The organism is Brassicibacter thermophilus (assembly GCF_055378355.1).
Genome location: NZ_AP042446.1, coordinates 980,413 through 1,038,083, shown reverse-complemented (window position 1 = coordinate 1,038,083; position 57,671 = coordinate 980,413). Strand labels below are relative to the sequence as shown.

At 29.0% G+C, this 57,671-nt stretch carries 46 protein-coding genes (2 of these 46 only partly in view); 5 read left to right on the top strand and 41 right to left on the bottom strand.

Annotated features, from left to right (window positions below; translation table 11 throughout):
- The 7 genes from ACZ41D_RS04915 to ACZ41D_RS04885 all read right to left on the bottom strand — a co-directional run.
- Positions 1-978, bottom strand: partial view of a GmrSD restriction endonuclease domain-containing protein gene (locus tag ACZ41D_RS04915; protein WP_464152812.1) — the 5' portion only. It extends 822 nt beyond the left edge of the window; only the first 978 of its 1,800 coding nucleotides appear in the window; the start codon lies at positions 976-978; its stop codon lies off the left edge, out of view.
- Between the two features lie 217 nt (positions 979-1,195).
- Complete coding sequence (locus ACZ41D_RS04910; protein WP_464152811.1) at positions 1,196-4,234, bottom strand: type III restriction-modification system endonuclease; 3,039 nt, start codon at positions 4,232-4,234, stop codon at positions 1,196-1,198.
- A 12-nt stretch (positions 4,235-4,246) separates the two neighbouring features.
- Positions 4,247-6,139: a site-specific DNA-methyltransferase gene (locus ACZ41D_RS04905; RefSeq protein ID WP_464152810.1), complete on the bottom strand. Its 1,893-nt coding sequence runs from the start codon at positions 6,137-6,139 to the stop codon at positions 4,247-4,249.
- A 12-nt stretch (positions 6,140-6,151) separates the two neighbouring features.
- The gene (locus tag ACZ41D_RS04900) at positions 6,152-6,817 is read right to left on the bottom strand and encodes a DUF4391 domain-containing protein (RefSeq protein ID WP_464152809.1); all 666 of its coding nucleotides are present in this window, start codon (positions 6,815-6,817) and stop codon (positions 6,152-6,154) included.
- A gap of 8 nt (positions 6,818-6,825) precedes the next feature.
- Entirely contained in the window at positions 6,826-9,852 is a 3,027-nt protein-coding gene (locus tag ACZ41D_RS04895) for a helicase-related protein (protein ID WP_464153116.1), read from the bottom strand.
- Positions 9,853-10,053: 201 nt separating this feature from the next.
- On the bottom strand, positions 10,054-10,338 hold the full coding sequence (locus ACZ41D_RS04890) for a hypothetical protein (protein ID WP_464152808.1): 285 nt from the start codon (positions 10,336-10,338) through the stop codon (positions 10,054-10,056).
- A 24-nt stretch (positions 10,339-10,362) separates the two neighbouring features.
- A complete protein-coding gene (locus tag ACZ41D_RS04885) occupies positions 10,363-10,869 on the bottom strand; it encodes a hypothetical protein (protein ID WP_464152807.1) in 507 nt (168 codons plus the stop codon).
- A gap of 342 nt (positions 10,870-11,211) precedes the next feature.
- Here ACZ41D_RS04885 and ACZ41D_RS04880 point away from each other — a divergent pair, with 342 nt between their 5' ends.
- Both ACZ41D_RS04880 and ACZ41D_RS04875 read left to right on the top strand, forming a co-directional pair.
- Positions 11,212-12,390, top strand: a complete 1,179-nt coding sequence (locus ACZ41D_RS04880) for a transposase (RefSeq protein WP_464153115.1) — start codon at positions 11,212-11,214, stop codon at positions 12,388-12,390.
- Positions 12,391-12,715: 325 nt separating this feature from the next.
- Complete coding sequence (locus ACZ41D_RS04875) at positions 12,716-13,918, top strand: transposase (protein WP_464152806.1); 1,203 nt, start codon at positions 12,716-12,718, stop codon at positions 13,916-13,918.
- 124 nt (positions 13,919-14,042) lie between these two features.
- On the opposite strand, the gene ACZ41D_RS04870 is transcribed toward ACZ41D_RS04875, so the two are convergent.
- From ACZ41D_RS04870 to uvrB, 8 genes are all read right to left on the bottom strand, one after another.
- Positions 14,043-14,237 carry a hypothetical protein gene (locus ACZ41D_RS04870; protein ID WP_464152805.1) on the bottom strand — a complete coding sequence of 65 codons (195 nt, stop codon included), beginning with the start codon at positions 14,235-14,237 and terminating at the stop codon, positions 14,043-14,045.
- 737 nt (positions 14,238-14,974) lie between these two features.
- The gene (locus ACZ41D_RS04865) at positions 14,975-15,517 is read right to left on the bottom strand and encodes a stalk domain-containing protein (RefSeq protein WP_464152804.1); all 543 of its coding nucleotides are present in this window, start codon (positions 15,515-15,517) and stop codon (positions 14,975-14,977) included.
- A gap of 146 nt (positions 15,518-15,663) precedes the next feature.
- Positions 15,664-16,692: a GIY-YIG nuclease family protein gene (locus ACZ41D_RS04860; protein ID WP_464152803.1), complete on the bottom strand. Its 1,029-nt coding sequence runs from the start codon at positions 16,690-16,692 to the stop codon at positions 15,664-15,666.
- An 868-nt stretch (positions 16,693-17,560) separates the two neighbouring features.
- Entirely contained in the window at positions 17,561-18,970 is a 1,410-nt protein-coding gene (gene pepV / locus ACZ41D_RS04855; RefSeq protein ID WP_464152802.1) for a dipeptidase PepV, read from the bottom strand.
- 238 nt (positions 18,971-19,208) lie between these two features.
- Positions 19,209-19,397: a ferredoxin gene (locus tag ACZ41D_RS04850; RefSeq protein WP_464152801.1), complete on the bottom strand. Its 189-nt coding sequence runs from the start codon at positions 19,395-19,397 to the stop codon at positions 19,209-19,211.
- Positions 19,398-19,417: 20 nt separating this feature from the next.
- Positions 19,418-20,641: a DUF438 domain-containing protein gene (locus tag ACZ41D_RS04845; RefSeq protein WP_464152800.1), complete on the bottom strand. Its 1,224-nt coding sequence runs from the start codon at positions 20,639-20,641 to the stop codon at positions 19,418-19,420.
- Positions 20,642-20,803: 162 nt separating this feature from the next.
- Positions 20,804-23,629, bottom strand: a complete 2,826-nt coding sequence (uvrA, locus tag ACZ41D_RS04840; RefSeq protein WP_464152799.1) for an excinuclease ABC subunit UvrA — start codon at positions 23,627-23,629, stop codon at positions 20,804-20,806.
- Between the two features lie 17 nt (positions 23,630-23,646).
- Positions 23,647-25,626 carry an excinuclease ABC subunit UvrB gene (uvrB, locus tag ACZ41D_RS04835; protein ID WP_464152798.1) on the bottom strand — a complete coding sequence of 660 codons (1,980 nt, stop codon included), beginning with the start codon at positions 25,624-25,626 and terminating at the stop codon, positions 23,647-23,649.
- Between the two features lie 194 nt (positions 25,627-25,820).
- Here uvrB and ACZ41D_RS04830 point away from each other — a divergent pair, with 194 nt between their 5' ends.
- Complete coding sequence (locus tag ACZ41D_RS04830; RefSeq protein ID WP_464152797.1) at positions 25,821-27,422, top strand: hypothetical protein; 1,602 nt, start codon at positions 25,821-25,823, stop codon at positions 27,420-27,422.
- Here ACZ41D_RS04830 and ACZ41D_RS04825 read toward each other — a convergent pair.
- The 11 genes from ACZ41D_RS04825 to ftsE form a co-directional block, all read right to left on the bottom strand.
- Positions 27,419-28,573: a PDZ domain-containing protein gene (locus ACZ41D_RS04825; protein WP_464152796.1), complete on the bottom strand. Its 1,155-nt coding sequence runs from the start codon at positions 28,571-28,573 to the stop codon at positions 27,419-27,421. The genes ACZ41D_RS04830 and ACZ41D_RS04825 overlap by 4 nt on opposite strands.
- Before the next feature lie 81 nt (positions 28,574-28,654).
- Positions 28,655-29,839, bottom strand: coding sequence for a S41 family peptidase (locus ACZ41D_RS04820; protein ID WP_464152795.1), 1,185 nt, complete (start codon positions 29,837-29,839; stop codon positions 28,655-28,657).
- 164 nt (positions 29,840-30,003) lie between these two features.
- Positions 30,004-31,101: a histidinol-phosphate transaminase gene (gene hisC, locus ACZ41D_RS04815; RefSeq protein ID WP_464152794.1), complete on the bottom strand. Its 1,098-nt coding sequence runs from the start codon at positions 31,099-31,101 to the stop codon at positions 30,004-30,006.
- A gap of 38 nt (positions 31,102-31,139) precedes the next feature.
- Complete coding sequence (locus ACZ41D_RS04810) at positions 31,140-32,042, bottom strand: bifunctional enoyl-CoA hydratase/phosphate acetyltransferase (protein WP_464152793.1); 903 nt, start codon at positions 32,040-32,042, stop codon at positions 31,140-31,142.
- Between the two features lie 83 nt (positions 32,043-32,125).
- Entirely contained in the window at positions 32,126-32,701 is a 576-nt protein-coding gene (locus ACZ41D_RS04805) for an indolepyruvate oxidoreductase subunit beta (protein ID WP_464152792.1), read from the bottom strand.
- Between the two features lies 1 nt (position 32,702).
- Positions 32,703-34,481: an indolepyruvate ferredoxin oxidoreductase subunit alpha gene (gene iorA, locus ACZ41D_RS04800; RefSeq protein ID WP_464152791.1), complete on the bottom strand. Its 1,779-nt coding sequence runs from the start codon at positions 34,479-34,481 to the stop codon at positions 32,703-32,705.
- 325 nt (positions 34,482-34,806) lie between these two features.
- On the bottom strand, positions 34,807-36,867 hold the full coding sequence (locus ACZ41D_RS04795) for a sigma-54 interaction domain-containing protein (protein ID WP_464152790.1): 2,061 nt from the start codon (positions 36,865-36,867) through the stop codon (positions 34,807-34,809).
- A gap of 443 nt (positions 36,868-37,310) precedes the next feature.
- A complete protein-coding gene (locus tag ACZ41D_RS04790; protein ID WP_464150702.1) occupies positions 37,311-38,792 on the bottom strand; it encodes an ISLre2 family transposase in 1,482 nt (493 codons plus the stop codon).
- 156 nt (positions 38,793-38,948) lie between these two features.
- On the bottom strand, positions 38,949-40,073 hold the full coding sequence (locus tag ACZ41D_RS04785) for a murein hydrolase activator EnvC family protein (protein WP_464152789.1): 1,125 nt from the start codon (positions 40,071-40,073) through the stop codon (positions 38,949-38,951).
- A 24-nt stretch (positions 40,074-40,097) separates the two neighbouring features.
- A complete protein-coding gene (gene ftsX / locus ACZ41D_RS04780) occupies positions 40,098-40,994 on the bottom strand; it encodes a permease-like cell division protein FtsX (RefSeq protein WP_464152788.1) in 897 nt (298 codons plus the stop codon).
- On the bottom strand, positions 40,984-41,670 hold the full coding sequence (gene ftsE, locus ACZ41D_RS04775) for a cell division ATP-binding protein FtsE (protein ID WP_464152787.1): 687 nt from the start codon (positions 41,668-41,670) through the stop codon (positions 40,984-40,986). The genes ftsX and ftsE overlap by 11 nt, the downstream gene beginning before the upstream one ends.
- A 250-nt stretch (positions 41,671-41,920) precedes the next feature.
- Between ftsE and ACZ41D_RS04770 the strand changes: the two genes are divergently transcribed.
- Positions 41,921-42,505, top strand: coding sequence for a 5-formyltetrahydrofolate cyclo-ligase (locus ACZ41D_RS04770; RefSeq protein WP_464152786.1), 585 nt, complete (start codon positions 41,921-41,923; stop codon positions 42,503-42,505).
- A 147-nt stretch (positions 42,506-42,652) separates the two neighbouring features.
- On the opposite strand, the gene ACZ41D_RS04765 is transcribed toward ACZ41D_RS04770, so the two are convergent.
- From ACZ41D_RS04765 to ACZ41D_RS04745, 5 genes are all read right to left on the bottom strand, one after another.
- On the bottom strand, positions 42,653-43,576 hold the full coding sequence (locus ACZ41D_RS04765) for a radical SAM protein (protein ID WP_464152785.1): 924 nt from the start codon (positions 43,574-43,576) through the stop codon (positions 42,653-42,655).
- Between the two features lie 15 nt (positions 43,577-43,591).
- On the bottom strand, positions 43,592-44,008 hold the full coding sequence (locus tag ACZ41D_RS04760; protein WP_464152784.1) for a hypothetical protein: 417 nt from the start codon (positions 44,006-44,008) through the stop codon (positions 43,592-43,594).
- Positions 44,009-44,064: 56 nt separating this feature from the next.
- Positions 44,065-44,772 carry an arginase family protein gene (locus tag ACZ41D_RS04755; protein WP_464152783.1) on the bottom strand — a complete coding sequence of 236 codons (708 nt, stop codon included), beginning with the start codon at positions 44,770-44,772 and terminating at the stop codon, positions 44,065-44,067.
- Between the two features lie 85 nt (positions 44,773-44,857).
- Positions 44,858-47,242: a Lon protease family protein gene (locus ACZ41D_RS04750; protein WP_464152782.1), complete on the bottom strand. Its 2,385-nt coding sequence runs from the start codon at positions 47,240-47,242 to the stop codon at positions 44,858-44,860.
- A 300-nt stretch (positions 47,243-47,542) separates the two neighbouring features.
- Complete coding sequence (locus ACZ41D_RS04745) at positions 47,543-47,983, bottom strand: protease complex subunit PrcB family protein (RefSeq protein ID WP_464152781.1); 441 nt, start codon at positions 47,981-47,983, stop codon at positions 47,543-47,545.
- Positions 47,984-48,141: 158 nt separating this feature from the next.
- Between ACZ41D_RS04745 and ACZ41D_RS04740 the strand changes: the two genes are divergently transcribed.
- The gene (locus tag ACZ41D_RS04740) at positions 48,142-49,575 is read left to right on the top strand and encodes a transposase (protein WP_464152780.1); all 1,434 of its coding nucleotides are present in this window, start codon (positions 48,142-48,144) and stop codon (positions 49,573-49,575) included.
- Positions 49,576-49,880: 305 nt separating this feature from the next.
- Here the strand turns inward: ACZ41D_RS04740 and ACZ41D_RS04735 are convergent, their stop codons facing one another.
- The 10 genes in view from ACZ41D_RS04735 to ACZ41D_RS04690 are tightly spaced (at most 50 nt apart) and all read right to left on the bottom strand, a layout consistent with a single transcriptional unit that may run on beyond the window.
- Positions 49,881-50,825 carry a transketolase family protein gene (locus ACZ41D_RS04735; RefSeq protein WP_464152779.1) on the bottom strand — a complete coding sequence of 315 codons (945 nt, stop codon included), beginning with the start codon at positions 50,823-50,825 and terminating at the stop codon, positions 49,881-49,883.
- Positions 50,825-51,646, bottom strand: a complete 822-nt coding sequence (locus ACZ41D_RS04730) for a transketolase (RefSeq protein ID WP_464152778.1) — start codon at positions 51,644-51,646, stop codon at positions 50,825-50,827. Before ACZ41D_RS04730 ends, ACZ41D_RS04735 begins: the two co-directional genes overlap by 1 nt.
- A gap of 24 nt (positions 51,647-51,670) precedes the next feature.
- The gene (locus tag ACZ41D_RS04725; protein ID WP_464152777.1) at positions 51,671-52,531 is read right to left on the bottom strand and encodes a YitT family protein; all 861 of its coding nucleotides are present in this window, start codon (positions 52,529-52,531) and stop codon (positions 51,671-51,673) included.
- A 27-nt stretch (positions 52,532-52,558) separates the two neighbouring features.
- Positions 52,559-53,284 carry a WecB/TagA/CpsF family glycosyltransferase gene (locus ACZ41D_RS04720; RefSeq protein ID WP_464152776.1) on the bottom strand — a complete coding sequence of 242 codons (726 nt, stop codon included), beginning with the start codon at positions 53,282-53,284 and terminating at the stop codon, positions 52,559-52,561.
- Between the two features lie 35 nt (positions 53,285-53,319).
- The gene (gene csaB / locus ACZ41D_RS04715) at positions 53,320-54,417 is read right to left on the bottom strand and encodes a polysaccharide pyruvyl transferase CsaB (RefSeq protein WP_464152775.1); all 1,098 of its coding nucleotides are present in this window, start codon (positions 54,415-54,417) and stop codon (positions 53,320-53,322) included.
- 50 nt (positions 54,418-54,467) lie between these two features.
- Positions 54,468-55,811, bottom strand: coding sequence for an O-antigen ligase family protein (locus ACZ41D_RS04710; RefSeq protein WP_464152774.1), 1,344 nt, complete (start codon positions 55,809-55,811; stop codon positions 54,468-54,470).
- 32 nt (positions 55,812-55,843) lie between these two features.
- Positions 55,844-56,386: a hypothetical protein gene (locus tag ACZ41D_RS04705; protein WP_464152773.1), complete on the bottom strand. Its 543-nt coding sequence runs from the start codon at positions 56,384-56,386 to the stop codon at positions 55,844-55,846.
- 12 nt (positions 56,387-56,398) lie between these two features.
- Complete coding sequence (locus ACZ41D_RS04700) at positions 56,399-56,893, bottom strand: DUF4330 domain-containing protein (RefSeq protein ID WP_464152772.1); 495 nt, start codon at positions 56,891-56,893, stop codon at positions 56,399-56,401.
- Positions 56,894-56,910: 17 nt separating this feature from the next.
- On the bottom strand, positions 56,911-57,375 hold the full coding sequence (locus tag ACZ41D_RS04695) for a DUF4330 domain-containing protein (RefSeq protein WP_464152771.1): 465 nt from the start codon (positions 57,373-57,375) through the stop codon (positions 56,911-56,913).
- On the bottom strand, positions 57,375-57,671 hold the 3' portion of the coding sequence (locus ACZ41D_RS04690) for a glycosyltransferase (RefSeq protein ID WP_464152770.1). It continues 834 nt past the right edge of the window; 297 of the gene's 1,131 nt are visible here — the last part of the coding sequence; its start codon lies beyond the right edge, outside the window; the stop codon is at positions 57,375-57,377. Before ACZ41D_RS04690 ends, ACZ41D_RS04695 begins: the two co-directional genes overlap by 1 nt.

Sequence of the window (57,671 nt, the reverse complement as noted above, 5' to 3'; positions counted from 1 at the left end):
TTTAAGTGTCAATTTTAGTACATCTTTTCTTTTGCAACTAACTGCAGAACCATTATTAATATAGCTTTTAAATGAAGCAAGAAGTGTAATTGATGTCAAAAAAGCACTTTCATCTATTTCTCTTAAAACATTATATTCATTAAGCAATGCTTTTCTTTTTTCCCAGTCTTGCCTTAATTGAAAATCATCTGCTGCAAAAGTAGCTGTAACAAGCTCAAATACCGTTAATGAAATTCCCCCTGTATTAACATTCTCAAATACTTGACACACTGCTTCTTTTGGTGTTTCCTTTGTCAATCTAATAACTGGCACTTTATATTGCTGGAATACAAGAAAAATATCTTGAGCAAATTTGGATAAAAATATTGAAATTTCTTGTGAATGGTTATAATATTCTCTATATTTATCCATCCAATCATAATATTTTGGTAAATCATATATAATATTAAGAGGAAACATATTATTTTTAAACTCTAATTCAGAAGTACTTAAATCCAGCTCTATCTTTCTACCAAAATTACTTGTTATTTTCTTGTTCTCAGGGACAGAAATTATGGCATCTAATCTGTCTGCCTTAGTATCTAAACATTTTTTCATATCTAAATAATAATATCTTTTTATATTCTCCTTCTTAGCTGTCACTGTAGAAACTGGATCTTTATTCACTAACGTTAAATATAATGAAGTTAAACGTTGTTGACCATCTAATACTAATTCTTTAGGTTCAATATTTAATTGACCCTTAACACCTTCAATAGGTCTTGTTTTAAATCTAACATTATCTCCACCTGTTTCTAAAATCATTAACGCTCCAATAGGATATGATAATGTTATACTTGCTAAAAGACTTCTAATATGATTATCATCCCAAACCCAGCCTCTTTGAAAATCAGGCAATTGAATCTCTCCACTTTGTATTCTTAATAATAAATCTCTCAATGTTGGTTCTTGAGTTTCAAATGTACTAAAAGCACCCATACTATCACCCCTATGTAGTTATTGTTTATCCATGACTACATTACTCCATTTATAATAACTCATTATCATTTTGGTCATCATCTTCTTTTAAACCTAAAAATTTAGTGCAATCCACAGGACATCTTATATATTCACTTTCCTTAAATCCAACTCCATAGCAAGAAAACTCACGTTCTGAACCAATTAATTATTATGATTTAACTAAGCATTCCTCATTTTATCTCCCTATAACAATTTCCATCAGCTTTTCATAACTTCCAACAGCTTCATATTTTACTGTGTCATTACTTATTTTCTTAAAATGTTCTTTTGCACAATGAATTTTTGCTTTTTCAATATCATCTGTACGAAGTTTTAAAGAATCAAGCATTCCTTTTGTTTCTGCAATAAAATAAATATGCCTTACCTTTCCTTCGTTAAATACTATTGCCCAGTCTGGATTGTAATTTCCAACAGGAGTTGGTATAAAAAACCCATTTGGTAATTTAGCATATACACAAACCTCTTTACTAGCATCAAGTGCTTCAGCAAATTCCTTTTCTACATTAGAATCAGTAATTACATAATCATAAATATGCTTCTTTACTTCTATAGCGTCTACTCCTAAAGTACCTCTTAAATTGTTATTGGTAAATATATTTTCATTAAATACCTCATCAATAGGATTATAAGCAATATGTTCAATTATCATGCTAGCTTTTTGTTCATTTATTATCCTTGAAGATTTCAATATAAATTCTTCTGGATTCTTTCTAAACAAATAGAATGTACTTGGTTTTATTGTCTTTAATATTTGTACTATAGTATTTCTTGTAAGATTAGTATCATCAACTAACTTTCCTATCAAGTCATACTTTATAGTAGTTGTAATTTTTGAATAATCTTTATCTGTTTCAGATTCTTTTATCTTAAATGACTCTCCTTTTTCTAATTCTTCTTTAGAAGATATAGACTCTAGCTCTCCAACCTTTATTTGATAAGTTAAATCAGATACTTTTAAATCTTTATCTAATGCAGTAGCACAGTTTTTAATTAGTTCATCAGTATCAAAGTCTACATAATATGTAGTTTTAATATTAATCCTTTTCCATAGCTCTTGAAACTCTTTCTTCTTAAAGTTCTTATTAATCTCTAACACATTGATATTTTGTTTGTTTCCATTTTCTACAAGTGGAGTAGCCACTTCACTATAAATTTTCCCCACTAATTGAATTACCCCTTCTTTAAAGTCCTTAAATTCATCTGGTAATTCTAGATTACCTTTTTCTAAGCCATCATAATATTTATCAGTTAAATTATCATTATCATCTACATAATAATTTCTTATAAATGAGCGATGAAGAGTATTTGCTAAGTTTTTATCTATAAATAACTCTTCTCCTCTAGCATTTTTAATAACATTGTTTATGAAAAACTCTACATTTGCTTTTCTAGGTCTGTCTGATAAAGTCTCAGCAATTTCTGATTGTAGTTTTTTAGCAAAGGATTCATAAGATTCAGAAGCTACTACTGTTAAAACGTTTATATTGTGAACATCTATTCCAGGTGTTTCTGAATCTATTCTGTTTCCATTTTGATCTACACAAAGTCTAAGTCCTCTACCAACTTCTTGTCTTTTTCTAACTGTAGAATCGCTATGCTTTAATGTACAAATTTGAAATACATTAGGGTTATCCCAACCTTCTCTTAACGCAGAATGCGAAAAAATAAACCTAACAGGTTCATTAAAGCTTAATAATCTTTCCTTATTTTTCATTATTAAATCATAAGCTGATTCGTCATCAGATATCTTTTCCTTTCCTTTAACTTTAGGATCTACCATTCTGCCTTTTTTATCTACAGAAAAATATCCATCATGAGTATCTTTAACATTTATACTTTTTAAGTATTTTACATAAGGTTCATCAAATAAAGTTATGTATTCATTAAGTACATTTATATATTCTTCTTCAAATATCTTTCCATACTCACCATTAATTTGATTGCCATCTTCATCATACTGTCTATACTTTGCTACTTCATCTATGAAAAATAAAGACAATACCTTTATGCCTTTATTATATAAAGCCTTCTCCTTTTCAAAATGGGATTTAATTGTCTCTCTTATTTGTATTCTTCGCAAATTTATCTCACTAACATCTCCCTGTACCTCTCCTGCATATAAAGTAACTCCATTAGTGAAACTTATAGAATTTTTATAACCATTGATCTCTGATACTCTATATCCTTTGTATTGTTCCATATAATTTGAATGTGTATATAAATCAAATCCTTCGTCAACATTTCTCACTATTCTTTTTATAGCTGATTTTTGCTTTACTTCGAACTCTATTCTAGCAACTGGTTTATTCTTTTCACTTAAATCTATACCTTCAAAATAAATGTACTCACTTGTCCCAGTAGAGCCTTTTGTTGTTATACCTTTTACCCTGATTTTCTTTACTAGTTTTTTATTATAAGCATCTAATGCATCTAGCCTGTAGATTTTATTGAATTCTTCTTTATGTGTAGCTGAATACCTCAATGTAAATAAAGGTTTAAATAATTTTAAGGCTTCTTTAGTCTTTTTACCTTCCACAGATTGGGGTTCATCAATAATAAGTATAGGATTGGTTTGTGCTATAACATCAATAGGTTTCCTTGTCCCAAAATCATCTAACTCCATGTATATCCTTCTAGCATCTTTTCCTCTAGCATTAAAAGCTTGAGAATTGATTATCATAACATTGATACCTGAGTCAGATGCAAATTGGTCAATTTTATGCAGCTGTTTAGAATTATATATAAAATATCTAACTTTACTTCCATATAAATTCATAAAATGCTCTTCTGTCATTTGAAAGGATTTATACACTCCTTCTCTGATAGCAATAGAAGGTACTACTATAATATATTTACTCCATCCATATGTTTTATATAGCTCATACATAGTCCTTATATATGTATAAGTTTTCCCAGTTCCAGTTTCCATTTCTATGGTCAAATTATATTTTCCTTCTAATTTTTGAGATGGTTTTAATCCATTTCTCAGCTGAACTTGCTTAATGTTTTCAAGTATATCTTCTTCAGCTATTCCTATTGGTTTATTTCTAAAACCTTTCTCAATTAATAAATAAGTTTGACCTTCTAAATCATTTTTTGTTCTTCCTCTATCTAAGTTAAATTTAGATGATTGGTTTACTTGTCCTTTAAAGCAATCTACTACAGACTGAACTGCATCTAATTGAAATTTTTGTTCTTTAAATTTTATTTTCATCTAAATCACCTCTTATAAAACCTTAATGTCTGTACTTGGAGAAATGCTTTTGAATATTTCCTCTAAATTTATTCTATCAGGGCATGATTTAAAGGAACTATCTCTAAATACTACCTTCAAAGGTTTTAATTTAGCTATTTTTTTAATAAAATTCTCATCTACATTTTTGTCAAAACAAGCTATCAAAGAATTTCCTGCTACAAAATGAACTTCCTTTCCATCAACATCTTTTGTTTCAATTGGTAAAGATAATTCTAAGCCTGCTTCAAGGATTACTTGGGTAAGCAAGTCTAATCCATTTCTATCTTCTTTTATATTTGATTCTAACCTTTCTATTAAATCCTGGTCTAACTCATCTGGTAGATAATATACATCTTTCATATTGGATTCATCTACTTTAAAAACTCTAAAGCCATAATCTATATCTGCTCCCGTTTCTTCTTTAATTTTCTTCCCTGCTCTCCTAATACGTTCTTTGCCTATTTCACATATATTTTTATATCCAGCTTTATATGCCTCGGATTTCTTATCTGTAGGTTCTGGAAGCTGAACCATGATATATTTTCTATTACCTCCATCTTCTGCATTAAGCTTCATAACAGCATGGGCAGTAGTAGCTGAACCGGAGAAGAAGTCGAGGATGATGTCATTATGATTACTTACAATTTGTAATATATATGATATTAAATCAGTAGGTTTTATATTTTCAAATACTCTGTATCCTTCAAATAAATCTTGTACGCATCTAGTCCCAGCATTATAAATATTGGCCATTTCTTTCGGAATTAAAGTTGATGGTGCTCCTGTAGCATCCCCTAAATATTTTTTAATATAAATATTCCATCTAGCTTGATTACCTTTTTCATCTACAAGAGGACCATTTGATGTTTGTTTAAATACAACCATATCATCTTTTAATGCTCTTTTAAATGTATTAAAAATAAAACGATAAATATACCCATCTTTTGGGCGTACTTTTTGCCCATCTGGGCATTGTATAATATATTTTTGATTAATGTTAGTTGATGAATTCTTAAAAACAAAATCTTTCTCTCTATATCTACCTCTATAATCCTTTTTATTATATTGTTTTATAGCTTCAGATGATAACGGAGCATCAAATTTATTGACATATTCAATATTTTTAGCATAACACAATAAATATTCATGAGTTTTACTAGCAAATTTAGGCCGTATACCACCAGCAGTTGAACAATTCCAAATAAAACAATTTATCAAATTCCTCTCCCCAAAAACTTCATCGCATATCTTCCTTAGATTATGCACTTCATTATCGTCTATACTTATAAATATTACTCCATCTTCACTTAACAAGTTTCTTGCTAATTTTAGTCTTGGGTACATCATAGTAAGCCAATCGCTGTGGTATCTTCCGTTGTATTCTGTGTTTTGAAATAATCTATTTCCTTCTTCGTCTACTTGTCCAGACTCTTCTGCGTATTCATCCTTATCCTGAGCAAAATTATCCCTATATATAAAATCATTACCAGTATTATATGGAGGGTCTATATATATGCACTTCACTTTATTCAAATAAGATTCTTGAAGCAATTTTAAAACCTCTAAATTATCGCCTTCTATGTACAGATTTTCTGTGTTTTCCCAATTTAGGCTATCTTCCTTTACTGGTCTTAAAGTCTTATTTATAGGAGTATTGGCCGTAATTATTGCTTCTTTTTTCCCTGGCCATGTTAATTGGTATCTTTCTTTACTATCATCAACTATTTTATCACTTAGTTCTTGCTTTAATAATTCAAAATCTATAGTTTTTATTATATTTCCATTTTCGCCTCTTGATTCTGTGATTACATTAGGAAAAAGCTCACCTATTTTTTCTATGTTCTCATTAGTTAAATCCTTTGATTTCATTTTCAACTTGTCCATATTCTAACCTCCTTAATTTTCCATGAGTTTAGCTAATTCTTTTTTCTTCTTTTGAAGTTTTATATTTAACTCTACTTTTTTATTAAATTGCTTTTCTCTTTTAATTTTCCCTTCTAGTTTTAATATCTCCTTTTTTAACTTTTTTTGTATTTCATTTAATTCTATTAAATCTTCTATATTATCATCATTATCATCTGATGAACTTTTACTAGGTATTAATTGCTTCAATATATTTTCGTACACATATTTTAAGTTTAAACCTTCTAATATATTTAATTTTACATCATCTTCATTTTTCCATTCTGATTGATAATATGAGTGAACGACCATTTTATTTTCATCGGTTTTATTTCTCTCTTTATACGCTATGGCAAATTTTACATCATTTTTATATTTTAAAATATACAGTATAGGGTAAGGAATTACTCTGTCAATATTTTTCAGTATCTCCATAGAAATATCTCTTACTTTTAATCTTACTTCAAATATTTGAATCTCTTCTACTTCTTTGGTTGGATCTAAGTTTATTGTATCCTTAGATAGTTTATATTTCCATAAAACTTTATCTATTTCTTCTTTAAATTTATTTTTTAGCTTTGAATTAGCACCTATCTTTTCATAAAATTTATTTTTAGGTATCCGTTTATCATATAAAGCCCTACTTGGAATATTAAGCATATCCCCACCTACCTAATTACTACAAAAGAAATTAGTTCAAAATCATCTAAGCCTTTTATAGATTTTGACAATGCAGTAGTACCTCCTGCACTAAATAAGCTGTCTATGTCTGATTCTATATTTACATCAATTATAGCCCTTATAGAATCTTCTAATAATCTAGAATATTTGTCCATTTTTCTGCCATCTTTTGTTTCTTTATTAAATTCTCTATATACTTCTTTGATAGGCTTATCTTTTCCTTTACATCCTGCTCTCAGTATATCTAAAATCTTTTTTACTTTTAAATGGTTGACAATTACTTCTCCAGCATAATTCATATATACTAAATAAAATGGATATAATACATTTTGCTTGTTAATATCAATATCATTATTTATGTTCTTGAGAATAAATACAACACCTGGGTATATTCCTTTTTCTACATCTGATTTAATAACTGTGTGCATACCAAAAGGAACATTGTCTAAATCTCCATTTTCCTTTACATAATTAACTAAATCCATTCTAAAATCATTAAGCCCTAAGTCTGTAATAGATACTCCTGTATTGATATCTTCAAAATCTAGCACCTCTTCTTGTAGCTTTTTTAATTGTTCCTTTCTATATTCTAAATCTGTAGATTTGTTTGATAGAACATCGTCATCTCCTGTAGTTGTTAAATTAACTATTACCATTCTATTCTCTACTCTTTCTCTTAAATTAATATACTCATCTAATGTCATATTAGGCCAAAAATTAACTAATTGTATAATATCGTTCTTAGACCCAATCCTATCAATTCTACCAAATCTTTGAGTTATCCTCACAGGATTCCAGTGAATGTCATAATTAATTAAAAAATCACAGTCTTGAAGATTTTGTCCTTCTGAAATACAATCTGTCGCTATCAAAATATCAATTTCTCCTTTGATATCAGGCATAGTTAAATCTTTCTCCTTAGATATAGGAGAAAAGCAAGTTAGTATTGTATGTAGATCATTCTTTATTTTCATAGTGTTTTTATTTGCATCGCTTCCTACTACTTTTGCAGAATGAAGATTAAATTCATCCATCGCATATTGAGAAATTTCATTATATAGATAATCTGCTGTATCAGAAAAAGCAGTAAATATAATTATTTTTTTATTATCTCCATTTATAGGATGGGTTACTTTTTCTTTTATTATATTTTTCAATGTAAACAGCTTTTGGTCATACTCAGGAGTTACCTTATTCATTTCGCTAAGTAAATAGCGTATTATATCTCTGTCATCAGATAATTCTTCACGCCATGAAGTTCTATCTATATCTGATAAATTAATTTTAACTTTATTTCCTATACTGAATTCCTCATCTAACCAATCATCTTCATCCAGATTAATATTATTTATTTCTTGATAAGATGCAAACTGATTAGAAACATAAGTATCAAATCTATCTATTTCATCTATAGTTTTATCAATTTTATTTAACATTTTAGATAAAGTAACTCTAAAAGCATCAACAGAACTTTCTAATCTTTTTAATAAGTTTATTCTCATTAATGTTTGTAGACTTCGTTCCCTATCTGATTGCTTCAAACTACCTAATCCACCCTTTACAACAGTATCATAAATGCTTTCATAATAGGTTATTTTGCTAGGTAAGATATAATTAAAAGGTGCATATAATGCTAATTTTAATTTTGATAGCTCCTTAAATATACCATTATAACTAATCACATCTATACGTTCAGTTAAATTACAAAAGTAAGATTTAGGTTTTAACCTCTTAGGAAATTTCCCTATTTCTTCTATATCGTAATATTTCTGAATATGCTTTCTAGAACGTGCTATAGTTAAACTATCCAGAAGTTCAAAAAAATCAAAGTTAAGCATTCCTAATAGTTTTTCTGTAGTTCGGTCATTATTAGGCATCCTTGACCAGTTATTAAAAACTGCTTGTGACCTTTTAAATATATCGTCAATTACTAGTAAATCATAATTAGACCAGTTAATCCTTTCAAGATTATTGCCATTACTATATCCTCCATCACGAGACAAATCTGTATGGTAAAGAACATCATAGTTAAATCTGTCTTTTACTAGAATATTGTTTGAATAGTTTTTGGTATAGGTGTTCCAGTTTTCTGATAACTTTTTTGGGCATAAAACCAATACATTTTTATTTCTTAGCTCATAGTATTTAATAACACCAAGTGCAGTAAAAGTTTTACCTAATCCCACACTATCTGCTAATATACATCCATTGTATTTTTGTAGCTTGTTTATTATCCCTATTACTGCGTCTTTTTGAAAGCTATATAATCTCTTCCAAATTTCAGTTTCTTTAAATCCAGTATCTTCATTAGGTAGCAAATCTTCATTTATATCTTCTAAAAATTCATTGAAAATATTATATAATATAACAAAATATATAAATTCTGGTGGGTTTTCTTTATAAACTGTAGAAATGTATTCTGCTACTTCTGATGTTATATCTTCCATTTTGTCATCATCATTCCATACCTGTTCAAATAGGTCAAAATATTTCTTTGTAAATGAGTATTCATCAAATTTGTTTACCATATTTGATAAATTATTTCCTCTTTCAAAACCAAGGTCTACTGTTGTAAACCCTTGTATAGGCATATATGTTATTTTTTCTTCGCTACTATTGATGTTCATAAAACCTTGAAAAAAAGCATTAGTTTTATTTGACTTAAAGGTAACTTTTTTATTTATCCAATTACTACATTCCTTTGCTATAGCCTTCTGAGTGAGCTCATTTTTCAGTCTTATCTCAAATTCTGTCCCATAAAGACTTCTTTCTCTATTGAGCTTAGGTATGTAAAATTCTCTTTTCTCTTTTTCTATTTTATCTTTTATGAAAGTGGGAGAATTAAAAATAAATCTTAATTCGTCTATCTGCTCTAACTCTTTTTTTAAAGATTCATAAGCATACATTGAAAAACAAGAAGCTGCTATCGATACTTTAGAACCTCTTTTAAGTGTGGACTTTAAGTCATCTCCCAACAGTTTTTGAACATTGTCGATTATCTCCAATATATGCACACCCCTTTTTATTAACAAAAAATATCATAATATTTATTTCTACAATTATTTACATTTCCCTTCAAATTAAAACTTGTGTTTTTAAATACAAAACTTCATTTTAAAATAAAAGATCATAGGGGAAAGAGTTATTAAGAAGTTATTAATAAAAAAATATATGTTATATTGTAGCAGCAAAATTAATGAGTTAAACTTGTTCATCTAAAATTCACTCAAATACATTTTGTTATTATTTATAATATAATTTAAATCATGCTTCCAAATTCTTAATGCTCGTGAATATCTTTTTAAACCATTTTTCTGATTTGACCTGTCGTTTATCAAATATTCAATATGTCTTGCTACCCTTGTTAGTCCAAATAACATAACGGCATAGTCGAGAATTTTAAGACGTTCTTTATTAGTCAGTTTTTCATCACTAACATTGTATCCTAAAATATGTAAAAATGATTCTTTGTTTAATTGTTCATATTTTGAATTACACAAATAATAAAATCTTTCAACTGATATTTATTCTTTAGGTTTAAAAAATCTTATTCTTGCTCCAATAATATATTTATTGTCTTTATATTCTGAATTAGTAATATAATACTGATTACATTTTTTACAATGCAATACATTATAATTAAAATAAGAATTATAATTAGTTTTATTTCTAATTGAAATAGCTTGTCTTACTAAATCGTTACCACAAAAACACTTTTTTTGGCACTCAAAAATTATATATATATTATTTATCACTTTATGTGCTGCAGGTTTGCATATATCTTTAGTAGTATTTCCTGTAAAATATTTCGATACAGGTCTAACGATATTATTTATATAAGCACTTTTAAATTTATTAAAATCTCTAACGTCGATCACTTGCCCCATATGTTCTTTCTTTACCTCTTTATAATTTTTTACATCCATAAAATATTCTTCACAATTAGAACAATATAATGTATTTGCATCTATATATCCTAATAAATTTTCTGTGCAAGGTTTAGATATATAATATGGCAAGGATACTTTCATATTTTTAAATTTAGTTCTGCATATTGGACATTTATCAAAATATTTATCTAATAATAATACTTTCTGTATTTTTCTTATTGTCTCTACATTATTTTTTAATTCACTTACTTGTAACTTGTTTTTATTTAATAATATTGGTTTTCCTTTTTTGTCTACAATGAATTTATTAGATGAGTAAATTTCATAATTTTAAAACGTTGATTTTACTAATTTCTACAATAACAAAAAAGGATTTCACCCCATTAATATCGAATATGTTAAGTGATACCAAAACAAAAAACGATGGGGGTGAAATCACTTAACATGTATATTTGACAAACATCTCTTTTTTCCTTTGAAGAAATTATTAAATTTCAGCAACAATCTAGATTAGAATTAATTTTATCTAATATTGATGTCTCTAAACTTGCTAACGAACTCAGAAAAACTTCTAATTCCAAGGGTCCTAAAGGTTATGAGCCTGAGGTTTTAATTTATTCATTAATCGCAATGCAGGTTGAAAAAATTGATACTATTAAGGATTTAGTTGTCAAGCTTAAAGAAAATCCTGTACTTCGATATTGCTGTGGTTTTGATGTACTTGGTAAGGTGCCATCTGAATCCACTTTTAGTAGATTTCTTGAAAAACTATCAAACTCAGAATCTCTTGAACAGATTTTTCATGACTTAGTTATTAAAACTAAAGAACTTGATATCATTGACGGAGAGCATATCTCCATAGATTCAACTAAATTGGATTCTTTTGAAGCTGCTAAGCCAAAGAAAAACATTGTTCATGACGGTACTAATCCTAACTGGGGAATGAAAAAAGATACCAATTGCAACAACATACGATGGTTTGGTTGGAAACTCCATATTCTTTGTGATTCCAAAAGTGAGTTGCCACTAGATCTGCTAATCTCCCCAGCTAGCAATTATGATGGTACCATGGCTTTGCCTTTGATAAAGCAATTCTTTGAAAACTATAAAGATACCTTTAAACCTAAATATTATGCTATGGATTCTGCCTATGATCTTGATTATGTCTACAAGGCCATAATCAACGAATATCAAGGCATTCCAATAATAGCTTACAATCCAAGGGGTAGCTATGCTCCACCTGAAGGATTAGATGAAGATTTTAATCCTATTTGTTCAGGAGGTTACAAGTTAGTTTACTGGGGCAAAGATGGAAATTATTTAAAATTTAGATGCCCTCATGCCCTAGGACGGTGTGATTGTCCACACGGGATGAACTGGTGCTCAAGCTCTAATTACGGCTATACCCTTAAAGTAAACTATAAAGAAAATCCAAGGTATTATGGTTATCCTTTACGATACACAGATGCTTGGAAAAAGCAATATGATAAAAGAACCTCCGTAGAAAGGTGTTTTAGTAGATTAAAATGCTACCTAAACCTCGATAATGTAAGGTCTAAAGGTATTAAAAAAGTCAAGGTCCACGCAATATTAAATTGCATAGCACTAATATCAGGTACCATAGCAATAAACACAATGAAATCTTTAAGTAAAGTATCTTAACAAACTATATAAATATACTAAGAATTGAGGATTTTACTGTCGAAAATATTAATAATAATTTCAAAATCTCATTTATTAATGAGTTAATGCTTTATACTCTTTTTTAACCTTGATTAAAAAAGTTAATTATGCAATTTCCTCAATTATATATGGGTAAAAATAATATTTTAAATTATAAAATGAGGAAATTGCATAATTTTAAATTGTTGATTTTTCTAAATTTCACTGAACGCAAAAAGGAGTTTCACCCCTAAATGTCGAATATATTAAGTAAGCAAACTCTATACCCGAAGGGAGTGAAACTTCTTAAATGTATATTCGACAAATGTGCTTAATTTCCTTTGAGGAAATTATGGAATTTCAACAAAAAACTAAATTAGAGATGATTTTATCTCAAATTGACGTTTCTAATTTAGCTTGTAAACTAAGAAAATCTCATAATTCTAAAGGCCCGAAGGGCTATGAACCTGAAACTTTAATTTATGCTTTGATTGCTATGCAAGTTGAAAAAATTCAAACTATAAAAGATTTAGTTCTTAATCTTAAGCAAAATCCTGTTTTAAGATATTGTTGTGGTTTTGGTGTCCTTGGCAAAGTACCATCTGAATCAACTTTTAGCAGATTCTTAGATAAATTAACTCAAACAGATGAACTTGAGCAATTGTTCCATTCTTTAGTTGTTAAAGCAAAAGAACTTAATATAATTGATGGAGAACATATCTCTATTGATTCAACAAAATTTAGTTCTTATGAAGCTGCTAAACCTAAAAAATATATCGTAGATGATGACTACAACCCTAACTGGGGGATTAAAAAGGATACTAATGGTAACACTGTAAAGTGGTTTGGTTGGAAACTTCATATATTATGTGATTCTAAAAGCGAACTGCCATTAGATATTTTAGTAACCCCAGCAAATACTTATGATGGCACTGTAGCTATACCTTTAATAAAGCAATTTTTTAATAATTATAAAGATATTTTTAAGCCTAAATATTATGCTATGGATTCTGGGTATGACTTTGAGTATGTTTATAAAGATATAATAAACGAATTTAATGGTATTCCAATAATAGCTTACAATCCTAGACGAAGCTATGCCCCACCTGCTGGATTAGATGAAGATTTTAATCCTATCTGCTCCGCAGGATATAAATTAGTATATTGGGGCAAAGATGGAAAATATCTTAAATTCCGTTGCCCTCACGCTTTAGGTAAGTGTAATTGTCCTTATGGAATGAATTGGTGTTCTTCTTCTACCTACGGATATACTTTTAAAGTCAATTATAAAGAAAACCCAAGGCATTATGGATATCCTTTAAGGCCTTCTACTAGTTGGAAAAAGTTATATGATAAAAGGACATCAGTTGAAAGATGTAATAGTAGACTTAAAGAATATCTAAATTTAGATAACATAAGGTCTAAAGGTATTAAAAAAGCCAAGGTTCACTCATTATTAAATTGCATAGCACTTATAGCTGGAACAATATCATTAAATTCAAGTAAAGTTGTTAATAAAGCTGCCTAACGGCATAAAATTACCTTTATTTAGGAGGTTCTTTGCATTATTCTAAAATAAATATCAAATTTAAAATCTCATTTTCAATGAGCTATCGCTCTATGCTCTTTTTTTCTACTGTGAAAAAGATGAATTATGCAATTTCCTCAGATAAATATTTTTCTATTACTTGAATTATTTCTTGTTGTTCTACTTTTATATTATAGTGTTTTCTTAAATACTTTTTTAAAGTATTTATTTTAATTCTTATCTTTTTATTTGTTTTTGCGGAAATACAAGGATGTTTTAGAATAGCATCAACAATTTGATTTTCCATTAAGCTTATCATAAAATACCCTCCTATTTATGCTTAAACTTCAGAATTTTACAAATAGATGCATTAGGTTTTGATAAGTATGTATCTTTTATTACTTCTAATTTAATCTCCTTATACTTTATTTCCTTTATTTTACAAACTATATCACTTAAATAATTGTTGAAATCTTTGTTGTCAAATCCTAGACTTACTTCAAAGTATTCTATACAAAATTCTAAAAATGCTAACTCATTAATATATTCTTCTTTTTCGTCTAAAGCTAAATTTAATTTTAATTTTAATTCATTTACTTTATTTTCAATTTCCTTGTACTTTTCTTGTGCTTTTTTTCAAGATTTAAAATAAATATATTATCCACTTGCAAAAGCCTCCTTTCCTAAAAAATAATATTCAGTATAAAAAATTTAGTAAGGTATGAAATTAATTATTATCGGAAACTAAAAGTATTAAAATATTTGAAATTCTATGAATAGTATCTCAAACAAAGATTTGACATCATAAATAAGTTTAATTAGAATAAAAACCCTTTATTAAACCTTTCTATTATTATATAGGCCAAAAAATCTAAATAGGTGGGTTATATTACAAAAATTTAATAATTTAATCATTTTATACAATCAGTTATTCAAAAATTCTACAATTATTTACATTTCCCTTCTTTTACCTATAAATAATAAATATCCCCATCAGTAGTAAACCTTAACTACCGACAGGGATTTGCATAAAAGGCATATAAAATCATCTGCCTCTTAATCATTAATTATAATACCTCTTATTTTTCCTTCGTTATTTAATACCATTCCTACATCTTCTCCACATTTTAAATCTTTAAAATCAAGGTTCATCTTCTTGTCATTTCTTTGGAAAATAATCACTAAATCATTATCAGCTTCTAACAATGGGGTTACTTCTATACTATTGTCATCAAAATGCTGTTCAATTTGAATCATTTTCTTTTCATAATCAATTTGTTTAATTAGTCCATAAACAAATATTTCTCCATTCAAATAATCACATTCTGGAAAATCGATATAGTTATTTATGATTGCAGTATTATTCTCTTGATCCCAAATCACTGCTCCACCCATAGCTTCGCATACAGACCTAACTGGAGCATAGGTTTTATCTCTATATATAAAAACATCATCTTCATTTAATTTGTAATCATTAATTTCTACTGCTGCATGTCCAAACAATACCTTAATCTCTTTCCAATAACCTTCTGATAATACAATGCTAGATGTAAAACAGAAAATAAGTATGATTAAAATAAAACAAGTTTTCTTTTTCACTTAATGTATACCCCCCTGTAACATACTAGTTTTTTCATTTTGATTATAACCACTATTTGAAGTTTTATACATTAAGTGAGGTTTTTGCCTAGTGTTTTTTACAGTTGAGAAAATTCATAATTATTACAGAGTCAAAATTTTTTAAGTTATAAATTTTCTAGCTCCGGTTTTTGTGTTAGTTTCTGTATAAATTTATCTAAATCATAATCATCACCTAAAAACAAAACTGATTTTGTGCTTTCATCTTGAATTTCAGCTTTAATTATGGTGCTAAAATCTAAATCTCTTTTTTCATTTTTTATCTTTAATAAATTATCTTCTAACTCTTTAGCTCTTCTTAAAAATTCTTTTATATCCTTTCTTGTCACAATCTGATATTTTTTCTTATATATTATTTTATGATTTGATATATAAAAAATCTTAAATCCATTTTCTATCTTTTCACCAATTAAAATTTTCTTAGATTTTAAATCATTAAATTGATTTTCTAATCTTTTATATATGTATCTCATATAATTATACATATCTCTGTAAAATGAAGCCGTCTCAAATTTAAACTGTGAAGATGCTAGGTTCATCTTTTTTTCAATTTGAGATATAAATTCTAACATACATTCTTTTTTAGTAAATATTTCAATTAAGCAATCCCTATTCTGTTTAAACATATCCATGTTCATAGACTTAGGTAATATATTGTATGTAAATTTATATGAACTCTCGCATTTTGATATGGGAAAGATGTTTTCAAAGGATTTGATTATTTCAATTAACTTACCTTTACTTCTATATGGTCCAAAACTATTTTCATCTTCTCTTTCATCAACTACTATTAATGGTTTGTTTTTATATTTATTCTCCACCTTTAAATACTTATATTTTCTATCATTCTTAAATTGAGAATTGTATATTGGTTGCAATTTTTTTATAAGAACACATTCTAATATCTGTGCTTCTAAATGTGTGTCTGTAACAATGTAATCTATATCATTAATATTAAACACCATTCTTTCTATTTTGTTAAATTCATGGTGTCCGTAAAAATATGATTTTACTCTAGTATTAAGTGTTTTACTCTTACCAATATATATAATATTTCCATCCTTATCTTTCATTTTATATATTCCTGGTTTTGAGGGTATGGATTTAACTTTATCTACTAAATGCTTAGGAATCATCTATATTAAGCCACCTTTTCTATTGTCAAACTCATTTTTGATAAAATAAATAATTTCTTTTTTAAAAGATTTATCCATTATTAGAGGATATAACTCTTCTTTTACTATATCATCTTCTATTTTTTGACTATGTCAGGTAAACTATTTATTGCATTTTAATTCACGAAATAATAATAACACTAAACATGGAATGCCCTAAAACAGCTTTCTCGGTATTCTAGGTGTCTGACTCCATCTAATTTGATACCTTAGTTGCTCAATTTTAATAGCAATTCATATGATTTTTGTTCGGTAATAAATAATTGAATTCCTTTTAAATTAATAAAGTCTTTTATATCGGTATTTAATTCTTTATCTAGTTTATACATATCTTGAGTATAAGGGTTTATTTGTTTAATTATATTAAATTCTCTTAATGTTGAGTATTTATGTGTTGCTCTTAATATTATAAAATTAATGTTATCAAGATTTTCTTTTTTTCTTCATATATATGTCAAACATCAATAATAACTTTTTATCGTCTATTAAAAGTTCATATTGATTAACCACCCATTTCCTCAATCATATATATTTTTATAAATACCTTAAATAGTTTTTAATAGTTCACCATTATTTATTTTTCATGATTTTTGTTAAATTTACCAATTGTAATACTATCAAGATAATTGTCTAATATATTTTTAAAATACTCTGTTAACATTGACTCACCTTCCTCAAGATTGTCTTCACGCACTAATATATTTCAACAATTATTTACATTTCCCTTCTTATTCCTATAAATAAAAATATCCCCATTAGTAGTTAAGTATATAAACTTCAACTACTAATGAGGAGTATATCAAAACACTTCAATCAAAACATCTTTGTTTTATTTTGCTAGTTCATATAATGCTCTTGCGTAAATTTTGGTCATTTTTATTAAGTTGTCTATAGATATATACTCGTCTTTTTGATGAGCAAGCTCTTCTTCTCCTGGAAACAGTGCACCAAAAGCTACTGCATTATCCATGGCTCTTGCATATGTTCCACCACCTATAGTTATTGGTTCACTTTCTACATCTCCAGTTACTTCTCTATATACCTTCATTAGCTTTTCTACTAGTGGGTGGTCTTTAGGTAGATATATTGGATTTTGATTACTTAATCTTTCTAGTTTTATATTAGTACCATTAAGTTCTTTACTAATTCCTTCACACACATCTTCCCACTTAGTTTTAATTGGGTACCTTATGTTTACTATTATCTTTATATTGTCTTGATCTCCTTCTATCATTCCAACATTAAATGTAAGTTTTCCAGATACATCATCAGAAAATTCACATCCTATCGACTGCCCATTAACTTCAAATCCTATCTTTTTATTATAAAAGTCAATAAATTCCCAAATACCCTCATCATATGTATTAATCTCTTGCAAAAATCCCATCAATTGAGAAATAGCATTTTTACCAGCTTGTGGAGTGCTTCCATGAGCAGATATTCCTTTCGATTTTACAACAAATTCTCCATCTTTGCCTTCTAATGTTATATTATACCCTGTTTTTGCAACATACTTATTAAATTTATCTACAACATAGTCTTTTTTATTATCTTCAACTATAATTACTGCGTCACAGAAATCAGGTACCATATTTGGTCGATTTCCGCCATTGATACTTTTGATTATTATTCCTTCATCACTTTTTTTATCAATCTTCATATTAAAAGCTATGTTACCTATTCCTTTCTCGCCATGGATAACTGGAAAATCCGCATCTGGAGTAAAAGCAAGATTAGGAGCTTTTTCCTTTTGCAAATAGTATTTTATTCCTCCCCATCCACTTTCCTCATTTGTTCCAAGAATAAGTCTTATCTTACTCTTGATTGGAAATCCTGATTCTTTAATTGCCTTCATGGCATAAAGAACTGCTATTGCAGGGCCTTTATCGTCTATTGTTCCTCTACCATATATCTTATCATCATGTATTTCTGCTGCATAAGGTGGATAAGTCCATCCACTTCCTTCAGGAACAACATCAAGATGTGCCAGCACGCCTACAACATTTTCTCCTTCACCTAAATCTATCTGTCCAGCATACCCGTCATAGTTTTTCGAAACAAATCCTAGCTTTGTTCCCATGTTTAATGCACACTCGAGAGCTTCATTTACTCCCTCGCCAAATGGCTTACCTGGTTTAGCTTCATCTTCTACACTTTTTATTTTTATAATTTCTTGAGTTGATTTTATTATGTCATCCTTATAGCTATCAACAAGCCTCTCTAATTTCTGTACATCCATAACCATAACCTCCTTTTAAAAATTTCCCTATAATATGCGTAGAGTTATTTTGTTATTAACACATTTATTAAAGTATTACTTTAACCTTTATAAAACTGTAAAAATGAACATTTGATACTTAAAGTTAAACATTAACTTTAAGTATCAAAATAATCTTCTGTCTTTTATTATATTCTATCACATTAACTAATTTATTTCTTGTTATTATATGAAATTTATGGTTATGGATTTAATCTTTTTATTCTACAGTTATAGCATCTACAGGACATTGACTTTCTGCATCTTTAGCACTTTCAACAATATCTTCTGGTATTTCTATATCTTTAGCAACAGCTTTATCATCGTCATCCATCTCAAATATTTCTGGACAAATACTAGGACATAAACCACAGCCTATGCATAAATCTTTGTCAACACGCCCTTTCATAAATATACCTCCTTAGAATTTTATTCTGATAACAATCTTTTTTCACCTTGTAATTCTTTAATAGGTGCAATATTTTGAGTGACTTCAAGTGTACCAAGATATTCTCCATTTTCATCTCTCACAGCAAAATACCTTATATACACATATAAATCTCCCATTTTGATCCAAAAATCCTCATGATCCTTTCTGCCCGCCTTAAAATCTTCTAGCATTTTATTGACAATTTGAACACTTGCAGGTGGATGGCAATTTTGTACACTCCTACCTATAACAGCTTTTGTTCTAGGAAAAACTCTTTCCTTCCCTTGAGAGAAATATTTAACTATATCATCTTTATCAATAAAAGTGATATCAAATGGTATAGTATTAAAAATAGTATTAACTTCTTTAAAAGAAAGTATTCCCGTGTTAAATTTAATATATCCTTTATCTAATTTTATATCATCTTTTTCTTTTTCTTCTAAATTAACTCTTTCTGGAACCCATTTTCCTTTTGGTCCTACTATACAATACCCTATTTCATCACTTTCATTGTAAATACTTACCCATTCGTCTTCTGTCAGAGAATCTATTGCCATAGGAAATAATATACTTTTTTCTTTGAATATCATTTCTTTTATTTTATTTATAACCTCTTCTGATTTTTCAACTATTTTTTCTTTTTTAGGATGGTCTTCGGAAAGTAAATTTTTAACTAATTTCAGTCCTTGCCTTATTTCATCGTCTACTCCCCACATTACCTTAGGTGGTGCAGTAATACCATACTTTTCAAGGTATGGAAATATCAAATTTTCTTTCCTTTTATAATGCTTATCTAAGTCCCATAATAAATTAAAATCTTGTACTAAATTATTCTTATTTTCAACACTGTCTTCTTGTTTATAAGCATTAATATGCTCCTTAACATCCCTATCAATAAACTCTTCCACTGCTTCATTTTCAATTTTAAATGTATTAAGAGGATGCCCTGGTATATCCAAAATAGACTTTGGTTGATGTATTTCTTCTATAGAACCTTTAAAAACTGCTGCATGTACATCACATAGTCTCTGAACTTCACTTACAGGCATTCCTTCCATAATTAAGCTTTGTTCCATTTGTGATATTTCAGAAGCAGATATTCCTTCTATAAGTTTTGCAAATCTTTCTCTTACTTCTTCAACAGTTTTTCCATCATGAAGTTCCATTATTAATTCTTTTAATACTTTCTGCCTATATTCTCTATTGTTTATAGCTTCGCTCATATATTCTCACCCTTTCTCTGTGCACTAAATACTACAATATATCTTTTCCTATTCTAATCTATTTTATTTTTTAATTTGCGGAAATTTCATAATAACATATTATGCAATTTCCGCAAATTATAAAATCGCATAATATATTATGCGATTTTTTCAATTATATATTTATTTCTTTAAAACTTTTTTAAGAAACATACCAGTATATGATTCTTTAACCTTACATATTTCTTCTGGAGTTCCTTTAGCTACAACTGTTCCTCCCTTATCTCCACCTTCTGGTCCTAAATCAATGATATAATCAGCAGTCTTTATTACATCTAAATTATGCTCTATAACTACAACTGTATTGCCTCCTTGCACAAGTTTGTTTAATACATGAATAAGCTTGTGTATGTCTGCAGAATGAAGTCCAGTAGTTGGTTCATCTAGTATATACATAGTTTTTCCAGTACTTCTTTTGCTAAGTTCCGTAGCAAGCTTTACTCTTTGAGCTTCTCCACCAGAAAGCTGAGTTGATGGCTGACCTAATTTAATGTATCCAAGTCCAACATCATACATGGTTTCTAATTTGCGTTTGATTCTAGGTATATTTTCAAAAAATTCTAATGCTTCTTCTACAGTCATGTCTAAGACATCAGATATTGTCTTCCCCTTGTATTTTACTTGCAATGTTTCCCTGTTATATCTCTTACCTTTACATACTTCACATGGTACATAAACATCAGGCAAAAAGTGCATTTCTATCTTAATTATGCCATCTCCCTTACAAGCCTCGCATCTTCCTCCTTTAACATTGAAGCTGAACCTTCCTTTGCTATATCCTCTCGACTTTGCTTCAGGTGTCATAGCAAATATATCTCTTATATGGTCAAATACTCCAGTATAAGTAGCTGGATTTGATCTTGGTGTTCTTCCAATGGGAGATTGGTCTATTTCTATTATTTTATCTATATTTTCTATCCCTTTAATAGCTTTATGCTTTCCAGGCTTACTTTTTGCTCTATGCAGTTCTTGTGCTATTCGCTTATATAATATTTCATTTACAAGAGTGCTTTTACCTGATCCTGAAACTCCTGTGACACATGTAAATACCCCAAGTGGAAATTTTATATCAATATTTTTAAGATTATTTTCTTCAGCTCCTATAATCTCTATCCATTTGCCATTTGGTTTTCTTCTCTTTTTAGGCACTTCTATCTTCTTCTTACCTGATAAATATTGACCTGTGATTGATTTTTCGCACTTTTTTATGTCTTCAACTGTACCTTGTGCAACAACATAGCCCCCATGCAATCCTGCACCTGGTCCTATATCAACTATATAATCAGCACAATACATAGTATCCTCATCATGTTCTACAACTATTAAAGTATTTCCTAAGTCAGTCAAATTTCTAAGAGTTTTTAAAAGCCTGTCATTATCTCTTTGATGCAAGCCAATGCTAGGCTCGTCAAGAACATATAAAACACCTACAAGACTTGAACCTATCTGAGTAGCAAGCCTAATTCTCTGAGATTCTCCTCCAGATAAACTCCCTGCACTTCTCGATAATGTAAGATAATCAAGTCCTACATCTATTAAAAAATTAAGCCTTGCTTTTATTTCTTTTAAAATCTGATGCCCAATAAATTCTTGCTTTTCAGTAAGTTTAAGATTGTTAAAAAAGTCCATAGCCTGTCTTATAGATAAATCTGTTACCTGCGAAATATTTAAACCTCCTACTGTTACAGCTAGTATTTCAGGTTTTAATCTTGCCCCTTTACAATCTGGACATGAAATTACACTCATATATTCTTCTATTTTATCTCTCATATAGTCAGAATTTGTTTCTTTGTACCGTCTTTCTAAATTAGTTATTATCCCTTCAAAAGTCCCTGTATAAGTTCTTCTGCCACTAAACTTACTATCAAAGTTAAAAGTAATAACTCTATTCCCTGTTCCATATAAAAGCTCATCAATAAATTTCTTTGGTGCATCCTTTATTGGTGTATCTAGATCAAAATTATTATCATGAGCTATTGTTTTAAAGATTTGATAATAATATGTGTCTTCAGAAGAATTACTATAAGGTGCTATAGCTCCTTGTCTTATAGACAAATTAGGATCTGGAATAACTAACTCGGGATCTACCTTTTTATAACTCCCAAGGCCATTACAGGAAGGACACATCCCAAAAGGGCTGTTGAAGGAAAACATTCTAGGAGAAAGTTCTTCTATAGCTACTCCACAATCCACACATGCAAGTTTTTGACTAAATAACATTTCTTCTCCGTCGATAACATCAACTATCACTAAACCATCAGATAAGCTTAAAGCCGTTTCGATTGAATCAGTAAGCCTTTTTTCTATACCTTCTCTAATAATTATCCTATCTACTACAACTTCAATTGAATGTTTTTTATTTTTTTCCAATTTGATATCATTATTTATATCTATTGTTTCACCATCTACCCTTACTCTCACAAATCCTTCTTTTCTTATAGTATTGAATACTTTTTGATGCTCTCCTTTTCTACCTCTAATTATAGGTGCTAAAATCTGTATCCTAGTACGTTCTTTAAGAGCCATAATTTGGTCAACCATTTGATCCACAGTTTGAGAAGTAATTTCCTTACCACATTTATAACAATGTGGAACACCTATTCTTGCAAACAGCAATCTTAAATAATCATATATTTCCGTTACAGTTCCTACTGTAGATCTTGGATTCTTACTGGTAGTCTTTTGATCTATTGATATAGCAGGAGACAAGCCCTCTATATATTCAACATCAGGTTTTTCCATCTGCCCAAGAAATTGTCTTGCATATGCTGATAAACTCTCTACATATCTTCTCTGTCCCTCTGCATATATAGTATCAAAGGCTAAAGAAGATTTACCTGAACCACTTAGCCCTGTAAAAACTATAAATTTGTTTCTAGGTATCTCTAAATCTATGTTTTTTAGGTTGTGTTCTTTAGCTCCTCTGATAATGATTTTATCCTTTTGCATTCCGTAACCCACCTCATTTATCTAAGTTTAATCTTCAATTCTTGAATCTTATCTCTCAATTCTGCCGCTCTTTCAAAATCTAACTTTTCTGCTGCTTCTAACATTTCTTGTTCCATAGTAGAAATAATGTCTTGAATTTCTTCTTTGGTAAGATTATTTATTTTTTCTACGCTGTATTCTATAGTATCATCTTCTGCTACCTTTGTAGCTTCTATAACATCTCTTATGCCTTTTTTAATAGTTTGAGGAATAATGCCATGTTTGTTATTATACTCCATCTGTATCTTTCTTCTTCTGTTAGTTTCATCAATAGCTTTTTTCATAGACTTTGTCAACACGTCTGCATACATTATTACCTTTCCATTAGAATTCCTAGCAGCCCTTCCTATGGTCTGTATCATAGATGTCTCAGAACGTAAAAATCCTTCTTTATCTGCATCTAAAATAACTACAAGGGAAACTTCTGGCAAATCAAGTCCTTCTCTTAAGAGATTTATGCCCACTAAAACATCAAACTTTCCAAGTCTTAAGTTTCTAATTATTTTCATTCTCTCTATAGTTTTTATATCAGAATGTAAATATGTTACCTTAATCCCTATTTCTTTAAAATACTTAGTTAAATCTTCAGCCATCTTTTTGGTTAATGTAGTTATCAATACTCTCTCATTTTTCTCAACTCTAAGGTTTATCTCTTTTACTAAATCGTCAATTTGATTTTTTGTATGTCTTACTTCAACTTCAGGGTCTAATAATCCAGTTGGCCTTATAATTTGTTCTACTATTTTTTGTGAATGTTCAATTTCATAAGGCCCAGGAGTAGCACTAACATAGATTACTTGATTTATGTGATTTTCAAATTCATCAAATCTAAGTGGTCTATTGTCAAGAGCTGAAGGTAATCTAAATCCATATTCCACAAGGGTTGTTTTTCTTGATTTATCCCCTTCATACATGCCTCTAATTTGGGGAATAGTTACATGAGACTCGTCTATTATCATCAAATAATCATCAGGAAAATAGTCTAGAAGAGTATATGGCTTACTTCCAGGTGGCCTTCCACTGATATGTCTGGAATAATTTTCTATTCCCTGGCAAAATCCCATTTCCTTAAGCATTTCTATATCATACATAGTCCTTTGCTGTATTCTTTGAGCTTCTAAAAGTTTACCTTGTGACTTTAATTCTTTTATTCTTTCCTCTAATTCAATCTTTATAGTTTTTATCGCTCTATCAATCTTCTCCTTAGAAGTAGCAAAATGAGACGCTGGAAATATTGAAACATGATTCCTTAAACCAATTATTTCTCCAGTTAAAGAATTGACTTCTGTTATTCTATCTATTTCATCTCCAAAAAACTCGACCCTTATAGCATTTTCAGTGGAAGAAGCAGGAAATATTTCTATTACATCTCCTCTTACTCTAAATGTCCCTCTAATAAAATTAATATCATTTCTTTCATATTGTATATCTATTAGCTTTCGTATAACTTCATCTCTGTCTTTAATCATACCAGGTCTTAGTGATATAACCAAGTTTTCATAGTCTATTGGATCTCCTAACCCATATATACACGATACACTGGCAACAATTATTACATCTCTTCTTTCAAATAAAGCTGCCGTAGCAGAGTGCCTTAACTTATCTATTTCATCATTTATTGATGCATCTTTTTCGATATAAGTGTCAGTTTGTGGAACGTAAGCTTCAGGTTGATAATAATCATAATAACTTACAAAATACTCCACAGCATTATTTGGAAAAAACTCTCTAAATTCACTAGCAAGCTGTGCTGCTAAAGTCTTATTGTGTGCAATAACTAGCGTTGGTTTTTGCACTTGTTGAATTATATTCGCCATAGTAAATGTTTTACCTGAACCAGTAACACCTAAAAGAGTCTGATGTTTTAATCCGTCTAATATTCCCTTAGACAATTCATTAATTGCATAAGGTTGATCTCCAGTTGGCTTAAAACTAGACTCTATCTTAAATTTGTTCAAATTTAATCACCTCATATTCGGAACATTTGTTCGAATTAATTATATAAATAAAATATCGTCAAGTCAATGACATTTATATTATATAAGATATAGCTCTTTATACCCAAAAAACATAAAATATAAAAAGGTCATTTCACTTTTTTGTTGAATTAATATAATATAAGTATAAGAGGCATAATTGAAGGAGGATGGATATGAAAAAAATAATTTTGCCCTTAGTACTAATCTTAGCCTTCTCAGGATGTAGTATGAAAAATGAAATAGATAATAAAATTCCTGCTAAAGTTAGTAACAATTCATCATCGGAAATTGAAATATCAAAAGAAGTTTCAGTAGATTATGAAGTTGAATCAATAGTATTGTCTAAGGGCTATCAATCTATTGAACCTCATGCAGAAATATTAGTAAAGTCAAAACCTCCAAAATTTCTAATTTCTCTTGGACTAATTGAATGCTCAGAAGTATATATTGATAAAATTACAAAATTAAACAATGAAATTAATATATATACTAATAAAGTTATGCAAGATGGAAAAAATCAAATAGTAGTTCCTCAATTATTAATTCAATTTAAAGGACTTGATATAAGCAAATTAGAAGATTTAAAATTTAATATTATTGGAACAAATTATAAACCTATTAGTCTTAAATATGACAAGACTCATGCTTTAAATAAAATTTATGCAGAATATAAGCTCACATCAAATACTATTCCAAATGTAAACGTGATTAATAATCAAGAAAAATATCTTTGGGATATAGAATTAAATAATGTGTTCGACACCAGTGAATATAATTTTCCTATAGTAAATTTCAAAGCACAAATAGATGCCATAACAGGCGAAATAATTTCTTCAAACAAAAAAATCATTGCAAAATACATAAGTGAAGGAAAAATATTAGACTATAATTCTCAAAACACAATAATATATAAAACAAAAGAAGTATCAAATGATACAGAATTTGAAACGCTTTGGTCATTAATGGCAAATGAAAATGATATATCTAAAATTTATACAACACACAACTCAATATATACTGCAAAATCAAGCCCTGACGGCAAACATATAGCCTTAATAGAATCCAGCAGTGAAGGTATAACTAATTTGTATTTAATAAATTTAGTTAATAAAACAACTCAAAAAATTACACCAAATGATTGCCATCACACTTGGAATATAGCTTGGCATGGCAATAATTTATTGTACTTCTTAAATAATGATTCTGAAAATAAATCTACTTTGTTCGCTTATAACATAGAAAATAATGACTATAGTATAATATCTATATTCCCAAAATGTTTATCTAATATGGTAACAAATAATAAACTAACAGTTTTTGAAGAATATGATGAAAAAAATGAAAATAAAAATATATATTTGTTAAATGATAAGGAAAATTTAGTTAAAATAGATAATGGGTTCAATACTGTATTTTTAGGTGAAAATAAAGTTGCATATTTAAAGAAAGTAGGAGAAAATAATGATATTTTTCTTTATCTATATGATGTAAAATCTAAAAATATAGTTTCTAAATTACATTCAAATGTTAAATCATTTAAATATTTAGATAATGGCTCAATTTTATTAATAAAATCAAATAACCAAGATTCTAATTATTCCTTATTTAAGTATAATATCAATAGTGATAGTATTGAAAAAATTATAGATATTATAAGCGAAGATATATATTATGATAAAGAAAGCAATATCTTGTATTTCAATATAATTCCACCTATCGATGGAGTTGATAAAAATTGTATATATGAATTAAAATTACAAGAGAAAGTAAACTAGTTTGCTTTCTCTTGTAATTTTATAAATATTTTATGCAATAAGCCATATTTCTCTTCTATTGAATAACTATAACTTGATTGTTTAGGTATCACAAGCATATCAAGACTTGTTATTCCTTTTTTATCATCTTTATATTCTGCAGTTTTAACACGTCCTTTATTATCATAGTAATCAATCCAAATATATCTTGGTCTATAAAAAAGTATTTTTTGTACATCTTCCTTTTTATTAACCAGTGTGCCATTTACAGATATTATTGTATTGCCACTTTCTAGCCCGATTTTGTCTGCTATTCCACCACTCATCACATCTAATACCTTTATTCCTTTAACAGGAGAAATAAAAATTGGCAAACCATTTTTTTCTTTCTTCTTACCTAACTGAATTACAAATTCGTGAGCTACTGGTGAAAATATTGCTGCTATAAACCTAAATAACAGTATTTTCCTAGAAAAAATAGATAATATCAATAAAATGGTGCTATATATTAGCAAATTCGCAGCTGTCTCTCTTGATTTTTCTTGGGGATATTTAGTTATAGATATATCACCATAACCCAACATAGCTACAATACCTGTCAAATAAAAATGACTACTATAATAACCTGGATTCACAATCATAGAAAGCGGGATAGGCCAAAAACGAAACATATTAAAACATCCAACAGTTTTATCGTCCTTTTCAATTAACAATGGAATTCTACTTTTATGACCGTCAATCAAAATAAGTACACTTTCCACAAAATGTAATATTGCTATTACAGACATTACACTTGGTATATCTATACTTGGCCAACCTATTGTTAAACTTAATATAGATAAAATACCACCACTATATGAAAAACATATAAATCTTGGATGGACCATCATTAATAATATTGACAATATTAACAAATAAGAAAAATTATAAGGGGATATTGAAACTTTAAAAAATATTATCATAATACTCCCTATAATGCCGCCTATAATACCAGTCAAAGCAGCAGAAAAAGTCCTTCCTATAGAAGATTGATTATTCTTTCCAATTATATTTTTTTCTAGTTTCCCAATTTTTTTATACTGCAACCATATAATGAAAACGACTATCCAATAAATAGGACTTTTTAAACAATTACAAAATGAAGCAAATGCTATTTCAAAAGTAAAAAGCACAATCTCTCACTCCCAATTATTCGAAAAAATTTTATAATATAATTATAGCCATTAGACAAAAATCTAACGGCTATAATTATATTATTTTATCTGTTGACTTATTACTTCTATAGCTTTTTTCAGTTGAGTATCTTGTGAAATGTTATCAACTCCAAACATCTCAACATTATCTGGAAGTTTCACTTCTATATTTGGTTCAATTCCTACACCATGAATATTTTTACCACTAGGGGTAAAGTATTGAGATACAGTAAGCTTGATACCTGAGCCATCTTTTAAAGGTTTTATCCTCTGTACTATGCCCTTTCCAAATGTCTTAGTTCCAATTAATATTCCTCTTCCACTATCCTTTATTGCACCTGATAATATTTCTGAGGCACTTGCACTTCCTTCATTAACTAATAAAACCAAAAGAACATCAATTTTTTCTTTGTCAGATTTTATATATTCTTTATGACCATATTTATCTTCAGTATAAACAATTGTACCTTCCCCCATTAATTCATCAGCAATTTTTGTACAAACATCTAAAATTCCACCTGGGTTATTTCTTAAATCAATAATCAATCCTTTCATGCCTTGTTCTTGAAGATTAGTTAAATGCTTTTTAAAATCATCATAAGTTAATTCATCAAAGGAAATAATTCTTATATATCCAATTTTATTACTTAACATCGTTGATTTAACACTTTTTAATCTTATTTCTTCTCTTTTAATTGTTAAATCAAAAAACTCAGAATTACCTTCTTCGTCTTTTCTTAAGATCGTTAAAACTACATCAGTACCAGGTTCCCCTTTCATTATTTTAACGGCATCATCCATTTTATCTGCTGTAAATTCCTTACCATTTACCTTTACTATCTTATCTCCTGTTTTTATACCAGATTTTGCTCCTGGGGTATCTTCTATTGGAGCAACTACAGTAATAAGGTTATCTTCACCAGGTGTTACAATAACACCTATTCCACCATAAACTCCCTTTGTATGCTCAATCAAGTCATTAAATTCATCCTTAGTCATATACACAGAATAAGGATCTTCTAAAGATTGAAACATTCCTTTCAATTGCCCCTCAAAAAGCTTGTTTTCATCAACATCTCCTAAATAGTTTTCTTTTATTAAATTCTCCAAATAAATAGCTTTTGAATATTTTTGGTAGAATTCATTTAACTCAGCATATTTAGCATTTGTTAATGAAAATGTAAGTAAGCTAGATAAAATTACTAACAACAAACCCCAAATTAAAGCCTTTTTTTTAGAAATCATACTTTCACCTCGATTAGTTATGTATACTATACTATTTTATTTAACATATGTTATCATTATACCACCATATAACTATCTTTACAAAATACATTGAAGAAATTAAATATAAAAAATTTATAAAATATATAGAAAAAACATGTAAAAAACCGCTTCAAATAAAGCGGTTATTTATTTAATATTTCTTTTAACTCAAGTAAAAATTTTTCTGTTTGCTCAATAGTTCCAGTACTAACTCTTATCCAATTATCCCATCCCCATAAATATCCTGGTCTTATTATTATTCCTTTCTTCATTAGTTCTTCAAAGACTATTTTTGAATTCATAGTAGTATTAACAAAGATAAAATTTGCATTAGATTTTATATACTCTAGCCCTAAACTATTAAAAGTTTTTTCCATCATACCTAATGACTTGTAATTTAATTTTACAGTTTTGTCTATATGATCTTTGTCTTTTAATGCTCCCATTGCTGCAGCTTGAGCAAGTCTATTTACATTAAACACTCCTTTAACTTTACTCATTTCTGTAGCAATTTTCTTAGAAGTAAGTGCAAATCCAACACGCACTGCAGCAATACCTGCAACTTTAGAAAAGGTTCTCAGTATTATTACATTTTGCCTATCTTTCAATATATCTATACTATTTGGATAATCTGGATTAACTCTAGCATAATCATAATATGCTTCATCAAAAACTATAACAACATCTTCTGGAACGTTTTTTATCAAATAATTAACTTCATCTTTTGTCATAATATTACCTAAAGGATTATTAGGATTACATACATATATCAATTTTGTTTTTTCATTTATTTTTCCAACAAATCCTTCAAAATCATGCTTATTATTTTTTAGAGGAATTCTTACAGGATTTCCACCCATATGTAATACAGTATTTCCATATATACTAAATGTTGTCTTTGCCATTATTGCTTCATCGCCTGGATTTATAAATGTCTGGGCAATTATTTGTAGTATCTGCTCTCCCCCATTGCCGACAACTATATTATCGTAATCTAAATCATATTTTTTTGCTAACTCTTGCCTCAAAGCTATAGCACCAGCATCAGGATAAATGTTTATATTTTGTAACTCATTTCTAACGGCTTCAATTGCCTTTGGAGATGGGCCCAGTGGATTTTCATTTGAAGCAAGTTTTATAACATCTTTCAAGCCATATTCCTTTTTCACTTCTTCTATAGGTTTTCCTGGTACATAAGGCTTCAAATTAGATAACTCTTTTTTAAATATATTTTTAGGCATTTATTCATTCTCCTTTACTAATTATTATTAGAGAAAATTTAACAAGCAGACGCCGAAAGCACTAAAGATAAATATTTTTCTTCAGATGAAGCCCCTCTAGAAGTTAATACAATAGGAACTTTAGCTCCCACAATAAATCCTGCCATTTTGGAATTTGCAGAATAAATAAGGCATTTACCTAAGATATTGCCAGCTGTTATATTCGGAACAACTAAAATATCCGCATCACCAGCTACAGGGCTTTTAAAGCCTTTTATAACAGCTGATTCTTTATGAACAGCTAAATCATAAGATATTGGCCCTTCAATAATGCAATTTTGAATCTCACCATTTTCATTCATTTCTTTTAGTTTTTGAGCATCAACAGTCTCTGGCATCTTAGGATTAACTTTTTCTACTGCTGCTAATACCGCTACCTTGGGCTTTTCATATCCAATGGAAATCAAAGTATCTACTGCATTTTGAATTATCTGCTTTTTCTCTTCAAGGCTTGGATACATTACCATACCACCATCTGTAGTAACTATCAGTTTATGATAATTAGGTACTTCTTGAATTACAAAATGTGACATTAGTCTACCAGTTCTCAGTCCTCCTTTTTTGTCAACAACAGCCTTTAAAAGATCAGCAGTTTGTATTTTCCCTTTCATTATAAAATCAGCTTTGTTTGCATTAACTAATTCGACAGCTTTGTAAGCAGCTTCACTTTCATTTTTAACATTGACAATAAATTCATCATCAATTAAAAAATTATTCTTACTTAAAATTTCATTAATTTTTGCTTTATCTCCAATTAATATAGGGTCAACAATATTATTTTTTTTAGCTCTAAAAACAGCTTCTAAAGTATGCTCATCTTGAGCAGCTACTACAGCAACTTTTTTCTTATCTTCGAAACTACAAACCTTCTTTATTAATTGATCAAAGTTTTTAATCACCATACTAATTCTCCTCATCATAGAATTGTTATCAATCAATTTATTCTCACAGGCATATTTCAACCTAAAACTTAAATCAAATAAAATTATATTATATTCATACCTATATTTAAAGCTTTTATATTTATATCAATAAATTTTTCTTTAACTGTATTTCTTATAACATTTTCCCAATTTATATCTGTTAAATTCATAGCTTTAACTAATGCACCAAGTAATACGATATTCATTACTTTTATATTTCCTAAATCTTTTGCAATTTGTGCAGCATTTATTATACTAGTGTTTACTTTTTCTTTTATTAATTCAATAACTCCTTTTGGATAATCTTCTTTTCCTGTAAGAATTGGTGCAGAAGGTATTTCATAATCATTTACTACAGCTTTTCCATCTGGCTTTAAATATTCTAACCATCTTAGTGCTTCCATTTTTTCAAATGAAACTAAAATATCAGCTCCGCCTTTTCCAATAATAGGTGAAAAAACTTTCTCACCATATCTAACTTGAGTAGAAACACTACCCCCTCTTTGAGCCATTCCATGAATTTCAGACATTTTTACATCATACCCTGCTTCAACAAGGCCAGTTGATAATACTTTACTTGCTAAAATTGTACCTTGCCCTCCTACTCCTACTAACAATATACTCTTTGTTTCTGCCATTTTATTCACCCACCTTACTAATAGCATTTACAGGGCATACCTGCATACAAAGTTCGCAACCAACGCATTGAGTTTTATCAATCTTAGATTTTTTTATCACTTTATCAAATTTTATAGCTGGACATCCTGTATTTACACACATTTTACATCCAATACATTTTTCTTCATTAATTTCACATTTTCCTATATGAACTTCAAACTCCTTCTTATCATATTCTGATAATTTCTTAAGAGCACAAGGCCATCTAGAAATAATTACTGATGGTTCATCAAGTTCAAATGCCCAATCAAAAGCTTCCTTAAGCTCATCTAATTTTAATGGATTAACTGTTTTTACATGTTCAATACCTAAAGCTTTAACTATATCTGAAATATTTGCCATTTTAGTTTCCTCACCTTGAAGTGTATAACCAGTTCCAGGATTATCTTGGTGACCTGTCATACCAGTAACTCTATTATCAAGAATACAAGTAATAGTATTCCCTTTATTATATACGACATCTAAAAGACTATTTATACCAGTATGGAAAAATGTAGAATCACCTATTACACTTACAACTCTCATGTCTTTATTAAATTTGTCAAATATTTTCTTAGCACCATGTCCTAAGCTAATACTTGCACCCATGCATATAGTTGTATCCATAGCATTTAATGGATCTGCTCCACCTAAGGTATAGCACCCTATATCACCTGTTATCATAACGTTTTTTCTCTTGCTCAATTCATAGAAAAATCCTCTATGTGGACAACCTGCACAAAGTGTTGGTGGCCTATTTACAACAGAAGACTTATCATATTCTATAATTGTTTTTTCTTCTCCAAGCAAAGCCCTTCGCACAATATCTGGATTAAGCTCCCAAATGTTAGGTATTTTTTCTTTTCCTATACATTCAATACCTGCAGCTTTAATTTGTTCCTCCATAAAAGGTTCTAGTTCTTCTATAACATAAAGTGTCTCAACTTCATTTGCAAACTTCTTTATTTTTTCCATTGGTAGAGGAAAAGTAAAGCCTAACTTCAAATATGAAGCTTTATCTCCAAATACTTCTTTAGCATATTGATAAGCTACTCCAGCAGAGATAACTCCTACCTTTTTATCATTCCATTCAATATAGTTTAGTTCAGTTTCGTTTGAAAATTTTTCTAGTTTTTTAAGTTTTTCCTCTACTTTAACATGTAATTGCTTAGCAACAGCAGGAGCTGTGTAATATTTTTGTAAATCTTTTTTGTATGGTCTAATAGTAACTTCTCTTCTTTTACCAATCTCTACTAAAGACTTACTGTGGCAAATTCTTGTAGTCAGTCTCATAAGGACTAAAGTATCAAACTTCTCACTTATCTCCATAGCTGCAATAACCATATCTTTAGCTTCTTGACTGTTGCTTGGTTCTATCATAGCTACCTTAGCTGATTTTGCGTAATACCTATTATCTTGTTCATTTTGAGATGAGTGTAAACTAGGGTCATCTGCAGTAATTAAAACCATACCTCCATTAATACCGGTATATCCAATAGTAAAAAATGGATCAGCAGCTACATTTAAACCTACATGCTTCATAGCAGCAAGTGATCTCGCCCCTGCAATAGATGCACCTAGAGCAGATTCTACAGCAACCTTTTCATTTGGTGCCCATTCTGCTATTATATCTTCTTTAAAAGGTGCAATATTTTCCAATATTTCTGTACTTGGCGTACCTGGATAAGCAGCTGCATAACTAATACCTGCTTCATAAGCTCCACGAGCTACCGCTTCGTTTCCTGTCAACAATTTTTTCATTTATTGTTCCCTCCTTTTATTCTATTTAATATTTGTAAATAATATTTTTATACAATTATTCAAATTTAAAAAATTGACTTTTATCATAATTCATGTAAACAATATTTAACTTTTATTAATAATAATCATAATAATAATTATAATTGCAAAATTTATACCAAAATAAAATTTTATACTTAATCTTTTAAACTTATATATGTAGAGCTAAATTATTTTTTAATTGGAGTTTTTAACGTATAACAACTACTATTTTACAATTTAGAAGAAAATACAATGAATGACAGTAAAAATAAATGGGTTAAAAGGTATTGATTATCAATACCTTTTAACCCATTTTTAAATATCTTAACACACGTCTTCCATATTCAGTTATGGTCGTCCCACTCCGCCCTTTAGATATTTCTACCATTAAATACCGTTCCAAGTTAATTAACATTTTCCTTATTTCTTGCTCACTAATAAATAAACCTTTATCTTTTGCTATTTTGTAAATACTCCTTCTACCTAATCTCTTATTATTTGTATAAGCTTTTTCTAATTCTTCTAAAACAAAAATATATTTCCTTATATTCTTTTCAGCCATTTCTATAAAATTTATAACATTTGTTTTTTCATTTTCACTAAGAACTGAATTATTTTCTCCTTTTTCATGATCAAAAGGTAAGTCTTCAACGTCTATTTTATCTAATCCTAGATTAACAAAATATTCAACATAATTTCTTAACTCTCTTACATTCCCCTTCCAACTGTAATTTAATAATAATTCTTTTGCCTTTTCTGATAAGACAAAATGACTATTAAATTCTTTTTTTATTTGATCTATAAGAAATAATATATCTTCTTTTCTAGACCTTAAAGGAGGTATTTTAAGAGGAAGCACATTTAATCTATAATACAAATCTTGTCTAAATTCTCCTTTTTCCACCATTTTCTTTATATCTCTATTAGTAGCAGCCAACACTCTAACGTCAATATTTATTATTCTATCTCCACCTATTCTTACTATTTCTCTTTCTTGTAAAACTCTAAGAAGTTTTACTTGAAGATTTATAGGCATCTCTGCAATTTCATCTAAAAATAAGGTTCCTTTATGAGCTAATTCAAATAATCCAGGTTTACCACCTTTACGTGCACCAGTAAATGCTCCTTCTTCATACCCAAATAATTCGCTTTCCAAAAGGTTTTCAGGAAAAGCCCCACAATTAACTGCAACAAATTGATAGTTTCTTCTCCTCGAATTATTGTGAATAGCTTGCGCAAATAACTCTTTACCTGTTCCCGTTTCCCCTGTTATCAATACTGATGAATCAGATTTTGCCATTCTCTTTGCTATTTCTTTGCATTTATTTATAGCATTACTTTTTCCCATTATATCATCAAAATCATACTTAGCTCTATGTCCTTTACCAATCAACTGTTCCCTTAATCTATGTTGTTTTTTTTCAGTATCACTATATTTCCTAATTATCGCAACGGCTCCATATAATTTTCCTGAATGAATTAATGGATGAACCGAAACAACAATATCATATCCATGAATTTTGACAAGCTTTTCTTCAACCGGTTTTAATTTATTTAAAACAAAGCTAAAAGGTATTTCAGGGAGTAACTCTATTCCGCTTCTATTGATAGCTTGTTTTTCACTAAGTCCAATTATTTTTTCAGCATTTTCATTATACAAAAATATAATTCCCTCCGTATTAACGCTTATAACACCAGCGTCAATAACTTGAAGTAAAATATCAAGATGGCTTTCTCTGCTATTTGTTTGACCTAAAATTTCAGATAACCCAAAGTTTGCAGTTTCAATTTCTTTGTAGCTTTTCTTAATATTCTGTCTGTCTAATATGGGAATTAAATCAAATTTTTCTCCTATATCAATTATTGTATTAAGGTCTAATAAACTATTGCCTATGTTAATAATTTCTTTTGCAGAGTCTGGAATATATTCAGACTGGCCTAGTATAATCACTGTTTTATCCTGTGTGTTCTCTCCTTGATGTGCTGAAAATGGACGTATTTTTATATGTTTAATACCTAATTGATAGATTACAGAAATCATTTGTTCAGCCATTTCAAGGCTTTCATCAATTAACAATACTTCAGTCCCTTTTGGTATACTCATTATTTTATTTAACGCTGATTTTGATATTGTTCTGTTAGCAAATAGTAATTCACTATCACTTTTTATGTGCTTTTTAATCTTTTCAAACATATCATAAGAAGGAACCAATAATACATCTGCTTTTATATAACCTTCGGTTTTAAGATCATCCAATATGAACTTTTTAATAACAATATTATCAAAAAATAAACTCTTTATTTGTGCATAATATGTGTTAACTGACTCTATACTATAGCTTACTATTGCTAATGTTTTTTTCATAAGATTTCTCCTCTATTAAATCTTCAACCTATTTTTCTTATATGAATATTTACATAATATACTTTATAAAATTATACAAGTTTTTCATATAAAAAGATACTGTCAAGTAAAAGTTGGCAAAATTATTATTTTTAAATTTAATCATCCAATTTTGCTGTTTTAATTATGTTTTTATGCCCGATAGGGCAAGAGTATTCTATTTATACTTTCTACAATTTTAAAAATAAATTTACATATACTTTACAATGATTTCAAAATTGTTATTCTATAATACTAGACTTATGATTATAGAATAACAATAAGTCTGAGAGCCCTATTTTTAGGTCTAATTCTATTTATTCATCAGTATTAATGCTCTATTATGTTGTATTTTTTTAGGCTTATATTAGAGCATAGGTATCGTATGTTAGCTTATTCTTTTAAGTTATATAATATATTAGATATTAAAAACTTAGGTTCATTTGACTTGCACATTTGCAACCTAACATGTCCTTTATGGCTTTTCTTCCGTTAGTTACTGAACATTGACTAAATGGCATGCTTGCTCTTTTGTGTTTGTATATCTTGCTTTTCTTTGGCTTTTTATTTACTTCTGCTGCTGTTAATCCTACTTTTTCTATTATTTCTTCAAGCTTTTCTTCTTTTATTTCTTTGTTCAGTAGTGATTTTATTGTTGTTGCTAATTCTTTGCTTGCTTTTTCTGCTAGTATCTTGGCTAAGTTACTGGCTCCTTGTATTGACCAACTTGTTTTATTCCCTTTCATCCTTTGTGCTAATATATCACATATGCTATGTTCCATTGTTCCTAGATTTCTATATTTAATTCCTTCTGGTGGTTGCGGCATATTTATGTCTGGGCGAAGTTTGTAGAGCACTATCCCTTCTTTGTTGTTTACTAGGTAATTATATAGTGCCTGTAATTTCTTCATTTTCTTTTGATTATCATTGTTTTCTATCATTAGTTTTGTTATCATTTCTAATCCTTCTTCTATGTTACCATTGCTTAGTTTCTTTATTATTTCTTTTGCCTTTTTCTTATCTTCTATGTTCTTAAGTACTGCTTGATTTCTATGAAATGGATCTAATTGAAAGTGTGAATTGTCTTCTTTTATAACTTCTTTTATCCAGTTTGCTCCATCTCCATTTACTATTTTTGTTTCTATTTCGTCAGTATTATATTGTTTCGCTATTTTGGCTTGTCTTAGTTTTCTAAATTCTTTACTACTTCCAAAGCTTGCATATGCTTTTTTGTTCTTTAGTACATATCTATCTTTTTTCTCATGCTTCTTCTCCCAGCCTTCATAAAAAATTCCTAATTTTAGTTCTTTTTTCTCTTTTCCCTTAGTCTTTTTATCTTTACCTTGGATATTTATCCACACTCCATCCATTTCTTCAAACAATATTTTTGTTTCTTTTTTGCCTTGTAATTTTTCTTCGTTGTTTAATTTTATTTCGTGTTTTTCTTTTTGTTTTAGTTGTTCTCCTAAGTTTTGTATTATGTTCCAAGCTGCTGAATGACTTATACTTTGGTTTGTCATTTCTGTTATTTTATTTGCTGTTTTTCTATATGATTCATCTGTTGCTAGATCTACTATTTTTTCTACTAGATTTGTAGATATATGTCCTATGGTTTCCATTTTTAAGTATTCATCTAAAAGGCATTTGTAACCTCTTTTACCCTCTTGTGTAGTATATTGATATATTCTACGTTTATATTCAATTTCGCCCATTATTGTTTTTATGGTAGTTTTCTTTAATCCTTTATTTCTATATTCTTCTTTATCTCTTTCTTTCATTAATTTATTATCTAATTTTTCTAATAGCTCTACGAGCATTTCACATGCCTGTCGGCATACAAGCTTATATATAATTTTCTCTAAGTTCTTGAAATTAATTTCTTTTTCATCTAAACTTATATTATACATGTAATCATCCCTTTTATAGTTTTCTTATTAATTACTATTATATTGGATGATTCATATATGTTAAAGGTGCTTTCGGGCATCTTTTTCATTTTTGTTGTTTTTGCCTACTAAAATTATACTCTAAGATATAAAAAATAAGGGAGTACTCCCTTATTTTTATTTTGGTTTAACCATTGACAATGGATCTATATATTTTCCGTCTTTTCTTACTTCAAAATGAAGATGTGGCCCTGTAGAATTTCCTGTACTTCCTGATTTTGATATTGCTTGTCCCTTACGTACTATATCTCCTTTTTTCACTAACACCTGTGAATTGTGAGCATAAAGAGTAGCAATTCCACCACCATGGTCTATTAATACAGCTTTTCCATAACCACCTAACCATCCAGCATACATTACCCTGCCAGAATTTGCAGCTATTATTGTAGTTCCATAAGGAACTCCTATATCTACACCTGTATGGAGTTTTCTTGTCTTAAAAATAGGATGAATTCTGTATCCAAAAGGAGAAGTAATCCTAGTAATTCCTGGTGAAGGCCATATTAAGTCTCCTCCTATATAATCTTCAGAAGTCTGTTCCCTTAGAATCTTTTCCTCTAAACTTTTCGCTAATTCATTTAATTCATCGTATTGTTTTTCTAGTAATTCTTTATTCTTTTCTAAACTTCTCATTAAATCTTCCTTAGCCCTTGTAGCTAAAATAAGATCGTTCCTTTTATTTTCAAGATTTCTCTTTGCTGCTTCAACAGATTTATGCTGGGCCTCTAAGTCCTTCTTTTTCTGCTCTATAATCGTTTTTTGCTCTTTCATGTACTTAAGAAGTTCAACATCTTGATTAACAATAGATTTGACCATATCGAGTCTTGATAAAAAGTCACTTAAATCACTAGAAGAAAGTAAAACCTCTAAATATCCTACAGTACCATTTTTATACATAACCCTTAGTCTAGAATTTAATGTGTTATTTTTATTCTCAATATTTTCTTCTGCTTGCTTTAATTCCTGTTCTGTTATACTTATTTTCTCATTCAACTGCTTTAGCTGGTTTTCAACTTCCTGTATTTCAGAATTTGCCCTATCTACTTCTAAATCTAATTCTTCAATAGCCTTAGCTACTGCTTGAGTATCGTTTTTATTCTTTGATAGATCATTTTTTATTTTTTCAATCTTCTCATAAGTTGAATTGAGTTTTTCTCTATCACTATTCGTATCTGCATAAACAATAAGAACATTAAATAATAGTATTGAAGCTAAAATTAAATAAAATAACTTTTTTTTCACTTTAAGTAATACCCCCTTTAGTTGCTATACGTTTAAAAATCTTTTCATTGAGATAATACTTCCTAAAGCACCTATCCCTATTCCTATAGTCATAAACAATATCACCACGTCTTTTAACAGTGCATAGGGAGGAATCATATAAACCGTAAATAGTAAATACATTTTACTACTCATAATAGAAAATACATATTCATATCCATATTTAACAATAACAATAGAAATAATTGCTCCTATAAAGCCCAAAAATACACCTTCTATAATAAAAGGTCCCCTTATATATCCGTTAGTAGCGCCAACGTATTTCATAATATTTATCTCTCTTTTTCTAGCAGCTACTGTAAGCTTTATGGTATTTGATATAATGAATATTGATATAATCATAAGTATAGCTATAATAATTAAGCCGCCTATCCTTACACCATTTGCTAAACTTATAAGTTTTTCAATGATGTCTTTATAGTACTTTACATCTTCAATCCCATTTATTCCTTTTATCCTATCTACAACAATGTCAGCTTCTTCTAAACTTTCAATCTGTACTACATATGAATTGGGAAGAGGATTTTCTTCCAATCCTTCCAAAAGATATGCTTCATCACCAAATTGTTTTTTCATAACCTCTAAAGCATGCTCTTTTGACTCAAATATAACTGAAGTTACACCATCAAAGTCACTAATCACATTACCAATTTGCTCTATATCATCATCACTTAATCCTTCCTGCAAATAAACTTTTATTTCATCAAACTGACTTTGAGTTTCATTTGCCAAATTATTTATGCTCAATACAGAAATCAACACTATTCCAAGTATAAGCAATACAGCTGTAATAGAACTAACTGAAGCAACGCCCATACCTCTGTTCCGCCAAATATTTACAAAACCCTGCTTTAATATATTTTTAAATATCCTAAATCTCATTATCATACACACCCTTTTCTTCGTCTCTTACTATATGTCCAGCTTCTAATGCTACTACTCTTCTTCTCATAGCATTAACTATATCTCGTGCATGAGTTGCCATTACAACTGTTGTACCTCTTGAATTAATTCGTTTTATTAATTTCATAATCTCCCAAGCTGTATCAGGATCTAAATTCCCTGTAGGTTCATCTGCTATTAAAATAGCTGGTCTGTTTACTATTGCTCTTGCTATTGCAACTCTCTGATGTTCCCCTCCAGATAATTGATTAGGATAATTATAAGCTTTATCACTAAGATTTACCATGCTAAGAGCCATAGGAACACGCCTCCTTATTTCCTTAGCAGGCAATCCTATAATTTCCATAGCAAATGCAACATTTTCATAAACAGTCTTATTAGGAAGTAACCTAAAATCTTGAAATACTACCCCCATGTTTCTTCTTATATAAGGTATCCTCCTATTTCTTACCTTAGTTATATCCATACCCATAAAATTTAACTTTCCTTTAGTAGGCTCTACTTCCTTAAGTAAAAGCTTTATTAAAGTTGATTTTCCTGCTCCACTAGGGCCAACAACAAATACAAACTCTCCTTTATCAATAGTTAAATTTATATTTGATAGGGCTTTAACGCCTTTTTTATATTCCACACTAATATCCGTAAATTTTATCAAAATTCATCACTCCTGTGTATAATGCCATAGATATTATATTTATTCGACAAATATAAGATATTTCCTTCATTATTTTATAGAATTTATTTAGTTATTTTGTACTAGTTGTGAGAATTATAGGTAATATGAGTAAAATTTAATAAAACACTTTAATATCTGATCTCCTCTAAGATAAAATTGACAAATATTAATATTAAATGTACAATTCTAGTAAAATACTAATACTTTATCATTTTGGAGGAATAAAAAAATGGATAAAAAAGCACAAAGAAGAGAAGCCCTTAATAAGCGAAAAGAGCTGTCCATATCTGAAGTAAATAAAAAAAGTAAAAACATAATGGAATTACTATTTAAATGTGAATTCTATAAAAAAGCTCAATGCATCATGACTTATGTAGATTTTAATAATGAAGTAAAAACAAAAGAGTTAATAAAGAAATCTATAGAATCGAACAAAAAAATAATTATTCCTATAACAATAACTAAAACAAAAGAATTAATGCTATCCCAGCTTAAAGATTATGATAATGAATTAGAAATAGGGACTTTCGGAGTTTTAGAACCTAAAAAAGAATTCATTAGAATAGTACCTCCTGAATCAATAGACCTAGTATTAGTTCCAGGAGTTGCTTTTGATAGAAGAGGATATAGGATTGGCTATGGGGGAGGATATTATGATAGATTTCTAAAGAAAATCAATCCTTCAATTCCAAAAGTAGCACTTGCATTTGATTTGCAAATTATACCTAGGGTAAAAGAGGGGCGATATGATATCCCTATGGACTATATTATAACCGAAAAAGAAATAATAAAATGCTCTAAAAAAGATATGTAAATAAATTGCATAGTACTTTAGTGCCATTATTGCAGGTTCTGAATTTTGAGCTAGAAGTTCTTATAGATAAACTACTTTAATGCTTTAATTATTATATTTTTAATAAGCTTATTTTATTCTTAAGACTTGTTTACATAAATAATATTCTCATATAAAATAATTGTTTAAAATATCTTTTAAATCTTTTAATGAAAAATCAGGGATAAATTCAGTAGATGCACTACCATCCTGCTGCACATATGCATTTTCTATTCCTAAACCTATGCAATAATCTATGAATTTATTGTAATATCTCTTACTTATTTTTTCACTCAACTCTTTATACTCCAGTGCTTGTCCTACTGGAGTATATTGATTCATAATACTTAAGTAAACATTACTTCCAAATCTTTTGTATATATAATCAACGATTTTTTTTGAATCAAATAATAGACCTGGAAGCATAAGATGTCGTATTATTACCCCTTTTCTCATCAATCCATTTTCATCTATAACAGGTGTACCAACTTGATTAAACATCTCGTCAATTGCTTTAGAGGCATAATAAAAATAATTAGGTGCATTTGAATACTTTATTGCATATTTATCATCATAGTATTTAAAATCTGGGAGATAAACATCTACATATCCTTCTAGAAGTTTTAAAGCATGAATATTTTCATAACTATTGGTATTATATACTATAGGCAAAGTGAGACCATCTCTTTTCGCTAAATCTAATGCCTCAACTATTTGTGGTATATAATGAGTAGGAGTAACAAGATTAATATTATGAGCTCCTCTATCTTGGAGAAACAAAAAAAGTCTGCTTAGTTCCCAAGGCGTAACTTCTATACCTTTTCCCTGATGACTTATCTCATAGTTTTGACAAAAAATACATTTTAAGTTGCAATTTGAAAAAAACACAGTACCCGATCCTTTTGTACCAGATATACACGGTTCTTCCCATAAGTGAAGATATACTTTAGCAACCTTAGCTAAATCACCCCCCTCACAAAACCCATATTGATATGTCCTATCTACTTTGCAATTCCTTGGACATAAATTGCAGCTTTTAATATTACTACTCATATAAGCACCTCTTAACTAAGACTTTTTTTCAAATTTATATGAACAATTTCTACAAGTAACCAACAGCTTACCTTTACCTCTTGGCAATCTTAATTTCTGCCCGCAATTAGGACATTTAATAATGATAAAATGTTTTCTTTCTTCAATGTAATTTGAAATTTTGTAAATATTATTTTTTATTTTAAAAACTAAATCGGATCTTCCAAAATTAGAAAGTTTATAATTAACGTTTCTTATCCAATTTTCAAAAGCTATTTCTTCACGCTGCCTTTTTTCAATATTTCTAGACATTCTTCTCCAAAAAGCATATAGAAATATTGCAATTCCTAATAGTTTTGTGCCTCGAGAAATTATAAAAGGTATAGACAATAAAGCTATAAATTTAGAAAATCTATCCCAGCCATAAGTACCTTCAAAAATATTATTTCTCATATTCCACCCTCCTAATTAATTAATGTAATATATCTATAGCAATTATACAATTTTCTCTATAAACTGACAATTTTATATATAAGAGAATTTATTCTTCTATGTGCCTTCTCATTTTGTGGATTAGATAAACTCAATATAGGATTATTTCCAACTCCGCCACAAATATCTCCCCCAATGATATTTCCCTTATTATTTATCAGCCAAACCCATTTTAACAAACTTTCTTCTGTCATCTTGCCTTGGTCCCAATTAGTCTTCAACACTGAATAATCTAATACATCCTTATCAATACTCAAATATACCAACTTCCCGCATAACTCATTTATCTCCTTAGGCTCTTTTTTAAAGTTACTTTCTGGAATATATGTAATGAATGAGTTCAAATTCCTAATAGGCTTATATTTAGAAGAAGCACCAATAATAAATATTTTTCTCACAAGCTTTTGTCTAATAACTTTAGTAACCCATGAACCGCAAGTTATAGCTCCATTTAACCCATTGTCCATATCAAAATGATTATCAATAATCACAAGCAAAGGTTTTAAATATGATATCCTTTTTAATAGAAAATAAGTAATATAATGATAATCACCTGAACCTAAGTTTACAAAAACCTTTGGTGGTAATGATTGAATTATATTTTCTAATTTACTAACATTATTATAAGTGTATATTTTAGCAGTTAAATCTATATCAGCTATTGCATCTGTAAGGTCAATATATTTGATTTTTTCATCGTAATGTATTTTGTCCATTATCTGCATAACAAAGTCCCCCCTGTGTCCATTATTATGCATTAATACATTAATCAGTATGAAAAGGCACTGAAATATTCAGCACCCTTTCTTCTTATTCATATTCTTTATTTATATTTGCATATTCTTCTAACTTTGATTGAACTAAATAATTAACTGTACCCTCTGGATACTGACCTTCTTCATTTAGCTCACCAGCAGGTACTCCAGTCAAAATTTCTATTCCTTCATCAATAGTTTCTACTGCATAAATTGTAAATTTCCCTTCTTTAACTGCTTCTATAACCTCATCATTTAACATGAGATTATCAACATTTTTCTTTGGTATTATAACTCCTTCGCCACCTTTAAAACCTTTTGCTTTACATACTTTATAATACCCTTCTATTTTTTCATTTACTCCACCTATTGGTTGTACTATTCCTTTTTGGTTCACAGACCCAGTTACTGCTATTCCCTGATTTATTGGTAAATCTGCTAAGCTAGATAATAGAGCATACAGTTCTGTACTAGAAGCGCTATCACCGTCAATACCGTCATATGACTGTTCAAATGTGATGCTTGCTGATAAAGATAGATGCATTTCTTTTGCATATTTTTCACCTAGATATCCGCTAAGTATCAATACACCTTTATCATGTATATTCCCACTTTGTTCTACTTCTCTTTCAATATTTATTATACCATCTTTTCCAGCATAAGTTGAAACCGTAATCTTATTTGGTCTTCCAAATGAATATTGCCCTGAATCCATTACAGCTAACCCATTAATCTCTCCTATTTTTTTGCCGTAGGTATCAATCAATATAACATCATTCTTGATTAACTCTTGTAATTTTTCTTCATATTTGTTGTTCCTATATATTTTTTCTTCTATTGCTTTTTTTACATGTTTTTCTGTTACTATGTCTTCACCTTCACATTCAGCCCAGGCGTCAGCTTCATATATTACTTCTACTAACTCATTAAATTTAGCAGTAAGCTTTCTCTTATCTTCTGCTAACCTAGAACTAAATTCAATTATCCTAGCTACTGCTGTTTTGTCAAAATCCTTTAAGCCTTCATCCTCACACTGACAAGCAATAAATGATGCAATCTTTTGTATGTTTTTATCGTTTCTTTCCATTTCTACATCAAAATCTGCTCTAATCTTAAACAATTTTTTAAAATCGTCATCATAAATGTATAAATACTGATAAGTAAAATCATCCCCTATTAATATAACCTTTAAATCAAGCGGAATTGGTTCTGGCTTAATAGTTTCAGCTATAACCTCTCCTCTATTTATATTCTCAATTTTTACCTGTTCAGTACTTAGTGCTCTCTTTAGTCCTTCCCAAGCATATTTACTATTTAAGACATCTTTTGCCTGAAGTATTAAATATCCTCCATTTGCTTCATGTATTGCCCCGGGTTTTATCATAGTATGGTCTGTTTTTAGCATTCCCATTTCACTAACATATTCTATTTTACCTAATAAATTGTAATAGGTTGGATTCATCTCACGGATAACCAAGTTACCTTTGGTTTTACTATTATCAATAAATAAGTTTACCTCATACCTCTTGAAAAAATCTTCTGTATTTTGCCCTCTTAATAATAGATTGTTATTAACTTTATTTGATTCATCATTGACAAATTTATTTAAATTCTTTACTATATCTTTTTTAATAGACTCTAAATAATCTACAATCTTACTATTTGTTTTGTATTTCTTCTTTAAAGGATTAATATAATTATCTATTATCTCGCTAGCTATTTTACCCTTCAATTCTTTTATCGCATCTCTTAAACTACTTTCTAAATCCTTAATCTCCTTTAACATATCAAAAGCTGCAATACTTAACTGATTTGATAATTCTCTTATTTTTCGTATCTCTTCCTCCGATATTTTTTCAATCTCTTCTTCAGTCATAGGTCTTCCATCTATTAGTGGTATACTTACCAGTCCATTGTCTGTTTTTTTAAATACAAAATTATATTTTTGAGCAGTGTTATTTAATTCGTCTATTACTTTCTCAACCATATTATGGTATTTGTCATATATATCATTCTTCTTATTTTCATATTCCTTTGATAAAAATGTATTAGGTATTCTAATCTTGAGATTAGAAATAATATTATCAACTTCATTTTTGAAAATCCGTCCTTCTCCAGCTTTAAATTTCAACGCTATAGGATTTTCTGGCTTATCAAAATTATACACATAGCACCAATCATTTATAGTGCCTTTGTTTCTAGCATATTTTTTAGTTAAAAAGTAAGTATAACTATTTCGTCCAGTCCCTGTTAACCCCGATACATATATATTATAACCCCTTCTTTTTATTGAAAGTCCAAATTTTAAAGCTCTGGTAGCTCTTTCTTGACCTATTATCTCTCTTAATGGTTCTAATTCACTGGTTGTTTGAAATTTAAAAATATTTGCATCACATGTGTTTTTTAAATCTTTTACAGGCACTATATATTTCTTTAACATGATTATCACCTCCAGCTTAATAATTATTAATTATTTATCTTGTTATCATATTACATCTATATTCTTATTTGACTAAATATTTCCTGTATACATACTTGATTTTTATTATTTTATACCCTTTATATATTAAAGTCAAATAAAAAAAGCCGAAAAATCGGCTGTTTTTAATTATTTTATCAATCAATTATTCCTGCAGCTATTTTTACACAGCTTTGGTACAAGGGTAAACAATAACCCTGTCCCTTTGCTTTCCACCTTTGCTTTCAAAATTAAAAAGACCTCTTAGGTCTTTTTAATTTGCTACTCTTCATATTCAGTTTCTAGGGCGATGCTTTCAGGAAGTTCTTTCAAATTAGTTTTAGCAACAACACATGGATAAGTAATAACTTGAGGAACTATCTCATCTGGTTTAGGGTCTGTATATATTGCATAAACTGTAAGGTTAAATTTATCATCAGTTTCTTCTTTTACAATTTTGTCAATTGTCACAGAATATCCTCCAGTATTCTTTTCCCCTCTTGTAACTACAACATATATTTCATCGTCAATTTTACAAGCTAAAGCTCTTTCTTCTGCTTTATATTTTGGTAATATATCCTGTAGTTTTTGCGGTACCTCTTCTACATTTAAAATTGTAAATTTCACTTCTTTATCACCTTCATTCAAGAACAATTTAGGAATAAATATTACTCCTAGAATTATTATTATTATGATAGCTGCAATTATCCAAGTTTTTTTCATGTTATTCCCCCTTTTGAACTCTTAATTAATAGCTCGTTGCAAAATACTACAACTAGCATAAATACTACATTTAAATCTATTGAAATGGATGGTTTTCCCCCATTTTTGGGTATATATATAATAAGAAATTGTTAATAACTCAAAGAAAGGAGAAAACCATGCCAGTTCAAGCTAAACAATTAAACTTTTGTGATATTTCTTCTGATTTTGATAATTTTTTTTATCAAAATCAAAGTGATTTACTTTCTTTATTTGATCAATTTATTGATATTTCTAAGTTTATTCCTTTTTCTTTTTATCAAAGGTATTATTCTAATAAAGGTACTAATAGAGATTTTTCTCTTGAGTCTATGCTTTTAGCTTTTGTTCTTAAAAATATTTTATCTATCCCTACTATTGACCTTTTAATTTCTTTTTTACATATTTCTTCTGAGATGCGTAGCTTTTGTGGTTTCCTTAGAATTCCTCATAAGTCACAGTTCTCTAGGTTTAAATCTACTTTCTCTGATGAGTTAAGAGAAATGTTTCATTGTCTTGTTGATGTCACTGATGAATTAGCTAAAGATGTTAGCCCTTTTCTTTCTTCTATTTTAATTACTGATACTACTGGCTTTGAACCTTATGTGACTGAAAATAATCCTAAGTTTTACCAGTCTCAGCTACGTAAAGCGAAAGCTTATGATAAATCTATTAATAAAGGTAATCCTAATTCTAATTTTGATATCGAAAAATATGCTCAAAGTCTAATGCCTAAATCGGCATCTTCTAATAAAGATGCTAAGTTTTGTTACCTTAATGGTCATTTTGGTTATTATCAAAAAGCTGTTATTTCTACTAATGGTTTTGGCCTTATTAGAGATGTTAATTTTTATGACTCTGATAATAGTTTGTCTTTTGACCTTACTCCACAAGGGATTAAGGATTTATATGATGCTAAATCTCTAATTCCTTCTCTTGAAACTTTTTTTAGTATTCATCCTAATTTTAATTATAAATACTTTATTGGAGATTCTGGTTTTGATGCTGATGATAATTATGCTTATCTACATTCTAAAAATATTATGCCTATTATCAACATTAATCCTAGAAATTCTCCTAGTTTACCTCAACCTGGTTTTAATGAACTTGGTGTTCCTCTTTGCCCTATAAACCCTTCTTTACCTATGGTCTACGACGGTATTACTAGAGAAAAAGGTCGTGCTGATAGAATTAAGTATATCTGTCCTAAGGTAAAGAAAACCATTGTAAATGGTAAAACTACCTATATTCTTAATTGTGATAATCCCTGCACCAAGTCAAAATGTGGGCGGATTAAACAACTTACTATCCATCATAGTTACAGATTTAATGCTTCTTTTCCTCGCGATAACTTGAAATGGACTTTACTTTTCAAGCGAAGGACCATTATTGAAAGGTCTATATCGCAAATTAAAAATTTTATGCAGTTAAAAGTTACAAAAGTTCGTAATACAGTTTCCTTGAAATCTGATATTTTATTGGCTTGTATATCTCAATTAATTGCTTTCATACTTCTGTTTAAAACTCAAGAAAATCACGATAATCCTCTAGCGATAAAAACATTAATAGCATAATTTGAACATAATTGAATATTGATAAAAATTAAAGGTTTAATTAACCTTCGGTTTCTTATGCTCTTTTTTGTGGATTTTCTTATGCTATCGCATCTTTTATCTTGTTTTTCTGTGGATAAGTTCATTTTTTTATTCTGCAACTACCTAAACTCTTAATTAAATCAACTATTCCACTAATAATAATTTATTCCAACTTTGTGGACTTTATGATTGGGGAATTTGCATAATAAATAATTTGTAATTTAATTAAAATAATTATACATGTTTTTCGATATAATAAAGAAAAACCTAGACCAAATAAAGGTCTAAGCTTTTCTTTTAATAACTTTTTCTGCTGCTTTAACAATATCTTCAGCAGTTAAACCGTATTTCTTCAGCAATTCATCACCTGTACCAGATTCTCCAAATGTATCATTAACTCCTACTCTTTCCATAGGAACTGGGCAATTTTCAACTATTACCTCTGCTACAGCACTTCCTAAACCTCCTATAATATTGTGTTCCTCAGTAGTAACTATAGCTTTAGTTTCCTTTGCTGCATTAATAATAATATCTTTATCTATAGGTTTTATAGTGTGTATATCTATTACTCTAGCACTTATTCCTTTTTCCTTTAGCATTTCAGCAGCTTCTAAAGAAGCAGAAACCATAATACCTGTAGCTATCAAAGTAACATCTTTGCCATTTCTTAAAAGCTTTCCTTTTCCTATTTCAAATTCATAATTATTTTCATCATATATTACAGGAACCTTGCTTCTGCCCAATCTTATATAAACAGGTCCTTTATATTCTGCTGCTTTTAATACAGCTGCCTTAGTTTCTACAGCATCTGCAGGATTTAATACAACCATATTAGGGATAGTTCGCATTATACTTATGTCCTCTAATGCTTGATGTGTAGCGCCATCTTCCCCTACAGTAAGACCAGCATGAGTTGCAGCAACTTTAACATTTAGCTTTGGATATGCTACTGAATTTCTTATTATTTCATAAGCTCTACCTGTTGCAAAAACAGCAAATGAACTAGCAAAAGGTATTTTCCCTGCAGCTGCAAGTCCTGCTGCAGTACCTATTAAATTTTGTTCAGCTATACCTACATTAAAAAATCTATCTGGAAATTCTTCTTTAAACATAGCTGTCTTAGTAGATTTTGATAAATCTGCATCTAATACAACTACATTTTCATTTTTTCTCCCCAATTCTTTTAATGCCTCACCATATGCTTCTCTTGTAGCTATTTTCTTTGTCATTACTGGTCACCTCCCAATTCTGAAAGAGCTTTTGCTGCTTGTTCCTCATTAGGTGCAGTACCATGCCAGCCTGCCTCATTTTCCATAAAAGAAACCCCTTTACCTTTAATAGTGTTAGCTATTATAATTGTTGGCTTTTCTTTAATTTTCTTACTTTCTTCTATGGCATTAAGTATTTGTTCAATACTATGTCCATCTATTTCTATAACATTCCATCCAAATGATTTAAACTTATCGCAAATTGGTTCTATGTTCATAACATCTTCATTCTTTCCATCTATCTGAAGTCTATTACGATCTAAAAACGCTGTTAAATTATCAAGTTTATAATGAGCTGCAAACATTGCTGCTTCCCATATCATACCCTCTTGAACTTCTCCATCTCCTAATAATACATAGACTCTATAATCTTTTTTATCTAGTTTTCCTGCTAAAGCCATACCATTAGCTGCTGACAACCCCTGTCCAAGTGAACCTGTAGTCATATCTACTCCAGGAGTACCTTTCATATCTGGATGTCCTTGAAGCATAGAATCAATCTTTCTAAGCTTCGTTAATTCTTCTTTAGGAAAAAATCCTTTTTCTGCTAATGCTGCATATAGCACTGGTGCAGCATGCCCCTTCGAAATAACAAACCTATCTCTATCTTCCCACTTTGGCCTATTTGGGTCAATATTCATTTCTTTAAAATACAATGAGGAAACTATTTCGCATGCAGAAAGGGATCCTCCTGGATGTCCTGATTTTGATTCAGCTAGCATTTTTATTATGTCTTTTCTAAGGGTGTTTGAAATTTTTTCTAACTGCTTAATTTCTTCCATAATATTCTCTCCTCCTATCAAATATCAAATTTTAATTTGCTTAAAACCTTCTCCTAATACTTCATGTGTTTCTGTAACCATAACAAATGCATTAGGGTCGATAAAGTGTACTATTTCTTTTAGTTTTGTAATTTCAGCTCTATTTACTACACATAAAAGCACTTCTTTATCCTGCCCTGTATACATACCTCTACCTTTTAATGCAGTAGCTCCTCTAGATAAATCTTCCATAATAGATTTACCAATCTCATCAGGCTTATTTGATACTATTAAACATGCTTTAGCATAACCTAACCCATCTAATATTAAGTCGATGACTTTTACTAATATATATAATGTTATCATAGAATAAAGTGCTGTTTCTATTTTTTTATCCACAATTCCAGCAATAATTACAACACCTAGATCTATAATCATCATCAAGGTTGCTACACTTAATCCAGGAAAAAATTTGTTTAATATAGCACCACCTAAATCTGTTCCTCCAGTTGTCCCACCTGCTTTAAAAACTAATCCAAGTCCCAGTCCAATAAGTACAGCTCCAAATACTGAAGCAAGAAGTAAATCGCGAGTAATATAACCACTAGGTATGATTCTAATGAAAAAAGATAAACTAATAGTTGCATAAAGAGTTTTTGCACCAAAAGATTTTCCTAATATAAATACTCCCATAATAAACAAAGGAATATTTATTACGATATTAGTAATGTCTATAGGTATACCTGTTAGTTTTTTTATAACTATAGCAAGTCCCGTCACTCCGCCAGGTGCAATAGTATTGGGTTCAAGGAAAAGATTAAGAGATATTGCCATAATTGCAGTTCCAATAGTTATTCCAAAATACTCAATAACCTTAATGTACCAATTTTTCTTAATTCTACCCATACTATTTCCTCCAAAATGAATATGTATTTACTCTACACTATTTCTAGAAAAAATCACATTCAACATAAAAATAGGCAATACAATTTGCCTTTTTATTCTTTTTGGCTCTTTTATTAATCTATAAAACCACTCTAAGCCAAGTTTTTGAAATACTTCTGGTGCTCTTTTAACTCTTCCAGCTAAAACGTCTATAGTTCCTCCATTTCCTATAATAACTTTACAATTTAATTTATCCTTGTTAGCTGAAATCCAATTTTCTTGTTTTGGTGCACCTAAGCCTACAAATAAAATATCTGGTTTAGACTCATTAATTTCTTTTATTATCTCTTGCTCTTCTTCATGGTTATCATACCCTAGATGTGCCCCTTTAAAATATCCATTGTGGTATCCAGCAATTCTAATGTTTGGATATGTCTTTTTCAATCTTTCTTTCGCTTCTTTAGCAACTCCTTCTTTTCCTCCCAACAAATATATACTATAACCTTTATCATTAGCTATTTCTAGTAATTTTATTGAAGTATCATACCCTGTTACTCTTTCCGGTAAAGGATTACCTTTAATTTTAGAAGCATAGATTAGACCTATACCGTCTGGAATAGTTAAATCACTTTCATTTAGAATTTTTTTCAATTCCTCATTTTTTTTAGCAAGCATGACTATCTCAGTATTAGGTGTATAAATAACATGAACTTTTTCTTCAGCTAAAAATTTATTAAGACATTGAACTGTGTTTTCAAAACTTACCTTATTCACTTTAACTCCCATAATTTTAATAAAATTCAAAATAATCACCTACTTTCAAGAAGGTTTATAGCCCTAACTACATTCTCTAATGCCTTTTCCTTATACTCTTTCTGCTTTTCTGAAAGTTTATTTCTTGTTTGGAATCTATTTTCCCAAGCTTTATCAATAATTGTAGAAAGCTCTAAGAAATTTACATTTCTAATATCGCATCGTTCTTTAATATCAATCATGTTTAAAAAACTTTCTACTTTGGGGTCATATACAACTCCTATCATCGGAATAGCTTGTGTTGCAGCATATATTAGTGAATGAAGTCTCATAGCAATTATTAATTCTAAACTTCCTATAATGCCCATTATATCTTCAACAGGATACTTGTTTTTGATAAGATAGCATGAATTTTTTTCTACTTTTTTTATCACACTTTTGCTTATCTTTAAATCTTCAGGGTAATGCATAGGTATAAATATTATATTGACATCATGTTTTGTTGTAAAATAATTAAGAGCATTAGCCAAACATTCTACCAATTTTTGAGAATTATCCCACTCCCTCAAAGCAATACCGATAGCAGGCTTATCAAAAGGAATTCCCTCTATTTCAAATATTTCCTTAATCCTTTTAAAATCTGAAACTTCTAGCGTAAATACTGGATCAGCTGTAATAAAAATATTGTCATTATTAACCTTAATATTTTTCAAAATATTACTTGAATCTGCATCTCTAAGTGTTATTAAATCAACTTTATTCAAAATATTTCTAGTAAGTATTCGATTGATTTTTTTATTTATTGGACCTATTCCATTAGCATATACCATGACAGGCTTTTTAAACATTTTTGCTATTTGCATAATCGCTATATAATACATAATAGATCTAGTACTAGTAATATCCTGCAGTAAACTGCCTCCACCACTTATTAACATGTCACAGCTAGCTATTTCTTTCATAACACTTATTATATTAAATCTATTAATAGCTTTCACATTATAAATCTCTACAGTAGATTTAGGATTATTTGAAAGAACAGTTATATCAATAAATTTATTGCTTTCTTTTAAATCTTTTACTATAGCTTTTAAAATAGCATCATCACCACTATTGTCAAAGCCATAGTATCCCGATATAATAACTTTTTTCATATAAATGACTCCTTCGGCTTGATTTAAAACCTACAAAACATGAATAAGTTTTATTTCACTACTTCATGATCTGTGTTGCTAAATTCTAACATAAAACTCACCAATCCAATCGACATTATAATCCAAAATATCATAATAATTTTATTATTGAAAAAAATGTACTCTACTAGACCATGAACTAATAGTCCTAATATAGAAGACATTACAGCTATACTAATTCTTTTAATTTTTGTATCAATTCCCTTAGCAAAAGAAATCAAATTACATCTAATATTGCTAAATACAAATAATAAGAACCCTATAAATCCTAATATTCCAGTTTCAATAAATAATTGCAAATATATATTATGAGCATGGACTGCAGTAATGCCCATTCTCATATAGTTTGGATATATTGCCTTAAATGCAATTGGTCCCAGTCCTACTCCAGTAAGCCAATAATCTTTAATTATATCAAAAGAAGCCATCCATAATGGAAACCTAAAAGCAGTAGAACTATCTTCTACATTTCCTATAGTTGCAATTCTTGTCATTATTATTTCAGGCGACACAGCAACAAGAACCAACGCACCTGCTAAATAAAATAAAATTAGCCTCCTATCTATAAAAATCGCAAATATTACCATAGAAAAAGCTATACCAATCCAACCTCCTCTAGAAAATGTCAAAAGTATGCATAATAACTGAACAAAACCAATAATTAAAAACCATAACTTATTTAATTTATTTTTAGAATTCCATAACAAAGCTATAGTCAATGGAATTGTCATAATTAAATATTCTGCTAAAATATTTGGATTCTCTAGTGTTGAATAAACTCTAGTCTTTAAATCTGGATTTAGTTCCCTATCCACCCAGCTTTCTTGAACAGAAATCCCTATTTTATATTGATATAAACCATATAAAGACACGATAACTGATGAAATAATTAATGCTAATATTAAATAATACAATTTTTGTTTAGAATCTATGAGGTTTATGGATAAAAATAATAATATAAATGAAACAATATAAACAATAAGTTTCTCAATACTTGCGCTTATTGTAAAAGATGTAAACGCCGCAAATATAAAAGGCACTATAAATAAAATCATTGAATACTTAAGCGGAACTTTCTTAAGTTTAAAGTCCTCTTTGCATATAAGTTTAATAAAGACTGAAAAAAGCGTAATTATGCATAATACCAATACATTTCTAATTGATATAATTGGAATAGAAAACACAATTAAATATAATCCTATAACCGGTCTTATCAGAATACACATCATTGCTATTAAGCCAGCTATCGCTTTTATAGCCGTAATAAAAGGCAAGAAAAACAAAAGCATTCCTGATGCTACTCCTATTACCAATCCTAGTATCATTATTTCACTTCTTCTTAACGTCAAATCCATAGGCTTCATCTCCTACCAACTTTATAAAATTACTAACTATTATAATCAAAAAAATTTCTTAATATTTTTATTAAACAACTATTATTCATGATATTTAATAAATCTAATTTTACTAATCCTAAAGCCAAAAATATGAATGATAGCAATAGTCCAAATAATATTTTAGTACTATTTATACTTCCAAATATTAAACTAAGTGCCATAAAAGTTAAAATACAAGTCCCAACCCCTACGAAAGCTACCTTTAATAAACTATTTGCACATATATTACGAGTTTTATTTATCATTTGACCCAGACAACTATTGTTAATCGGTCTATTGAGCAAAGTCCTTATACTATTAAATATATTTAGAACACCTTTATATAATAATTTAATTAACTTATCTACTAAGCTGTTATATCCAAAGTTCTTATTATATTCAAGTAATTTCGATATAATTACACTATTATTTAAGCTTTTTTTAATAAATTTTCCTATTCTCAAAATTAGATTTGCAAAATAGCTATGATGATATATATTTAATATAACACAGTTTGACTTTCCTAAAAAAGTTAATATCACACCTTTGTTCATAAAATCATTCCTTTATTCTTGTTTTTCTTCTATTTCTAATATTATTGAATTTAATGCATATATCTTTGTCCTAAGTACAAGCTTGCTTCCTACTCTTAATTCTTTATTCCCAGACATTATAGAGTTTTCAGTTACTATAGCTTCTCCATCAATATCAATATAATAATCATACAAGTCAGGAACCTCAGCTAGTTTTATCTCACCATCTATAGTTTCTACTTCCCTTGTAGAAGGCTTTACATCAATATTTCTTATCGTTCCAAGTATAATTCCAGTATCATATTCTTTTAGTACATCTCCTACTTTTATTTTATCTAAGCTAGAATCTTCTCTTTCAGCAACAAAAATTCTTATATGAACTGGTTTAGGTTCTATAGAGTTTGATGTATTAACATATTTCACTTTATAAAAGCCACTAATTACAAGTACCACAATCACTAGAATTATAGCAAAATCAATAATATTTATAAAGCTAAAAATTTTCCCTTTCTCATCTATAAGCTTCATCTAAATTCCTCCTATTACTATTTAACAAATTTAATATCAACAACTTTAGTTTTAACCGCACTTACATTGTTTTTAAGGAAAATAGTCCCTTCTATTCTTACATCCCTGCCACCTAATTTTATATAATCATCAGTTACTATAGCATCCCCTTCAAGAGTAATATAAATAGAGTATTTATTAGGTACTACACTTTTCACAATTTTTCCATCTCCAGTTTCTACTGTTCTATATGCGTCAGTAACTTTTTTATCAATAATCTTACCAAACACTTGGTTTGTATCCTGGTCTTTAAAAATATCACCAACATTAATTACATTTACGGTTTCTTGTCTAACTTCATCAATTCTAACAGTAACCTGTACAGTTTCTTTATTTACAGCATAATCATTTGACCTATCAGAAAAAAACTTTATTATAAAACCTAAAGCAGCTACAATAATTAATAATATTACTACATCAATCCAGTTGAATTTTTTCTTCATTATTTATCCACCTGCCTACTCAAAATTTCTTTGTATATTGATATTTGCTTATCTGCCATTTTGGAAGAAGAAAATTTATCACAAATACTTTGATATAAATTATTACCAAATCTAGTTCTCATTTCCTTATTATCAATTAATTTTAAAAGTTTCTGACACAATAATTCTTCATTTCCAGCTTCGAATAATAATCCTGTTTTATTTTCTATAACTAAGTCATTTAATCCTCCTACATTCGACGCAACAATTGGCTTTTTTAAAATGCCGCCTTCCAAAATAGTATAAGTAAAGCTTTC

Bases quoted from the DNA above. Each gene is read 5' to 3' on its own strand.
- iorA (WP_464152791.1), bottom strand. From the start codon at position 34,481: ATGAAAAAATTGTTGACAGGAAACGAAGCGGTAGCTCGTGGAGCTTAT.
- ACZ41D_RS04810 (WP_464152793.1), bottom strand. From the start codon at position 32,042: ATGGTGATTAAAAACTTTGATCAATTAATAAAGAAGGTTTGTAGTTTC.
- ACZ41D_RS04730 (WP_464152778.1), bottom strand. From the start codon at position 51,646: ATGGAAGAAATTAAGCAGTTAGAAAAAATTTCAAACACCCTTAGAAAA.
- ACZ41D_RS04765 (WP_464152785.1), bottom strand. From the start codon at position 43,576: ATGAGTAGTAATATTAAAAGCTGCAATTTATGTCCAAGGAATTGCAAA.
- ACZ41D_RS04710 (WP_464152774.1), bottom strand. From the start codon at position 55,811: ATGGATTTGACGTTAAGAAGAAGTGAAATAATGATACTAGGATTGGTA.
- ACZ41D_RS04745 (WP_464152781.1), bottom strand. From the start codon at position 47,983: ATGAAAAAAACTTGGATAATTGCAGCTATCATAATAATAATAATTCTA.
- ACZ41D_RS04910 (WP_464152811.1), bottom strand. From the start codon at position 4,234: ATGAAAATAAAATTTAAAGAACAAAAATTTCAATTAGATGCAGTTCAG.
- ACZ41D_RS04885 (WP_464152807.1), bottom strand. From the start codon at position 10,869: ATGAAAGTATCCTTGCCATATTATATATCTAAACCTTGCACAGAAAAT.
- hisC (WP_464152794.1), bottom strand. From the start codon at position 31,101: ATGCCTAAAAATATATTTAAAAAAGAGTTATCTAATTTGAAGCCTTAT.
- ACZ41D_RS04820 (WP_464152795.1), bottom strand. From the start codon at position 29,839: ATGATTTCTAAAAAAAAGGCTTTAATTTGGGGTTTGTTGTTAGTAATT.
- ACZ41D_RS04740 (WP_464152780.1), top strand. From the start codon at position 48,142: ATGCCAGTTCAAGCTAAACAATTAAACTTTTGTGATATTTCTTCTGAT.
- ACZ41D_RS04875 (WP_464152806.1), top strand. From the start codon at position 12,716: ATGTGCTTAATTTCCTTTGAGGAAATTATGGAATTTCAACAAAAAACT.
- ACZ41D_RS04850 (WP_464152801.1), bottom strand. From the start codon at position 19,397: ATGAAAGGGCGTGTTGACAAAGATTTATGCATAGGCTGTGGTTTATGT.
- ACZ41D_RS04830 (WP_464152797.1), top strand. From the start codon at position 25,821: ATGAAAAAAATAATTTTGCCCTTAGTACTAATCTTAGCCTTCTCAGGA.
- ACZ41D_RS04705 (WP_464152773.1), bottom strand. From the start codon at position 56,386: ATGAACAAAGGTGTGATATTAACTTTTTTAGGAAAGTCAAACTGTGTT.
- ACZ41D_RS04860 (WP_464152803.1), bottom strand. From the start codon at position 16,692: ATGATTCCTAAGCATTTAGTAGATAAAGTTAAATCCATACCCTCAAAA.
- ACZ41D_RS04755 (WP_464152783.1), bottom strand. From the start codon at position 44,772: ATGCAGATAATGGACAAAATACATTACGATGAAAAAATCAAATATATT.
- ACZ41D_RS04805 (WP_464152792.1), bottom strand. From the start codon at position 32,701: ATGGCAGAAACAAAGAGTATATTGTTAGTAGGAGTAGGAGGGCAAGGT.
- ACZ41D_RS04735 (WP_464152779.1), bottom strand. From the start codon at position 50,825: ATGACAAAGAAAATAGCTACAAGAGAAGCATATGGTGAGGCATTAAAA.
- ftsX (WP_464152788.1), bottom strand. From the start codon at position 40,994: ATGAGATTTAGGATATTTAAAAATATATTAAAGCAGGGTTTTGTAAAT.
- uvrA (WP_464152799.1), bottom strand. From the start codon at position 23,629: ATGCAAAAGGATAAAATCATTATCAGAGGAGCTAAAGAACACAACCTA.
- csaB (WP_464152775.1), bottom strand. From the start codon at position 54,417: ATGAAAAAAGTTATTATATCGGGATACTATGGCTTTGACAATAGTGGT.
- ACZ41D_RS04900 (WP_464152809.1), bottom strand. From the start codon at position 6,817: ATGCTTAATATTCCAAGTAGGGCTTTATATGATAAACGGATACCTAAA.
- ACZ41D_RS04750 (WP_464152782.1), bottom strand. From the start codon at position 47,242: ATGTTAAAGAAATATATAGTGCCTGTAAAAGATTTAAAAAACACATGT.
- ACZ41D_RS04795 (WP_464152790.1), bottom strand. From the start codon at position 36,867: ATGAAAAAAACATTAGCAATAGTAAGCTATAGTATAGAGTCAGTTAAC.
- pepV (WP_464152802.1), bottom strand. From the start codon at position 18,970: ATGGATGTACAGAAATTAGAGAGGCTTGTTGATAGCTATAAGGATGAC.
- ACZ41D_RS04770 (WP_464152786.1), top strand. From the start codon at position 41,921: ATGGATAAAAAAGCACAAAGAAGAGAAGCCCTTAATAAGCGAAAAGAG.
- ACZ41D_RS04870 (WP_464152805.1), bottom strand. From the start codon at position 14,237: ATGATAAGCTTAATGGAAAATCAAATTGTTGATGCTATTCTAAAACAT.
- ACZ41D_RS04760 (WP_464152784.1), bottom strand. From the start codon at position 44,008: ATGAGAAATAATATTTTTGAAGGTACTTATGGCTGGGATAGATTTTCT.
- ACZ41D_RS04725 (WP_464152777.1), bottom strand. From the start codon at position 52,531: ATGGGTAGAATTAAGAAAAATTGGTACATTAAGGTTATTGAGTATTTT.
- ACZ41D_RS04905 (WP_464152810.1), bottom strand. From the start codon at position 6,139: ATGGACAAGTTGAAAATGAAATCAAAGGATTTAACTAATGAGAACATA.
- ACZ41D_RS04790 (WP_464150702.1), bottom strand. From the start codon at position 38,792: ATGTATAATATAAGTTTAGATGAAAAAGAAATTAATTTCAAGAACTTA.
- ACZ41D_RS04845 (WP_464152800.1), bottom strand. From the start codon at position 20,641: ATGAGCGAAGCTATAAACAATAGAGAATATAGGCAGAAAGTATTAAAA.
- ACZ41D_RS04700 (WP_464152772.1), bottom strand. From the start codon at position 56,893: ATGAAGCTTATAGATGAGAAAGGGAAAATTTTTAGCTTTATAAATATT.
- ACZ41D_RS04695 (WP_464152771.1), bottom strand. From the start codon at position 57,375: ATGAAGAAAAAATTCAACTGGATTGATGTAGTAATATTATTAATTATT.